The sequence below is a fragment of the Brevibacillus daliensis genome (assembly GCF_021245735.1).
Classification (GTDB): domain Bacteria; phylum Bacillota; class Bacilli; order Brevibacillales; family Brevibacillaceae; genus Brevibacillus_B; species Brevibacillus_B daliensis.
Genome location: NZ_JAJISB010000040.1, coordinates 1 through 57,671, shown reverse-complemented (window position 1 = coordinate 57,671; position 57,671 = coordinate 1). Strand labels below are relative to the sequence as shown.

The 57,671-nt window shown below is 41.2% G+C and carries 49 protein-coding genes and 2 tRNA genes (1 of these 51 running past the window's edge); 8 read left to right on the top strand and 43 right to left on the bottom strand.

Features of this window, described 5'->3' with window-relative positions; translation table 11 throughout:
- Both uvrA and uvrB read right to left on the bottom strand, forming a co-directional pair.
- Positions 1-2,276, bottom strand: the 5' portion of a protein-coding gene (gene uvrA, locus LM917_RS21420; RefSeq protein WP_232699748.1) for an excinuclease ABC subunit UvrA. The gene continues 613 nt to the left of window position 1, outside the view; only the first 2,276 of its 2,889 coding nucleotides appear in the window; the start codon lies at positions 2,274-2,276; its stop codon lies off the left edge, out of view.
- 18 nt (positions 2,277-2,294) lie between these two features.
- On the bottom strand, positions 2,295-4,271 hold the full coding sequence (gene uvrB / locus LM917_RS21415) for an excinuclease ABC subunit UvrB (protein ID WP_232699747.1): 1,977 nt from the start codon (positions 4,269-4,271) through the stop codon (positions 2,295-2,297).
- Between the two features lie 204 nt (positions 4,272-4,475).
- Here uvrB and LM917_RS21410 point away from each other — a divergent pair, with 204 nt between their 5' ends.
- On the top strand, positions 4,476-5,240 hold the full coding sequence (locus LM917_RS21410) for a flagellar hook assembly protein FlgD (protein ID WP_232699746.1): 765 nt from the start codon (positions 4,476-4,478) through the stop codon (positions 5,238-5,240).
- Positions 5,241-5,462: 222 nt separating this feature from the next.
- Here the strand turns inward: LM917_RS21410 and LM917_RS21405 are convergent, their stop codons facing one another.
- From LM917_RS21405 to ftsE, 5 genes are all read right to left on the bottom strand, one after another.
- Positions 5,463-6,749: a PDZ domain-containing protein gene (locus tag LM917_RS21405; protein WP_232699745.1), complete on the bottom strand. Its 1,287-nt coding sequence runs from the start codon at positions 6,747-6,749 to the stop codon at positions 5,463-5,465.
- 149 nt (positions 6,750-6,898) lie between these two features.
- Positions 6,899-8,365, bottom strand: a complete 1,467-nt coding sequence (locus LM917_RS21400) for a S41 family peptidase (protein ID WP_232699744.1) — start codon at positions 8,363-8,365, stop codon at positions 6,899-6,901.
- A gap of 85 nt (positions 8,366-8,450) precedes the next feature.
- A complete protein-coding gene (locus tag LM917_RS21395; protein ID WP_232699743.1) occupies positions 8,451-9,638 on the bottom strand; it encodes a murein hydrolase activator EnvC family protein in 1,188 nt (395 codons plus the stop codon).
- 50 nt (positions 9,639-9,688) lie between these two features.
- Positions 9,689-10,582: a permease-like cell division protein FtsX gene (gene ftsX, locus LM917_RS21390; protein WP_232699742.1), complete on the bottom strand. Its 894-nt coding sequence runs from the start codon at positions 10,580-10,582 to the stop codon at positions 9,689-9,691.
- Complete coding sequence (gene ftsE / locus LM917_RS21385) at positions 10,572-11,258, bottom strand: cell division ATP-binding protein FtsE (protein WP_232699741.1); 687 nt, start codon at positions 11,256-11,258, stop codon at positions 10,572-10,574. The genes ftsX and ftsE overlap by 11 nt, the downstream gene beginning before the upstream one ends.
- A 455-nt stretch (positions 11,259-11,713) precedes the next feature.
- Between ftsE and LM917_RS21380 the strand changes: the two genes are divergently transcribed.
- The gene (locus LM917_RS21380) at positions 11,714-12,871 is read left to right on the top strand and encodes an iron-containing alcohol dehydrogenase (protein ID WP_232699740.1); all 1,158 of its coding nucleotides are present in this window, start codon (positions 11,714-11,716) and stop codon (positions 12,869-12,871) included.
- A gap of 105 nt (positions 12,872-12,976) precedes the next feature.
- Here LM917_RS21380 and LM917_RS21375 read toward each other — a convergent pair whose 3' ends face one another.
- Positions 12,977-13,552, bottom strand: coding sequence for a hypothetical protein (locus LM917_RS21375; RefSeq protein ID WP_232699739.1), 576 nt, complete (start codon positions 13,550-13,552; stop codon positions 12,977-12,979).
- 347 nt (positions 13,553-13,899) lie between these two features.
- On the opposite strand from LM917_RS21375, the gene ahpC reads away from it, so the two are divergent.
- A complete protein-coding gene (ahpC, locus tag LM917_RS21370) occupies positions 13,900-14,463 on the top strand; it encodes an alkyl hydroperoxide reductase subunit C (protein WP_232699738.1) in 564 nt (187 codons plus the stop codon).
- 184 nt (positions 14,464-14,647) lie between these two features.
- The gene (locus LM917_RS21365; protein WP_232699737.1) at positions 14,648-16,300 is read left to right on the top strand and encodes an FAD-dependent oxidoreductase; all 1,653 of its coding nucleotides are present in this window, start codon (positions 14,648-14,650) and stop codon (positions 16,298-16,300) included.
- A gap of 357 nt (positions 16,301-16,657) precedes the next feature.
- On the opposite strand, the gene LM917_RS21360 is transcribed toward LM917_RS21365, so the two are convergent.
- From LM917_RS21360 to prfB, 19 genes are all read right to left on the bottom strand, one after another.
- Positions 16,658-16,810, bottom strand: coding sequence for a hypothetical protein (locus LM917_RS21360; protein ID WP_232699736.1), 153 nt, complete (start codon positions 16,808-16,810; stop codon positions 16,658-16,660).
- Positions 16,811-17,358: 548 nt separating this feature from the next.
- Positions 17,359-17,562 (bottom strand): hypothetical protein, encoded by a 204-nt coding sequence (locus LM917_RS21355; protein WP_232699735.1) that lies wholly within the window; start codon positions 17,560-17,562, stop codon positions 17,359-17,361.
- Positions 17,563-17,751: 189 nt separating this feature from the next.
- Positions 17,752-18,363: a pentapeptide repeat-containing protein gene (locus LM917_RS21350; RefSeq protein WP_232699734.1), complete on the bottom strand. Its 612-nt coding sequence runs from the start codon at positions 18,361-18,363 to the stop codon at positions 17,752-17,754.
- 12 nt (positions 18,364-18,375) lie between these two features.
- A complete protein-coding gene (locus LM917_RS21345; protein ID WP_232699733.1) occupies positions 18,376-19,002 on the bottom strand; it encodes an ADP-ribosyltransferase family protein in 627 nt (208 codons plus the stop codon).
- 49 nt (positions 19,003-19,051) lie between these two features.
- Positions 19,052-19,999, bottom strand: coding sequence for a hypothetical protein (locus LM917_RS21340; RefSeq protein ID WP_232699732.1), 948 nt, complete (start codon positions 19,997-19,999; stop codon positions 19,052-19,054).
- A 218-nt stretch (positions 20,000-20,217) separates the two neighbouring features.
- Positions 20,218-21,666: an argininosuccinate lyase gene (gene argH, locus LM917_RS21335; protein ID WP_232699731.1), complete on the bottom strand. Its 1,449-nt coding sequence runs from the start codon at positions 21,664-21,666 to the stop codon at positions 20,218-20,220.
- Positions 21,663-22,913, bottom strand: coding sequence for an argininosuccinate synthase (locus LM917_RS21330; RefSeq protein WP_232699730.1), 1,251 nt, complete (start codon positions 22,911-22,913; stop codon positions 21,663-21,665). Before LM917_RS21330 ends, argH begins: the two co-directional genes overlap by 4 nt.
- A gap of 187 nt (positions 22,914-23,100) precedes the next feature.
- Positions 23,101-24,426 carry an HD-GYP domain-containing protein gene (locus tag LM917_RS21325; protein WP_232699729.1) on the bottom strand — a complete coding sequence of 442 codons (1,326 nt, stop codon included), beginning with the start codon at positions 24,424-24,426 and terminating at the stop codon, positions 23,101-23,103.
- The gene (locus tag LM917_RS21320) at positions 24,410-24,961 is read right to left on the bottom strand and encodes a DUF5317 domain-containing protein (RefSeq protein WP_232699728.1); all 552 of its coding nucleotides are present in this window, start codon (positions 24,959-24,961) and stop codon (positions 24,410-24,412) included. Before LM917_RS21320 ends, LM917_RS21325 begins: the two co-directional genes overlap by 17 nt.
- A gap of 495 nt (positions 24,962-25,456) precedes the next feature.
- Positions 25,457-26,428 (bottom strand): ornithine carbamoyltransferase, encoded by a 972-nt coding sequence (gene argF / locus LM917_RS21315; protein WP_232699727.1) that lies wholly within the window; start codon positions 26,426-26,428, stop codon positions 25,457-25,459.
- Positions 26,373-29,609, bottom strand: coding sequence for a carbamoyl-phosphate synthase (glutamine-hydrolyzing) large subunit (gene carB / locus LM917_RS21310; RefSeq protein WP_232699726.1), 3,237 nt, complete (start codon positions 29,607-29,609; stop codon positions 26,373-26,375). The genes argF and carB overlap by 56 nt, the downstream gene beginning before the upstream one ends.
- Complete coding sequence (locus LM917_RS21305; RefSeq protein WP_373688817.1) at positions 29,602-30,717, bottom strand: carbamoyl phosphate synthase small subunit; 1,116 nt, start codon at positions 30,715-30,717, stop codon at positions 29,602-29,604. The genes carB and LM917_RS21305 overlap by 8 nt, the downstream gene beginning before the upstream one ends.
- A 137-nt stretch (positions 30,718-30,854) precedes the next feature.
- Positions 30,855-32,051: an aspartate aminotransferase family protein gene (locus tag LM917_RS21300; protein WP_232699724.1), complete on the bottom strand. Its 1,197-nt coding sequence runs from the start codon at positions 32,049-32,051 to the stop codon at positions 30,855-30,857.
- Positions 32,051-32,890 carry an acetylglutamate kinase gene (gene argB / locus LM917_RS21295; RefSeq protein WP_232699723.1) on the bottom strand — a complete coding sequence of 280 codons (840 nt, stop codon included), beginning with the start codon at positions 32,888-32,890 and terminating at the stop codon, positions 32,051-32,053. Before argB ends, LM917_RS21300 begins: the two co-directional genes overlap by 1 nt.
- 29 nt (positions 32,891-32,919) lie before the next feature.
- Positions 32,920-33,960 carry an N-acetyl-gamma-glutamyl-phosphate reductase gene (argC, locus tag LM917_RS21290; RefSeq protein WP_232699722.1) on the bottom strand — a complete coding sequence of 347 codons (1,041 nt, stop codon included), beginning with the start codon at positions 33,958-33,960 and terminating at the stop codon, positions 32,920-32,922.
- Positions 33,961-34,086: 126 nt separating this feature from the next.
- Positions 34,087-34,413: a cytochrome c551 gene (gene cccB, locus LM917_RS21285; protein ID WP_232699721.1), complete on the bottom strand. Its 327-nt coding sequence runs from the start codon at positions 34,411-34,413 to the stop codon at positions 34,087-34,089.
- A gap of 873 nt (positions 34,414-35,286) precedes the next feature.
- Positions 35,287-35,373, bottom strand: a tRNA-Leu gene (locus LM917_RS21280).
- Between the two features lie 7 nt (positions 35,374-35,380).
- Positions 35,381-35,463: transfer RNA gene (locus LM917_RS21275), tRNA-Leu, on the bottom strand.
- Positions 35,464-35,568: 105 nt separating this feature from the next.
- Positions 35,569-36,691, bottom strand: a protein-coding gene (gene prfB / locus LM917_RS21270; RefSeq protein WP_232699720.1) for a peptide chain release factor 2 whose coding sequence is annotated in 2 segments (ribosomal slippage) — positions 35,569-36,609 and positions 36,611-36,691 — 1,122 coding nt in all. Because the reading frame shifts where the segments join, the coding sequence is not laid out codon by codon here.
- Positions 36,692-36,863: 172 nt separating this feature from the next.
- Between prfB and LM917_RS21265 the strand changes: the two genes are divergently transcribed.
- On the top strand, positions 36,864-37,619 hold the full coding sequence (locus LM917_RS21265) for a response regulator transcription factor (protein WP_232699719.1): 756 nt from the start codon (positions 36,864-36,866) through the stop codon (positions 37,617-37,619).
- Positions 37,616-39,025 carry a sensor histidine kinase gene (locus tag LM917_RS21260; protein ID WP_232699718.1) on the top strand — a complete coding sequence of 470 codons (1,410 nt, stop codon included), beginning with the start codon at positions 37,616-37,618 and terminating at the stop codon, positions 39,023-39,025. The genes LM917_RS21265 and LM917_RS21260 overlap by 4 nt, the downstream gene beginning before the upstream one ends.
- A gap of 111 nt (positions 39,026-39,136) precedes the next feature.
- Here LM917_RS21260 and secA read toward each other — a convergent pair whose 3' ends face one another.
- The 8 genes from secA to LM917_RS21220 all read right to left on the bottom strand — a co-directional run bounded on the left by secA (position 39,137) and on the right by LM917_RS21220 (position 47,972).
- The gene (gene secA / locus LM917_RS21255) at positions 39,137-41,620 is read right to left on the bottom strand and encodes a preprotein translocase subunit SecA (protein ID WP_232699717.1); all 2,484 of its coding nucleotides are present in this window, start codon (positions 41,618-41,620) and stop codon (positions 39,137-39,139) included.
- 136 nt (positions 41,621-41,756) lie between these two features.
- The gene (hpf, locus tag LM917_RS21250; RefSeq protein WP_232699716.1) at positions 41,757-42,308 is read right to left on the bottom strand and encodes a ribosome hibernation-promoting factor, HPF/YfiA family; all 552 of its coding nucleotides are present in this window, start codon (positions 42,306-42,308) and stop codon (positions 41,757-41,759) included.
- A gap of 441 nt (positions 42,309-42,749) precedes the next feature.
- On the bottom strand, positions 42,750-42,947 hold the full coding sequence (locus LM917_RS21245) for a cold shock domain-containing protein (protein WP_232699715.1): 198 nt from the start codon (positions 42,945-42,947) through the stop codon (positions 42,750-42,752).
- 107 nt (positions 42,948-43,054) lie between these two features.
- Complete coding sequence (locus tag LM917_RS21240) at positions 43,055-43,729, bottom strand: amino acid ABC transporter permease (RefSeq protein WP_232699714.1); 675 nt, start codon at positions 43,727-43,729, stop codon at positions 43,055-43,057.
- A gap of 68 nt (positions 43,730-43,797) precedes the next feature.
- Positions 43,798-44,583 (bottom strand): basic amino acid ABC transporter substrate-binding protein, encoded by a 786-nt coding sequence (locus LM917_RS21235; RefSeq protein ID WP_373688818.1) that lies wholly within the window; start codon positions 44,581-44,583, stop codon positions 43,798-43,800.
- Between the two features lie 481 nt (positions 44,584-45,064).
- Positions 45,065-45,853, bottom strand: coding sequence for an OmpA family protein (locus tag LM917_RS21230; protein ID WP_309241971.1), 789 nt, complete (start codon positions 45,851-45,853; stop codon positions 45,065-45,067).
- Positions 45,825-46,655 carry a motility protein A gene (locus tag LM917_RS21225; RefSeq protein ID WP_232699712.1) on the bottom strand — a complete coding sequence of 277 codons (831 nt, stop codon included), beginning with the start codon at positions 46,653-46,655 and terminating at the stop codon, positions 45,825-45,827. The genes LM917_RS21230 and LM917_RS21225 overlap by 29 nt, the downstream gene beginning before the upstream one ends.
- A 207-nt stretch (positions 46,656-46,862) precedes the next feature.
- Entirely contained in the window at positions 46,863-47,972 is a 1,110-nt protein-coding gene (locus LM917_RS21220; protein ID WP_232699711.1) for a DegT/DnrJ/EryC1/StrS family aminotransferase, read from the bottom strand.
- Positions 47,973-48,196: 224 nt separating this feature from the next.
- Here LM917_RS21220 and LM917_RS21215 point away from each other — a divergent pair, with 224 nt between their 5' ends.
- Entirely contained in the window at positions 48,197-48,739 is a 543-nt protein-coding gene (locus LM917_RS21215; RefSeq protein ID WP_232699710.1) for an acyltransferase, read from the top strand.
- Between the two features lie 129 nt (positions 48,740-48,868).
- The gene (locus LM917_RS21210; RefSeq protein ID WP_232699709.1) at positions 48,869-49,030 is read left to right on the top strand and encodes a putative motility protein; all 162 of its coding nucleotides are present in this window, start codon (positions 48,869-48,871) and stop codon (positions 49,028-49,030) included.
- Positions 49,031-49,089: 59 nt separating this feature from the next.
- On the opposite strand, the gene LM917_RS21205 is transcribed toward LM917_RS21210, so the two are convergent.
- The 8 genes from LM917_RS21205 to LM917_RS21170 form a co-directional block, all read right to left on the bottom strand.
- The gene (locus LM917_RS21205) at positions 49,090-49,455 is read right to left on the bottom strand and encodes a flagellar protein FliT (protein ID WP_232699708.1); all 366 of its coding nucleotides are present in this window, start codon (positions 49,453-49,455) and stop codon (positions 49,090-49,092) included.
- 1 nt (position 49,456) lies between these two features.
- Complete coding sequence (gene fliS, locus LM917_RS21200) at positions 49,457-49,840, bottom strand: flagellar export chaperone FliS (protein ID WP_232699707.1); 384 nt, start codon at positions 49,838-49,840, stop codon at positions 49,457-49,459.
- 41 nt (positions 49,841-49,881) lie between these two features.
- Positions 49,882-51,387: a flagellar filament capping protein FliD gene (gene fliD / locus LM917_RS21195; RefSeq protein WP_232699706.1), complete on the bottom strand. Its 1,506-nt coding sequence runs from the start codon at positions 51,385-51,387 to the stop codon at positions 49,882-49,884.
- A gap of 14 nt (positions 51,388-51,401) precedes the next feature.
- Positions 51,402-51,764, bottom strand: coding sequence for a flagellar protein FlaG (locus LM917_RS21190; protein WP_232699705.1), 363 nt, complete (start codon positions 51,762-51,764; stop codon positions 51,402-51,404).
- 284 nt (positions 51,765-52,048) lie between these two features.
- The gene (locus tag LM917_RS21185) at positions 52,049-53,245 is read right to left on the bottom strand and encodes a flagellin N-terminal helical domain-containing protein (protein ID WP_232699704.1); all 1,197 of its coding nucleotides are present in this window, start codon (positions 53,243-53,245) and stop codon (positions 52,049-52,051) included.
- Positions 53,246-53,455: 210 nt separating this feature from the next.
- Positions 53,456-54,628, bottom strand: a complete 1,173-nt coding sequence (locus LM917_RS21180; RefSeq protein WP_232699703.1) for a flagellin N-terminal helical domain-containing protein — start codon at positions 54,626-54,628, stop codon at positions 53,456-53,458.
- A gap of 209 nt (positions 54,629-54,837) precedes the next feature.
- The gene (locus tag LM917_RS21175) at positions 54,838-55,995 is read right to left on the bottom strand and encodes a flagellin N-terminal helical domain-containing protein (protein WP_232699702.1); all 1,158 of its coding nucleotides are present in this window, start codon (positions 55,993-55,995) and stop codon (positions 54,838-54,840) included.
- A 783-nt stretch (positions 55,996-56,778) separates the two neighbouring features.
- Positions 56,779-57,671: flagellin (locus LM917_RS21170; protein WP_304502597.1), on the bottom strand; the 893-nt coding region annotated here is incomplete at its 5' end.

Genomic DNA, 57,671 nt, shown 5'->3' with positions numbered 1-57,671 from the left:
AAATGCATCTCAATCTTGATAATTCCGTCACCGCTACATGCTTCACAGCGACCGCCCTTCACATTAAAACTAAATCTTCCCTTTTTGTAACCACGTACTTTCGCCTCATTCGTGGAAGCAAACAAATCACGGATATCATCAAACACCCCAGTATACGTAGCAGGGTTGGAGCGTGGCGTACGTCCAATTGGTGACTGGTCGATATCAATAACTTTATCTAGATGCTCCAGTCCGCTAATTCGGCGGAATTCACCTGGTTTTGCTTTTGCTCTGTTTAGCTCTTTTGCCAATGCTTTATGCAGAATTTCGTTTACCAGCGTACTTTTTCCTGAGCCAGATACACCTGTGACTGAGACAAACAACCCTAGTGGAATTTTGACTGACACGTTTTGGAGGTTATTCTCTTTAGCTCCCTCAATCACAATCCATTTGTCACAAGCCTCTCCATCTTTAGCTGGTATCCTTCTCTCCAACGGCACTGGAATAAACTTGCGTCCGCTCAGATAAGCTCCAGTCAGGGAATCAAGATTTTCCATTACTTCCTGCGGAGTTCCGGCAGCCACGATATTTCCGCCGTGTATCCCTGCTCCAGGACCAATGTCTATGATGTAGTCGCATGCTAACATGGTATCTTCATCGTGTTCAACCACAATCAGTGTATTTCCCAGACTGGTCATATGCTCAAGCGTCTTAATCAATCGAGCATTATCACGTTGATGCAGACCAATGCTTGGCTCGTCCAAAATATAAAGAACTCCCATTAAGCTTGAACCAATTTGCGTAGCAAGCCTGATGCGTTGTGCTTCTCCACCGGATAGAGTACCTGCAGCCCTGCTTAGCGTCAGGTAATCCAGTCCAACATCGATCAGGAAAGTAAGCCTTGCTTTTATCTCTTTAAAAATCAGATGAGCAATCCTCATATCCTTTTCGCTTACATCTAATTGATCAAAGAATTGGTGTGCATCTGCAATAGACAAACTGGTTACTTCAGAAATATTGCGCTTTCCTATGAGAACAGACAAGCTTTCCTGTCGTAAACGTTGACCCTTACATACTGGACACGGACGCTGACTCATGTATCCTTCAATTTGATCTCTGATATAATCGGAGCTTGTCTCCAAGTAACGGCGTTGCAGGTTAGGAATAACACCCTCAAACTGCACATTCGCTTCTCTCACCTGTCCAAACTCATTTTCGTAACGGAAATGAATCTTTTCTCCTTTGCTACCATAGAGCACAATTTCCATCTGTTCCTCAGGCAATTCTTCTACTGGAACCTCCATTGGAATGCTAAAGTGATCGCATGCTGATTGCAACAGTCGATGGTAATACGTAGAAGATTTTGGTTCCCATGCCTCAATAGCGCCTTCTTCCAGTGATTTCATTACACTTGGCACTACCAGATCAGGGTCCACTTCCATTCGTACTCCAAGCCCATCACATTCCGAACATGCACCATACGGACTGTTAAATGAAAAGATTCGCGGCTCTAGCTCTCCAATGGAGAATCCACAGATCGGGCAAGCGTGTTTTTCACTAAACATTAACTCTTCCTGATCGATCACATCTACGATAACCTTGCCATCTGCCAATCTCAGTGCTGTCTCTAGTGAATCAGCGACACGGGTTTGAGAGTCAGGCTTTACCACTACACGGTCAATAACCACTTCAATGCTGTGCTTTTTATTTTTTTCCAGCTTAATTTCTTCAGATAAATCGCGTACTTCCCCATCAATACGAACACGTACATAACCTTGCTTACGGATATCTTCCAGGAGTTTTACATGTTCACCTTTGCGTCCCTGTACCAAGGGAGCAAGAATTTGCATACGAGTTCTCTCTGGAAATTCCATCACTCGGTCAACCATCTGTTCAATGGTTTGTGAGGAAATTTCGATCCCATGCTGTGGACAAACTGGTTTCCCAATACGCGCATATAGAAGGCGAAGATAGTCATAGATCTCTGTTACAGTTCCTACGGTAGAACGGGGATTGCGACTTGTTGTTTTTTGATCAATTGAGATCGCTGGAGATAAACCCTCGATAGAATCTACGTCCGGTTTATCCATCTGTCCTAAAAACTGTCTCGCATAGGCAGAGAGTGATTCTACGTAACGACGTTGTCCCTCTGCATAAATCGTATCAAATGCAAGAGATGACTTACCGGACCCTGATAGTCCGGTAAGCACTACAAATTTATCGCGTGGAATGACGACGTCTACATTTTTCAAGTTATGGGCACGTGCGCCTTTTACCACAATGCGATCCAATGGCATGGATATTCACTCCTAACCCTACAGGTCTGCTTTTAACTCAAGTATCAAATCACGAAGCTCTGCAGCACGTTCGAACATTAGATTGCGCGCCGCTTCTTTCATTTCGTCTTCCATTCGCTCGATCACTGCTACGCGATCTTTTTTCGGCATCTTTTTCAAATCTAAATGTGGCAAGTAATCAGATTTTTCTTCTGCTACACGCGATGCCTCGATAACATCACGAATAGCTTTCTTGATCGTCTGCGGAGTAATACCATGTTTTTCATTATAGGCAGTTTGAATGGCACGGCGACGCTCTGTTTCCCGAATAGCGGATTTCATTGATTCTGTCATTTTATCAGCGTACATGATTACACGACCTTCAGCGTTACGAGCCGCACGACCAATTGTCTGAATTAATGAGCGTTCATTACGCAAGAAGCCTTCCTTATCTGCATCTAGGATGGTGACTAGGGACACTTCCGGCAAATCCAACCCCTCACGAAGCAGGTTAATCCCGATTAACACATCAAATTCACCCAAGCGAAGCGAGCGTAAAATCTGCATCCGTTCAATCGTTTTGATGTCAGAATGCAAATACCGCACCTTAATTCCTACCTCTTTTAAATAATCGGTAAGGTCCTCAGACATTTTTTTCGTCAAGGTGGTAACCAGAACACGCTCATTCTTGGCAATGGTTGCCTGAATTTCTCCTATCAAATCATCTATTTGTCCCTTTATCGGACGTACTGTAATCGTAGGATCGATAAGTCCGGTAGGACGAATGACTTGCTCAGCCATTTTCGGTGTATGCTCCAGCTCATATACACCTGGAGTTGCTGAAATATAGATGGCCTGAGGCACCTTTTTCTCAAATTCAGCAAATTGTAGCGGCCGATTATCTTTCGCAGATGGTAGACGGAAACCATGTTCGACCAGCACATTTTTCCGTGCCTGGTCACCGTTGTACATCCCGCGGATTTGTGGAAGTGTCATATGAGACTCATCCAGAACCATCAGGAAATCATCAGGAAAATAATCAAGCAATGTATAAGGGGGATTCCCTTCGGGTAAACCCGTTAAATGACGGGAGTAGTTCTCAATTCCAGAGCAAAAACCCATTTCCAGCATCATCTCGATATCATAACGCGTCCGCTGTTCCAGACGCTGTGCTTCCAGTAGCTTACCTGCCGCTTTTAACTCAAGCAGACGTTCTTCAAGCTCTGCTTGTATATTTTCAACAGCCCGTTTCAACTTATCTTCACGCGTAACGAAGTGAGAGGCAGGAAAAATTGCAACATGATCTCTGGAATTCACAATCTCACCGGTTAGTACGTTAATCTCAGTAATCCGTTCAATTTCATCACCAAAAAACTCTACCCGAATCGCTTGTTCATCTCGAGAAGCAGGAAAAATCTCCAGGACATCTCCCCGTACACGGAATGTACCGCGGGTAAAGTTAATATCATTGCGATCATATTGGATGTCTACCAGACGGTGTAAAACCTCATCCCTGCCTCTTTCCATTCCCACACGCAGGGAGAGTAGCATCTCTCTATATTCAATCGGAGAACCCAAGCCATATATGCAAGATACAGATGCCACAATGATTACATCTTTTCGTTCAAATAGAGAGCTGGTAGCTGAATGTCGTAATTTATCTATCTCGTCATTGACGCTGGAATCTTTTTCAATGTAAGTATCCGAATGGGGAATATATGCTTCAGGTTGGTAGTAATCGTAGTAGCTTACGAAATATTCAACAGCGTTATTCGGGAAAAACTCACGAAATTCAGCTGCTAGTTGCGCAGCTAAGGTTTTATTATGTGCCATTACCAGCGTGGGTTTGTTCACCTGTGCAATTACTTGTGCTACCGTAAAAGTTTTTCCGGTCCCGGTCGCACCAAGCAATGTTTGGTGTCGCTTCCCTTCTTTTAAGCCTTCCACCAATTCAGCAATCGCGGTTGGCTGATCTCCAGATGGTGTAAACTCTGAAACCAATTCAAAATGATCCACGAGCCGTTCCTCCTCCTTTAAAGACCTATCTTTCAGTATAGCACAATATTTATTATTTTAAGCAGATACTCGAACGTTTGTTTGTCTATTCTTCACCTGTGATTTTACCGATAATAGTGAAAGATGGCAAGGGGAACACCAATATTTATCAACTAGCCAATTTCCAATCTGAATAAAATTATTACCCATTTGGGAGGAAAATGAATGCCGACCAACAATATAAGCAAACCTAGTACAACTTCATATGTTCAGCCAGAATATAGCTATAAGAATAAAAGAGAATTCAGCGAAGGATTAGATAGTAACGCGTTCATGAAACTGATGATTGCCCAACTGGCAAATCAGGACCCACTTTCTCCGATGGACAATTCTCAGTTCGTGATGCAAACCTCGATGATGACGCTGGTTGAAAAATTGACTAACATCGAAAAAATAATGAAAGAGACAAACAGCAGTCTTCTCAATGTAAAAGAGTATGAAAAGCTGATCGGTAAGGTTGCCACCTACGATGTAATTCGTAAAGATGAGGCATCAGGTCAACAGTACGTAGAAACTGCCCAAAACACGATCAATGGCGTTAAGCTCGTAGACGGAGATATCTGGTTTTTGATCGGGAAAGATATCGTTTCCCGAGGTCAAATCCACGGTCTAGAATCGCTTGACACTGATATTGGTATTGACAACACATTAAAGTATGCTGATATGATCGGATATAAAGCTACTTACCTCGAAGAAGTTAAAGATGAGGACGGAAAAATTACCTATAAAGAATCAACGGGTATTATTGAAGCTATTAGTATGAAGGACGGTATGATCGAATTTATAATGGATAATGGAAAAAAAGTAAAATCTATTGATATTATTGGACTGCAAGTAGGCGAATCCCCTATAACTGGTATTACTCCAGAACTTCCGACACCAGAGGTTCCAGAGGAGGTCCCAGAGGAGCTTCCAGAGGATTCGGAGTAACACCTAGGAGTCCTCAGCCTTTACGATACTCATCTACAGAACCCCCCTTGTGTTGTGGCACAGGGGGGGTTTTGTTGGCTTCCGATAAACTAGTTATTAATGTCGCAAGTAGAAGATATTAACACAACTTCTCTTTTCTACAAGCAAAAAATCCCGCAATCAGTTTATCTTCAACTGTTGCGGGATTAGCTTTTTTATCTTTCTACTCGTATCGGCGTCGTATTAAGCTCCCAATCCTTGTTCTTTTTTTTGCTGAGCTATCGCCTTTTTACTAATCTTATCAACGACTCGCATGGAGACGAATTCTTTCGTTCGTTCATCAGGAACCACGATAATTCCCAACTGATGATGCATCCCGGCATAGATAGCACTTTGAACAAATTTAATCTCATTTTGTCTAGTTAGTACTTCCATCTTACAAAATGCTGGATTAATCTGTAGCGCTGTGTACAAATCTTCTTTTCTTTGAATCAAGCTGCCGTTCACCTTAACAATTACTTCTCCTATCTGAATCCCCATATTATCTGCAGGTGTATCAGGTAAAACAGCCATTACCTTTAGTCCACGAGAATGTGGAACATAGTAAGGTTGCCCTTTTGCTTCCTGTCGGTTACTAAGCCAGCCGATGAACTCATGCCCAAAGAACGCAAAGAAAGCAGCTACATAAACCACAGGCGAATACAACACTGCCGCATAACTAAGCCCTACCAAAAGTAGCGAATACCATACTAAATGCTTGGAAATTGATTTTGCCTTTGCTTGAGGCGTATGTATTTTGGTTAAGGCAGAAAATCCTGTTACAGCAGGCAATAACAATAACCCAAGCGATGCAGAAGCCATTTCGGGTGAGAAAAGTGGCCATCCCGGATAAAAGGCTGGAATATCTAATCCACTGCCAGCTACGGGTGACAACACAATCACCGGTGCAAGCCAAAACGCCTGCAATTGATAAGCCCCTATAATCCTGCCCCGCTTTCCTTCAATAAATAACGGAGAGGCATCAGCTCCACGATTTGTTCGAATGAACCATGCCTCCATCAAATGAAGGAGACCTACCAGAGCCAGTAATGGTGCTGGGTTCGCATTGGCAAACCATCGCCAGACCATTCCCACTCCCGGAACTGTATCAACAAAAGGAACTAAGAGAGCCACACCATGTAGTGCTGTAAAAATAGCTGTTCCATAGGCGAGACAGAGAAAACGAACACGAAATAGTGCCAGTATCAAAGCTAGCGTCCAGGCAATCCACATATCGGTCACTTGCACATAAATCCCTAGCACAGCAGCTAACAGGCTAACAAACAGCCCACCAACTATTCCCATGCCTAATCCTCGAAGTGTCTGAACCAAAGGTGAATGAAGCCGCACAGAAAACAATTGCCGCTCCCAAATCATTTGTTTACGATACTGCCAGTATATAAAAAAGAGAAATGCATACAGCAGCGGATTTATTAGAAGATAGCCAACTGCATACAGATAGTTTTCCAATAGATTCAAAGCTACTGCCAACTCTCTTCCTCCTCACTCTTATTGCGTAAGAAAAACAAATCCAGGATTTAGACATCAAGAAAAAAGAACCACGACGCTTTTGTTCGTGGTTCTTTCTTTCTACAACGGGGAATCATTTCCCTGCCTGATTCATCGATTCTTTCCTACTTCTATTGAGATACAACTTCTAGCGCTTTTTGTAGTTGCATATCGTTTTTAGGTTGTTTCATCACTTCAATTAGCGATTCCTGCATGGCTGCACCCGTTTTCTGATCAACCTTACCAGTCACAGACAGTCCTTTTTTCTGCTGGAATTCTTTCACAGCAGTCTCAGTCTTCTCATCGAAGTAACCATCTTGACGTCCTGGGTCTAATCCCAAGCCAGTCATGATTAATTGCAGATTTTTTACTTCCGCACTATTAGCATCACGTCCAAGTACTTTATCATGCGGTAATTGGGTTGCTTTATAGTAATCGGGTTGGGAAACAGCCACATCAGGTTGAATTCCTTTCTTGTGTACCCACTCCCCATTTGGAGTTAACCATTTCGCGATTGTCAATTTCAATTGACTCTTATCATTCATTTCCATCGTATTTTGTACGGTACCTTTACCGAATGACTTTTCTCCAACCAATTTTGCCCCTGCTTTTTCATGCAAAGCACCAGCCAGGATTTCAGAAGCACTTGCAGTACCTCCGTCGATCAAGACAGTTATTGGATAAGTTTTACCTTCTTCCACTTTGGAGTAGAAGCTCTCTACTTCATCGGTTCCGTTACCATATACGATATCAACGATTTTTTCTTTATTTGGGATAAGATTTTCACTGATGATTGTTGTAGCTTTTAGATAACCACCTGGGTTACCCCTTACATCAATAACCAGTCCCTTAATTCCCTCTTCCTCCAAAATAGCTAGCTGCTTCAAGAATTCTTCAGCAGTCCCGCTTGCGAAAGAAGTAATTTCCAAGACACCAATCTTCTTACCGTTCTTTTCATAGGAAGAAGGGTATACGGTTTCCACAGGAATATCATCACGAACAATGACAACTGTCATCGGTTCCGTATTACCTTGTCGCATGATTTTCAAGGTAGCTTTCGTTCCTTTAGGACCACGAATCTTGTTAACCGCTTTATGCAAGTCCAAACCGTCCAGTGATTCTCCATTTACACTCATTACTTGGTCGTTAGGACGCAATCCCGCTTTCTCAGCAGGAGAGTTTTTGATAGGTGATACTATTGTAACTTTGCCATCTTTCATCGATACCTCAGCCCCTATTCCTTGGAAAGAGGAGTTGAGAGATTGATTAAATTCATCCGCAGCCACAGGGTCCATGTAATCGGAATAAGGATCATCCAGAGCTGAAATCATGCCGTTAATGGCACCTTCCACCAGCTTTTCATCCGGAACTTGCTGGACGTAACGCTGTTTAATAATGTTATATATTTCGGTTAGCTTCGCAAAATCCTTGGGTGTTTCTGGTTCTTTACCAAATATCCCGTTGCTACCGCTAGCCACCACTGTGCTAGATGCCTGCTCACTATATGGCATTGTTTTAACTGCAATCACCGTAATCAGACTGCTGGTTAACATGCTGGCAAGCACAAGCGCAAGTACCTTGCGTCCGTTCCATTTCATCCAATTCCACCATCCTTTTTTCTTGCCACGGAAAAAGCTGTGCAATTAGTGTATGCAAAGTTTGCATGCAATATTTGCATGGATACTAGCGAAGGTAAGGTGCTGGATCTACGGATCTTCCGTTCTTCAAGACGGTAAAATGCAAATGATTTCCAGTAGAACGACCGGTTGAGCCTACTTCAGCAATCTTTTGACCTCGTTTTACCTTTTGACCTACGCTTACCTTTATACCGCCTTCACGAATATGCCCATACAGTGTGCTGATCTCATTATTATGCTGGATTACTACTGTATTACCGTATCCGCGCATAGTAGATGCATATATAACGATTCCTTCCTCAGCAGCTGAAATCGTTGTTCCTTTTGGAGCTGCCATATCAAGACCATCATGACCAGAAGTTCGTCCAGTAAATGGATCAGCACGCATTCCGAATGTAGAGGTTAATCGATATGAAGTAAGAGGAACTCCCAGTTTGCCACCTGTATAATTGCCTACGCTGTTAAAACTTGCCTTTTCTCGTAGCTTAGCTGATTCTGCCATTACGATTTGAGACATCGCTTCTTGCTCATCAGCAATTTGCTCTTCCAAATCTTTTTCCTTCTTCTTTAGTTCAGCTTGTACGACAAGAGCTCTCTTCTGCTGAGCAATCAACTCTTCTTTTAAGTCTTCGCTCTCGGAAAACATTTTTTTGTAGGAAACTAGTAAAGTATCTACTTCTTTTTTCTGAATTTCAATGGTTTCTTTATCCTTTTTGTTCTGTTCTAGTATACGGTTATCCTGTTCGACGATCAACTTCATGCCATGCATACGAGTTAACAGATCACCAAAATCAGACGCACCCATCATTACATCCAGATACGAAACCTTACCACGCTTATACATCGCATTGACCCGTGTTTTCAGCAACTCATCGCGTGCTGCCACTCGTTCTATTGCTTCATCTAAGTTTGCTTGAGCTTTGACAGCCTTAACCGTTGTGCTGTCAATATTCTTCTGTAGCTTGTCCAGCTTTTTTTGTGTTTCTTCCCGTTTCAGGTCCAGTGAAAATAGTTCATCATGCAGATTCTGCTGTTGATTTTTCACATTGCCAATCTGATTTTGAATCGCTTTGACCTGTTTTTGTTGTTGTTTCTTCTGCGAGCGAATTTGTTCCAATTCTCGATTGATCTTTTGCAGCGATTGTTTACTTGCATAACCTGCGGGAGCGGGAGCTAAGCCCCACGCTAGCATACTGACTGCTAGTACAGACAGAATGAGTTTTTTCTTCATCATTCAATAGTGCCCTCCCAAGCGCATAGTATCTTTTTTTTAGGTAATGAGTGTTACACTCTCAAAAACTTACGAACAGAAATCATACTTCCCCAAATACCAATAAAGGCTCCAATTCCCAGAAGAATGCCTCCTACTTGAAAGACAAACGGATTGGTAGGCAAGATTTCAAACATTTGAGCATAGAGACTGGAATGAAGATTGTTATAAAGGTAATAGTAGCCTGTTGTCAGGATAGCAACCGGAATGACAGCCCCCATAACACCCATTACCAAACCTTCTACAAAGAACGGCCAACGGATAAACCAGTTGGTTGCCCCTACCAGTTTCATAATCTCGATCTCACGTCTTCTCGCTACAATTGTCAGCTTAATGGTATTAGCAATCAGGAACATCGCCGTAAATGCTAAACCGATAATGAAAACAAAGCCAACATTACGCATCATTTTGGTCCAGGTAAACAATTGATTAACGGTTTCTGCTCCATAATCTAGTTCATCTACCAGTTCCATTGATCCAATTTTTTCAGCAACAGTAGATACGCTTTGCGGTTGTTTAGTCTTAACTGTTAGCGCATCAGGCAACGGATTTTCGTCTTCCAATCCATTCAGAAATTGACCGTTTTCCCCCATCTGCTCTTTTAAATCTATTAATCCCTGATCTTTGGGTACATAGACAACAGACTCTACGTCTGGTAAAGCCTCTATTTTTTTCTCTAATGCACTTGCACTCGCTTGATCGGCTGTGATATCCAGGAAGACGCGAATTTCAACCTGATTTTCTACTGTTTTTGCCATGTGATTCACATTGAGGGCAAGTAGTAAAAATACACCTAATATTAATAGAGTAATCGTCACGGAACTAATAGAAGCAAAAGTCATCCAGCCATTCCGTGCGAGATTTTTCAGACCTTCACGAATATGTCTACCCAGGGTGTTAATCTTCATAACCGTATTCCCCTCTCTGCTCATCACGGGCAATTTCGCCAGCTTCTATCGCAATTACCCGACGACGCATGGAGTTTACGATCTCACGGTTATGTGTAGCCATAACTACCGTTGTTCCAGATAAGTTAATCTCATCAAAAAGCTTCATAATCTCCCATGAGGTATCTGGGTCCAGGTTACCAGTAGGCTCATCGGCGATAATAATTCCAGGGTTATTGACGATGGCACGAGCGAGAGCAATCCGTTGTTGCTCACCACCTGATAGCTCGCTCGGGAGCATTTTTGCTTTGTGTTTCAGTTTTACAAGCCCTAATACTTCCATAACACGTGGTTTAATTTCCTTTTTATTTGATTCTATAACTTCCATTGCGAATGCTACGTTTTCGAACACTGTCAAGTTAGGTAACAGTTTAAAGTCTTGAAAGATTACACCAATACTTCGGCGCACAGCTGGTATTTGGCGTTCTTTAATCCGGCTTACATTAAAGCTGTTAAGGAAAATCTGTCCTTTGGTTGGTTTCTCTTCACGATACATCAACTTGATAAACGTTGATTTACCAGCTCCACTCGGTCCTACAACAAATACAAAATCACCTTTATTAATCTTTACATTAATTCCTTTTAATGCGTTTGTACCATTAGGATAGGTTTTCCAAACGTCATACATTTCGATCAAAAAAATCACACCCTACATGTCGGTTATGTTAGCCACCTCAACAATGGCTTCTGGTCTCACGTGCATTATCTCAAACTATTTGTCATTCTGTCGAAAACTAGTTTCTCTCTTACCTTTTGTCAGCCAAAATATGCTAACTTCTCACAGCTTTATCTATTATACCACTCCATTTCTGTGTTGTTATCCCCCAATTATCGTATTTCTTGTCGACAATTTGGAAAAAACAAGAAGGAAACTACTCGAATAGGCCTAAAAACTTTTCTATAAGAAAGTGAAACCCAGATGTTTATCCTTTCTTATACAGTAGTAAAAGACAGGGGGTACTAGCCACCGAAGATTTTTTACATCTTTTACAGACTTGGATTTTGTTGATTTTGTTGCAAGAAATTTACTCTGTTGCAGTCCTATATAGTTGGAATACGAATTTGTGAAGAAGTAAGGGGGACGATAAAAGCATGAATAACTTTACTTATCATAATCCTACTGAGCTAATTTTCGGTCGGGGTACGTTAGAACATTTGGCCACCAAGCTTGAGAGATATGGCAAAAACATTTTGCTCGTTTATGGTGGCGGGAGCATAAAACGAACGGGCCTTTATGATAAAATCATACACATTTTACGTGCGGAAGGCTGTCAGGTGACTGAATTGCCCGGAGTAGAGCCTAATCCTCGCCTCAGCACAGTGAGAAAAGGAATTGAATTATGTAGAACGAATCAAATTAGCCTCGTTCTTGCTGTAGGTGGAGGCAGCGTAATTGATGCAGCCAAAGGGATAGCAGTGGGCGCTGTTTACGACGGTGATGTATGGGATTTTTATTTACGAAAGGCTGTTCCAAATACAGCACTCCCGCTTGGAACTGTGTTAACACTTGCTGCGACTGGTTCAGAAATGAATCGAAGCAGTGTTGTCACCAACTGGGAAACACAACAGAAGCATGGGGCTAGCACGACATTCCCTGCTTTCTCCATTCTTGATCCGGAACACACCTTTTCAGTCCCAAAAGACCAAACGATATACGGAATCTGCGATATTCTATCACACGTATTTGAACAATACTTCACACATACAACGGAGATTCCTCTGCAAAGCCGTATTGCTGAATCCATTATGAAAACAGTCATTGAAAATGCGGAACTTGTTCTTGCAAATCCAGAAGATTACGATGCAAGAGCTAACCTTCTCTATGCAGGTACCATGGCATTAAACGGCACGTTGCCAGTAGGTGTAGTTACAGACTGGGCAACACATGCCATTGAACATGCCGTTAGTGCGATCTATGATATCCCTCATGGTGGTGGCCTGGCAATCATCTTTCCGAACTGGATGAAATACGTGTATAAAGAAAATGTTGGACGGTTTGTCCGCTTCGCAACAGAGGTTTGGGATGTAAACCCGGCAGATAAGACAGAAGAGGAAGTAGCGTTAGAAGGAATTTCTCGTTTGGAGGAGTTTTTTATAAGAATTGGCGCCCCTCGTCGTCTTGCTGATTATCAGATTGGCGATGAGCATTTAGATAGTATGGCAGTTAAAGGAACCCCTTATGGTCCAATCGGGAACTTTAAGGTTCTAGAAAAAGAAGACGTTCGTGAAATATTGCGAATGAGTTTATAAAACGCAACAGAGCGGTTCGCTATTTGCCCTCTGTAAACCGATACCGGACTTCTCATAAAAGTCTGTATCAGGTTACAGGTCAGGCATAGACGAACCGCTCTTTTTTCATATTATGAATCTCATAATTGCCAGTCCTGATACAGTCAGTATTAAGGCCGCCATCACACCGCACAAGAGGGTAAACAGGATCACCATTCCTGGATGATCAGGATGATCACGCTCCAGTTTCTCCCTCAATTTCCCCAATAATAAAAGCAGCACATAACCCACAGCTGCAACAATAGTGAAAATCAGATCATACTGCCGACCATTTATTTCAGAGAATGGTACGCTTGATCTACTGAAAAAAGTATTAATTCCTATTAATAATAGAATAAATAGTGTCGCATATTTTCGCCGTTTATTCTTTTCTTGTAAATGTGGCCTTTGTTCTTGTTGTTCCTTCTCATACTGATATAACTCCTGAACAATCGCAGGCATTCCCTTTACCGTGTCTTTTCTCATGAAAAATAGATACACGCTACCACAAACGATCAGGATACCAAGTAATTGATTAGCAGTATAGTTACTACCCGCAAGCACCACGTCCATGATCCTGTATATGATGACAAGAACGATAAATACAGCTACGTTTATTCCTAATCTGATCCGCTTTGCCTTTTTAAGGCGAGCTTGCTCCATACTCCCCTCCCTTAACAGGAACGACATCATTTAAACTAAATCAGCAACTATCATTAGAGATATTATAGTTAATTTGTAATATTATGTATACAGCTTGCATTTGTGTTACCTTTTCGTGTCGCTCTTTCCCTTATGACCAGCCTTGTATTTACTATTAATATATTCTGGGTCTCTCTATTGGATTAAATATTCACGGCACCCCATCATCCTGGGGTGCCGTTCATTTTGTTACAAATTAGTGTCATCGAGAATTATTATCAATATTTCTATTGACTTATTCCTTAATGATAATTATTATAAAGAAAGGTTCACTACAAAAAAACATTTATTTCAGGAGGCTATATATTATGTCATTGATTAACAAACAAGTAGAAGACTTTAAGGTACAAGCTTATCACGATGGTGAATTTAAAGAAGTTACTTTAGATGACGTAAAAGGCAAATGGTCTGTATTCTTCTTCTACCCAGCTGACTTCTCATTCGTTTGTCCAACAGAACTAGCTGACCTTCAAGATAACTATGCTAAATTCCAAGAAGTAAACTGCGAAATCTATTCCGTTTCTACAGATACTCACTTCGTTCACAAAGGTTGGGCTGATGCAACTCCTACAATCGGAGCAATCAAATACCCAATGCTTGCTGACCCAACTCAAGAGCTATCCAAGCAATTCGGAGTATTGATTCCTGGAGAAGGACTAGCACTACGCGGTACATTCATCGTATCTCCAGAAGGTCAAATCAAAGCATACGAAGTTAACGATCTTGGTATCGGACGTAACGCTGAAGAATTGATCCGTAAAGTACAAGCTGCTCAATTCGTATATGAACATGGCGATAAAGTTTGCCCTGCAAAATGGACTCCAGGTGAAGCGACATTGGAACCAAGCCTAGACCTAGTAGGTAAAATCTAATTTAACTAGTTGTCACATCATGTAACGGCATAGCTATATACTTGGCTTTTCAAGCCTTTGTGCAGCAGGCGCTGTCTTGTAACGCACTTGAGTAATAAGGAAAAAGGCACTTATGGGAGTAAGTGCCTTTTTTCAACAACTTTTAAATAATTTTCATGATCATTATACTACAAGGAGAATTATTATGGAAAAAATTTATGACTTATTAATTATAGGTGGCGGTCCTGCTGGGCTTTCCGCAGGTGTATATGCCGGTCGTGCAAAACTAAAAACACTCATTATTGAAAAAGGAAGCGCTGGCGGTCAAGCAGCTACTACTTCTGAGATCGCCAATTACCCTGGTATTCGCAAAACTTCTGGTCCAAAACTTATTGAAGAAATGAAGCTGCAAGCAGAAGATTTCGGTGTGGAATTCGCTAAAACAGAAGTTACTGATGTTGATTTCTCTGGCGAAGTTAAAGTGGTAAAAACAATTAGTGGTGATATGAAAGCTCGTGCAGTCATTGTTGCAACGGGTGCTTCCCCTCGTAAGCTTGGATTCGAAGGTGAAAATGAATTTACCGGTCGCGGAATCGCTTATTGTTCCACATGTGACGGAGAATTCTTTGAAGGATTAGAAGTATTTGTTATTGGGGCAGGTTTTGCTGCAGCCGAAGAAGCAATGTACCTCACTCGTTTTGCTACAAAAGTAACCATTATCGCTCGTGAGCCTGAGTTCACATGCGCTCCATCCATCGCAGATAAAGTATTCGCAAATGATAAAATTGAAGTGAAATTCCATACAGAGCTGCTTGGCGTATATGGTGATGGCATGATCCAACACGCTCGTTTTATTAACAACGTAACAAAAGAAGAATGGGAGTACGAAGCGAAGAAAGAAGACGGCACGTTTGGTGTATTCGTATTCGTTGGCTACCAACCTAAGACCGAAGTCTTCAGAGGTCATGTAGAAATGGATCGTTTCGGATATATTTTGACGAATGACGATATGCAAACCACTGTAAAAGGTGTCTATGCAGCTGGTGACCTTCGTCCTAAATCTTTACGTCAGATCATTACTGCTGTAGCAGATGGTGCTATTGCTGCTACCGATGCAGGTAAATATATTATCGAAGAAAAAGAACGTCTTGGCATCAAAGATGAGCCAGTTGAAGAAAAACCTAAGAAACAAGAAGAACCTGCCGCTCAAACTACATCAGGAAAAAGTTCTCTAATCTCCGATGCAATTCGTACACAATTGAAAGGTATCTTCGGTAAGATGGAAAATGAAGTTACATTGGTTTCCATTGTGGATGAAACAATGCCTAAATCCGTAGAATTGCGTGATTTCTTGATCGATATTGCGGAAATCGGAGAAAAAGTTCACCTTGAGCTATATAACAAAGGCGAAAATCCAGAGATGGAAGCAAAAATCAATTCGGATAAGTTCCCTGTAGTATCGTTGCTTGATGCAAAAGGCGAATACAGCGGTGTGAAATATCACGGTGTTCCTGGTGGTCATGAGTTGAACTCCTTCATCTTGGCTATCTACAACCTAGCGGGTCCTGGACAAGCCCTTAAGCCTGCTATTCTGGATAAAATTAAATCCATCGACAAAAAAGCTAACATTAAAGTAATGGTTTCTCTGGCATGCCACCTCTGCCCAGACGTTGTAGTAGGTGCTCAACGGATTGCAATTGAAAACCCTAATATTGAAGCTGAAATGGTAGATATCAGCAATTTCCAAGATATTAAAACCAAATTTAAGGTAATGAGCGTTCCAGCTATGATCATTAATGACAAAGACGTAGTATTCGGTTCCAAGAAAATTGACGAAATCGCTGAACTGTTAGTTTGATTTCATAACAATCTGCATTTAGATACGATACATTTTATCCCCTACAAGTAATCAGGGAGCTGCTAGCTTTACTATTGCTTGTGGGGGATATGTTTATCTTTCGTTTATCTTTCGTTTAGCGTTTCTACCTATCATAAGAAAAGAAACCTTGTGTAAACTATCAGTTGATTCCTGATACTCTTTACGGTCGGTATACCCTACTCAAAAGTTGCAACTGTATTTCCTTATCGTTCTATGTGCTTACATAGGTTTCATGGATTCGTCCTCCCTTCTGTGACGGCGGGGGCGTTTAGCTCTTGCTGGACTCTCCATTTCCTCCATATATTGCGGTTGTGCGTCCAGTTCTTCATAGCCGTTTTATCCCATCACATTCAGGATGGCGCGGGGGGTGGAATCAGTGTAGCCATACAAGCAACTACGAAACCTTTCCCATGAGATGTTATACAGGACAACAAACGCCCGATGTGTTAGTCCCAGCTTCTGAATGCACTCCTTAACCGGATGATTCATGGATGATTGCTCCTTTCGAGATGTTTTTCCTTATAGGTTAGACACTCTACAGGCAGGAATCACCTCGTAATAAATCTCGAAACCAACTCAGCATATTTCATTATGCTCGTATCTAACTCACACGGCTTCCATATCTGCACTAAATCACACAATTATAAGAATGGCTGAATTTGCTTAGCTTCGTTCTTCCCAGTTCGCTCAATAAGTGGTGCTATGTGCAGCACTCTACAAGTTCTGATCTTTATTAAAGCTATTAACGCAAGTTAATCATAGGTGGTTTAACCTTACTAAAAGAACTTTGTATTAGTTCATCGAATTTTTCTTCTGAAACTCTAATTGCAATATCAATATCAGATGTTGCTTTGCTGTTCCTTTTGCCCTGCTACCTTGAACAACTATATAGTCACTTATATGCCCTACTCCACTTTTCCAGCCAGTATCTTCCATGTCTGTTCCAGCCGCTCCTCTGCATCCTGAACCATTTTCGCGACTACTGCCTTTGCATCTTCAAGTTCTTGCTGCTGTCGCACTAGAACTGCCTGGTTATACTACACTAGCTCCCTGCATTCAGATGCTTCACGCTCTAATCTATCTACGAGTTGCAGTGCTTGTTGGCGTGGTAGTCCATCCTTCTGATCTGCTACCGCATCCAAATGCTCCGTACGGTCTATCAACTTCTGAATCTCATCTCTAACCTGAAAATCTGTACGTCCCGATTGCTGTAACACTGCCGTCTGTTCACGCTTTGCCATTCGTTTCTTCCTCCTTTGATTTTGGGCATGCAAAAAAAGCTCACTCCTCCTTATCATTCAAGTGGGAATAAGCCTTTGAAAGTTTATCAAGTGATTGTTTTTGTTTAGTGTTTGGTTTGTTGGCTGTATTGTACGACCTACTCTCTACTGATGTAAAGAGTTTACTTATCTGACATTGTTCCTTAAATTCTACTCACTACTCAAACTGTTATCTTGTAACCATTTTCTAGCTTCTTCACCTACTAGAATATTTGGTTGTTCAGGCGTCCCAATATTGATGCTTTTTATAAATGCCTCCTCTATTCCCCGGATTCCAGTTAATTTAGCTCCGTTGAGCAATACTCTTTCAAACGTAGCTAATCGTATATCGGCATTATATAAAATTGCGTTACGAAAATCGGTCTCATCAAAAAGACCAGCTACTAAATTAGCATTAGATAAATCTGCTTTAGCAAACACAGTCTCAATACATTCACTATCAGCAAGTCTAGCAGCTTTAATATTGGCATTTGTGAAGTCCACATATGAGATATTAGATTTACAAAAATCTGTTCCTTCTAAATTTGCAGATATAAAAGTTGATGAACATAGTAAAGATGACGAGATATCCTTATGATTTAAATCCATGCCATCAAAGATACAAGCTGTAATATATGCTTGGTCTAGTGGATATTGGGACAAATCCACATCTCGCAAATCACTCTCGTCTATACCCAGTTTATCACCCTGTTCCCCAATAGTTTCAATCCAAAGCCGGTGCGATTCTAATTGAACAATAATTTCTCTTATATCAGTTGCCATACTTAACCTCCCTTATGGATACCAAATAATCCTATTTGATATCCCAGCTTTCTCTATTGCCTCTTTTAATTGACCAACATGTTCGGGAATCATGTCCCGTGTATCCACAATCACGTTGTAATTTTTATCCAGTTCTTTATTAATAGCCTTCATTCCGTTACTTACTGTAAATGCACCTTTCTTAGGTGATGTATGACCATTCGGATAAGAAACGAAGCTTTTAACATCCCATTTAACATTATTTGTTGTATCAATAAATTCTGCTCCACCATTGCCTTGTGGGTCACGCATAATCTTCCCTAATTTACCTTTTTGCTCCAAATCTAGTCCTATCTCTCTTTCTTTCAAACCTTGATCCCTAATTTTACCACCATGTGAAGGATCGCCTGCTAAATCATCCAGTTCCTTTTGAGTTCTTCCTCCAGTGTAACCAGTCTGAGCTTTTGGCGTCCCCTCATCAATCTTACGCCCTTCCTTCACTCCATGGCTACTATTTTCGCTACCTCCAGTGAAGAAGCTAAAGAACCCACCTTTCTTATCTCCGTCATCTTTTCCCATAAACGCAGATCCAGGAACTCCATCAAATACTGGCTTATTTAGAGATAGCCGTTCTAACATCAACCGCATGTTTTCAATCATGTTTTCCATCTGCTTGTTCAGTCCATCTATCATTAACTGACGTACTTTGTTACCTTCTGTCACGACAGTACGTTGGAACTTGTGGAAAACGCACCACCACATATTTTCGTATAGCCTGAGCCATGACACCATTTCCAGTCACAGTACCTATAGATGGTGAAGTCTTTTTATCAGATGGCTCTGAACCTTTAGCTGGTACGTTACTTTCAGCCTTATCAGCCTTATCAATCTTCCCAGCCTTCCCTAACTTAAGTCCTTTGGAAAACGCACCACCAACAAGCAGAGAACCGACGCCTACTGAGGCTCCTCCAAGCACCTCCGCTTGTTTATCCGCAGGCAAAGCCATAAATGCATTCCATTTCTCTTTTTGTCCTTCCACGATGCTGTTGACAGTCGCTTCTGGGTTATTAATGAGATCCTCACCAAATTCAACTGTATCTACAACCATCTCTTTTACGTTTTCTGCCATATTCCCTAGGGTTTCTATTGGGTTGGTAACCAGATTGACAGCCCCATCCCACGTATCAGTTACTGTATCCGCAACTGCATTTCCCGCACCCTTAAAAAATGCGCCCGCTACTTCCCATCCACTTGGTTCTTCCACAGGAGCCTTCTCTGTTGGAGCACTAGCCATTTCAGGTCTTCTTCCATCAATTTTCTTGATCAACGCCTGAATGGTTTCATCATCCGGTTTCCACACAGCATCCCTTGCTAATAAAAATTCCTTCTCTTTCTCTTCCTGATCTAACTGTGCAAATTCTTCTGCTTTTTTATGCGCAAATTGGGACATTTCTCCTAAGTGATAGCTGGTCTTGGTAATGTGAACACTAATACCAGCCCAAAATTCCTCAACCCGCGTCTTCTGAAGGATCTCCCAACTTAACTGTTGTAGTAATGCATTTAACCTGCGCTCAATCTCTCTGATCTCCTCTGCCGCCAGGTCAAAATCCTTTCCCATCTTATGAAGAAGTTCCGGGCGCACTAATATCCTCGTCATAACTTCTACACTCCTCGTTCCACGTGGTACCGCAAAAAACGTTCTATATACCATCTTTTAACAAAAAAGGAGATGAAACAAGAGGAGATTCTACTATACATGCCTCTTTATCATTAGAACTTTTTCCTGTTTAAACCAAGAGGAACCTATATCAAAAAAATCGCCCTCCCCCCCTGCCAAGCATAATCTTCGCATGAGTGAAAGAGCGATTCATTTTCCTATATCACTGGTGATTGAATATCTACCAACGCTTCCACCATCACCTTTTGACTGTGTACATCAATCCAGCTTTGGCTTGTTTTTTGCAGTTGCTTACATGCCTCAATCTGCTTTTCAACTTGTACCTTAGCTGTACCACCAAATACATTACGAGCATTTACTACTGTATCAATATCCAAGGCTTGATATACATCTTCTTCAATCAACGCAGAGAAATCCTTAAACTCTTCCATCGACAGATCAAGAAGATATTTTTTATTTTGTATGCAATACAGGACCGCATGACCAACAATTTCATGAGCCTGACGGAATGGGATATCCTTCGTAACCAGATAATCAGCCAAATCCGTTGCATTGGAGAAGTCCTGCGTTACTGCTTTACGCATGTTCTCTTTTCGCACCTGCATGCTTTCAATCATTGGAGTAAGTAATGCAAGTGCTCCATGCAGAGTCTCCACGGTATCAAACATGCCTTCCTTGTCTTCCTGCATATCCTTGTTATAGGCAAGTGGCAACCCTTTTAATACGGTCAGCATTCCCATCAAATTCCCGAACACACGCCCTGTTTTTCCACGTACCAGCTCAGCAACATCTGGATTCTTTTTCTGTGGCATGATACTGGAGCCTGTGCAGAAAGCATCGTCCAATTCAATGAAGGAAAATTCCTGGCTACTCCAAATCACCAATTCCTCGCACATACGAGAGAGATGCGTCATCAATAGAGAGGCGTGAGATAGGAACTCTACAATAAAGTCACGATCGCTCACAGCATCCATACTATTGATATAGATACTATCAAATTGAAGCATGGAAGCAACAAATTCACGATCAATTGGGAAAGTTGTACCAGCAAGCGCTCCTGCACCTAGTGGCAATACATTCACACGTTTGAAAGAATCCTGCATTCGTTCAATATCACGTTGCAACATTGATGCATAGGCAACGAGATGAAACCCAAGCAAGACAGGTTGAGCGCGTTGCAAATGTGTATACCCAGGCATTACCGTATCCAGATGCTGTTCTGCCTGATCAAGCAGTGCTTTTTGCAAATACAAGGTCAACTGAATCAGTTCCATCAGCTTTTCACGCAAATATAGATGCATATCTAGCGCTACCTGATCATTACGGCTACGTCCAGTATGCAGCTTCCCACCTACTGGACCGATTTCTTCAATCAGCATTTTTTCGATATTCATATGAATATCTTCATGAGCTACCAGGAATTGAACCTCGTTACGCTCAATCTTTTCTTTCACTTTTTTCAGTCCAGCAATGATTTGGCGGACTTCATCCATTGATAAAATTCCACATTTACCCAACATTGCAACATGTGCCGAGCTACCTACTATATCCTGACGCCACAGCTTCTGATCAAAAGAGATGGACGCTGTATATTCATCTACTAGTTGGTTGGTTGGCTTCGTAAAACGTCCGCCCCATAATTTCATGGTATTATCGCTTCCTTTTCAGCTACAGATGCTTGATTCTGTTCTTCTTTCTGTATGCCGTTTACTTGGGAGTATACTTTCGTTGGCAAGCCCCATAGCTTAATGAACCCAAGAGCTGCTTTATGGTCAAACTGATCGCCTGCATTATACGTAGCCAATTCATGACTATATAAAGAAGCATCTGATTTACGTCCAACAACGATTGCATGACCTTTGAATAGTTTCACACGAACCACACCTGTTACATTTTGCTGCGTCTCATCAATGAACGCTTGCAATGCTGGGCGGATTGGCGAATACCATAATCCTTCATAGATCACTTGAGCCATCTTTTGTTCGATCAACGGTTTAAATTGTGCCACTTCACGAGGCTGGGTCAAAAACTCCAACTCACGGTGTGCCAGGATTAACGTCGTTGCAGCTGGCGTCTCATATACTTCACGTGATTTGATACCAACCAGACGATTCTCTACATGGTCGATACGTCCTACACCGTGTTTACCTGCAATGCCGTTAAGCGTCAAAATCAACTGAGACAGCTTCATTTCTTCACCATTCAGTGCGGTTGGCTTCCCTTTTGTAAAAGTAATTTCGATTTCTTCTGGCTCATCAGGAGCGTTCTCGATAGATTGAGTCAAATCATATGCTCCTTCAGGAGGTGCAGCCCACGGGTCTTCCAGAACGCCACATTCGCAGCTTCTGCCCCACAGATTTTGGTCAATGCTATATGGATTATCTAGATTAATTGGGATTGGAATATTGTTTGTTTTTGCATATTCAATCTCTTCATCACGTGTCCATCCCCACTCACGAACGGGAGCGATGATTTGAATATCAGGGTTGAGAGCTGTGAATGACACATCAAAACGAACCTGGTCGTTTCCTTTACCAGTACAACCGTGTGCGACAGCTACTGCACCCTCCTGCTCCGCAATATCTACAAGCAACTTAGAAATGAGGTAACGAGAAAGGGCAGAAACCAGTGGATATTTGCCTTCATACATCGCATTCGCTTGTAGGGCAGGTAGTACATATTCATCGGCAAACATGTCTTTTGCATCCACTACGATGGATTTATATGCACCCACTTGCAATGCTTTTTTCTGAACAAAATCAAGATCCTTACCTTCCCCTACATCAAGAGCAACAGCAATTACATCAAAGTTATATTTGTCCTGCAACCATTTGATTGCAACAGATGTATCCAAACCACCGGAATAAGCTAAAACAATTTTATCTTTAGACATTAAGTTTCCTCTCCATTCAGTTTCAGTACTTCACCTTTTTGAGTAATTATACATAATGATTCATAAAAATTCAATCATTGTTCTGAATTTTTTCTTTTTAGGGTATGAATCAGACTGTTTATCCTACAAAACTCCATTGATTCTGACAAAAATAAATAGCCTTTCCCTATCGTTGGGGAAAGACTATCTATGTATGTACTGCTACGTTCTTTTTCGTTTTTTCTATAATCTCCTGCATTTCTCCGCTTTCAACCATCTTCTTTACTTCTTCAATAAATAATTCTGCGAAGAGTGGATCGAACTGTGTTCCTGATGCATATTGTATTCGTTCCAATGCTGATTCAATCGACAAGCCATCACGATATGGACGGTCTGAGACCATCGCATCAAAAGCATCACTTATTGCTAAAATGCGCGCCATTGTTGGAATTTCTTCACCTTTCAGACTATCCGGATATCCTTGTCCATCAATTCGTTCATGATGAGAGCGAATAGCTGCTAGTAACTCTGGAAACACTCCAGCACGCGTCACGATCTCATACCCGATGACTGGATGCTGTTTAATACGTTCATATTCTTCTTGCGTTAGCTTTCCTTTTTTATGCAGGATCTCATCTTCAATTCCTATCTTGCCTACGTCATGCAGAATTCCACCGAAATATACATCATTTACCTCTTTTTCTGATAACCCTGCTTTCTCAGCTAGCAGCTTACCGAGATAAGCTACTCTGTATGAGTGACCGTGTGTATATGGGTCCCGCGCGTCAATTGCAGCTGCCATAGTGGTTAGAAAGGAATTGTTGAGTTGATTTATTTCTTGTACCTTATTTTCTAATTCTCGATGGCTGGATAAATACTGTCGAAACACAACTGCCATCGCTATAAATACTGCAGTCAAAGGAATAATGGCATGAATACCAAATGATTGAATCAATCTAGTACCCATTCCTGCAATAAACATAAGTAATAAATATCCTGTACTGCCAGTCTTCATCATAGAATAAAAGACTCTTTTAAATGGGTAATTGTTAAAGTATTGGATGCCGATCGCTGATAATAAGGTATTCGTAAACCAAAAAATAATAATTAGAATACTGTCTTGCAAAAGAATAGGAATTTGCTGATTTACTAAGCCTGTTTGTACGATACTAACTAGCCAGACTGTCGCCAATATTTGTCCTGCATTTGCAAGAGCTTTTTCCCATGAACTTTTAAATGTAACCCAGATTACTACTACTTCTACAATAGCTGACCACATTGCAATCTCTTTGCTAAACAAAATAAGTGCAGAAAAAATGACTGCGCTATTTAATGTCAATTTTGCACCCAACGTACTTATTGGGGAAAAAGAAGCTAACAAGCTTAAAAAAAGATAAAGGATGAGCAGGTACCAGCTTTCCCGTAATTCCCACTCGGCTACAGCAAAAGAAATAGCACAAACTGCAATAACAGGAAATAAGATTCTTATAATCACGAATAAAAAGATATTATCTGCTTTAAGATTTAGGCGCATAATTCTTTCCTTCTCTTATATGTTTTAAAATGAGTGGTTTATTCATGATTCTTTGAATGAGTAAAAACGCCCCGATCATAATAAAAATATCACCCATGCTGATAACACGTGCCATCGGGAAGGGCATATATATAATATCGGTAAAAAAAGCAAGGTTTGTAGAACTATCTAAAACATTGTGCTTAAAATCAGTTCCGTTTATAAGAGGATCTAAGGATATCCCTAGTTTTTTAGCCTGCGAAAGGTCAATCGGCATCTTCCCTCCATTTGACCAGATAGCCAGCGCATTCATTCCCCAACCAATTATGAAAAAACGCATATCCTCATAATTTCGATTATAGTAAAAAAAGATGATACTTAACATATAAGATATTGAAACTAGTACTCCGCCCCAAGCAGGAATAAATCCAGAGGTAATCTGAAGTGCTATGCTTGCAAAAATAAAAGGAAGTGCATGGAATGTAGGAGTTTCTTTTAATCTGCCTCCTCTAATCAGTGCAACAACAAACGATATTACGATAATATCTAAAAACATTTCAACCTCCTGTGTAGCATGCATTTGTCAAGCTGAAGAAACAATCATACTCTATTACTTTCATTATCTAAAAAAGCACCACTTAACAGTGGTGCTTCTTTATTAATACCTTAGCCAATGTGCCAAGTTGCGGAAGTTGCAGCAACAATTGTTACTACTAGAAGAACTGTACCGAGGATTTTTTTCAAAATAATTGCCTCCTTTATTAACAAATCTAGCACGATGTCTATATATTATGTATAAAATTACCAGTGCTACCCTCATGATACAATCAGAAAGCAACTCTAGCAACATTTTTTTCAGAAACTTTTTATAATTCGACACGAGTAACAGTATATACTTTTTCTATTATTTTGGCTCTGTTAAATAACAAAGTTAAATTAAAAAGTGCTATGAAATAACACTGAAAGTGAAACAAGATAGGGAACTCCTAACGAGATGGAGTTCCCTACTTTATTTAGAAGTAAATGTAACAGAGTCATTATTGAAACATGATTACATGACGGTAGCTAATAAAGCTTTTTGGGCATGTAACCGATTCTCTGCCTGTTCGAACACCACTGAATTAGGACCATCAATAACACCCGTTGTTACCTCTTCCTCACGATGTACAGGCAAGCAGTGCATGAATAGATAATCCAGTTTTGCCATAGCTACTAGCTTCTCATTTACCTGATAAGATGCAAAATCCTTCATCCGCTTCGCATTTTCCTGCTCAAAGCCCATGCTGGTCCATACATCTGTATATACGACATCTGCTCCAGTAACTGCTTCAGCTGGATCATTCGTAAAGAGTACCTGACTGCCGGACTCAATTGCATATTCTTTTACTTTGTCAGCAATCTCCTTCGACACCTCATAACCTGGAGGAGTCGCTACACGGATATCGAGTCCTAACAAGGCAGAAGCAAGCGCCAGAGAATTGATAACGTTGTTACCATCTCCGATATATGCAAGCTTGATTCCTTGCAAGATACCTTTGTGTTCCTGAATCGTAAGCAGGTCAGCTAACGCCTGACACGGATGGTATAAATCAGTTAAACCATTGATAACTGGAATGGAGCCGTATTCCGCTAGATCAACCACATCTTGATGCGCATGTGTACGTATCATGATGCCATCTACATAGCTTGATAAAATTTTTGCCGTATCTGAAATGGTTTCGCCACGCCCCAGTTGAAGGTCCTTATCTGTCAAAAACAAACTTTTACCACCTAGCTGATACATCCCCACTTCAAAAGAGACACGTGTTCTCGTAGATGACTTTGTAAAAATCATCGCCAGCGTTTTTCCGATTAACGGCTGGTATGGCTTGCCGCTTTTTTGCATGCTTTTGATTTCAGTCGCAAGTGCAAGTAATGCCAACAATTCCTCTCTGTTCCACTCATCTATCTGCAACATGCTTTTTCCTTTATGTTGAGACAACGGATTGTTTGCCAAGAGATCCAAGGTCTTCACAAGAATCATCCTCCCCTTCTATTTGCAAAGATGCTTTTACATACACTGACCATGTTTCCAACGCTGTAAGTAGCGGTACACCTTTTTGAACGGCAAGACTACGTAGATGGAATCCGAAACGCTCTGCCTGATTCCCTTTCGTTGCCGTAATAAGAGCTATCTGTATTTCTTTTGCTTTAATCAGCTGGTTAAATACGTCCTGATTTTCAATCACCTGAAAAACAGGATAACCATTTTCTACCAATACACGAGCTGTACCAGGTGTTGCATAGAATTTGACTCCAAGCTTATGAAGCTGATCAATTTCTGTTAGAACTAGAGGTTTGTCTACGTCCTTCAACGACAGGAATAGACCTGCTCCTTGTGTTAGCTTGGCAGAAACGCCTTTTTTATAGGCAAATGCTTTTCGCAATGCTTCTTCTACGCTTTGTCCTACCCCAAGAATCTCACCCGTTGATTTCATCTCAGGTCCTAATACCGGGTCTACCCCCAATAACTTATTCGTGGAAAAAACAGGTGCTTTCGCTACGATAAAGTCAATATCATCACCTAGACCTGTCTTATAGCCAAAATCCTTTAGCTTTTCACCGAGTGAGCAACGGACTGCCAGCTCTACCAGTGGAACACCAGTAACCTTACTCGTTATCGGGACAGTACGGGAGGCACGAGGATTAACTTCCAGTACATAAATCGTATCGTCAGCAATGACAAATTGAATATTAAGTAATCCGACTGCTTTCATCTCACGAACAATACTTGATGTGTACGATACCAACGTAGTTTTCTGTTCATCTGTCAAATATTGTGCAGGAAAAAGCGCAATACTATCACCGGAATGAATGCCCGCCTTTTCTACATGCTCAAAAATCCCCGGAACATAAACCTCTTCCCCATCACATACAGCATCCAATTCCACTTCCATGCCTGAGATAAACCGATCTACCAGAAGCGGGAAACAGCTTTTATCCTGCTGATCAGAAAGCCAACTTTGCATCGCTATAACCAGTTCTTCCTCCGACTGCCCCACGGTCATTCCCTGACCCCCAATAACGTAGGAAGGACGAAGCAATACGGGATAACCAATGGAATCGGCTACCTTCACTGCTTCCTCTACTGAGTAGACACCTTGGCCAGGAATATGCGGAATCATAAGCTTCTTCAACATCTGATAAAAAAGTTCTCTATCTTCCACACGTCTGATCTGTTCCAAAGAAGTACCGAGCACTGGTATTCCTGCTTCTTGTAACGGTTCAGCCAAATTAATGGCGGTCTGACCTCCAAACTGGACCAGAACGCCTTCTACTTCTTCCTGCTCTGCAACATGCAGGACATCTTCAAGGTGCAACGGTTCAAAATATAAGTGATCTGCTGTGGCGTAATCCGTACTTACCGTTTCTGGATTATTGTTCACTACAACTGCTTTTGCCTGATGTTTCTGGATTGCTTTTGCCGCATGTACAGAACAATAGTCGAACTCTATACCCTGCCCGATTCGAATTGGTCCGGAGCCAAGCACCAGATATTTTTTGCCTTCTAATTCTTTACTTTCGTTACGACCTTGCCAGGTGGAGTAATAGTACGAGGTTTGTGCCTCGAATTCACCTGCGCATGTGTCTACCATTTTATAAGCAGGTAGAATGCTCAGCTCCTGGCGCTTATCTCGAACTTGTTTTACCGAGACATGTAGCAATTCTGCTATGGTTTGATCTGCAAAACCAAGAGCTTTATAGTGTAGCAGCTCATCTTTAGTCAAATTCGCAAATTCAGTTTCAACCAATTGTTGCTCACCAAGGATAATTCGATCTATACAATCAAGGAAAAACGGATCGATCTCCGTAATCTGGTGAATCTCTTCCAGAGTCATCCCTTTTCGAATTGCTCCGGCAATGGCAAATAGCCTGATGTCTGTCGCTTCTTGTAAGGCTTTAAATAACTGCTCCTTGGTAAAGCTAGACACTTCCTTGTGATACAAATGGTGGCTACCAATCTCCAGTGAGCGAACTGCTTTTAAAAGACCTGCTTCCACTGTTCTGGCGATAGCCATTACTTCACCTGTCGCCTTCATTTGCGTACCCAGCTTGCGATCTGCTAATGGGAATTTATCAAATGGCCAGCGTGGAATTTTAACCACCACGTAATCAAGGGTTGGCTCGAAGCTGGCATATGTGTAACCCGTAATCGGATTTAGCACTTCATCTAAGTGATAGCCAAGTGCCAATTTGGCTGCGATTCGAGCAATTGGATACCCTGTCGCTTTAGAGGCAAGTGCTGATGATCGGCTTACCCTCGGGTTTACTTCGATCAAATAGTAATGATCAGACTTAGGATCAAGAGCAAACTGAATATTGCAACCACCCACGACACCCAAAGCCCGAATTACTTTCGTGGAGACGCTTCGCAACATTTGATATTGGCGGTCAGTCAGCGTTTGGGAAGGCGCAACAACAATGCTATCTCCTGTATGTACGCCCACCGGGTCAATGTTCTCCATATTGCACACGATAATGCACGTATCGTTAGCATCGCGCATTACCTCGTATTCAATCTCTTTCCAGCCTTTCACGCTTCTTTCAATCAAAACCTGTTGGATGGGACTGGCTGCAAGTCCCTGTGTAGCAATTTGAAAAAGTGTTTCCTGATCGGGAGCAATTCCCCCTCCTGCTCCCCCTAACGTATAGGCAGGTCGCACAATAACGGGATAACCAATTTTATCAGCGAATGCAACCGCATCCTCCACCGTTTCAACAGTTAAGCTCTCTGGAACTGGTTCACCAATCTGTTGCATCATTCGTTTGAACAATTCTCGGTCTTCCCCGTTTTGGATAGCGGATAAGGGAGTTCCAAGCAACGTAACATCGTATTTTTTTAATACACCAGCTTCAGCCAGCTCCACTGCCAGATTTAAACCAGTCTGCCCTCCTAGTGTAGGTAAAAGGCCGTCTGGTTTCTCTTTTTTGATAATAGCTGTGATGGATTCTAAGGTAAGAGGCTCCATGTAAACTTTATCTGCAATTTGTTCATCAGTCATAATGGTTGCCGGGTTATTGTTAATCAGAACAACCTGCACGCCTTCCTCTTTCAAGGATAGGCATGCCTGCGCTCCGGAATAGTCAAATTCAGCTGCCTGGCCAATCACAATCGGTCCTGAACCGATGACCAGAACTTTTTCTATGTTAGTAAGCTTAGGCATAATGTTTCGCTCCTATCGACTGCATTAACTCCACGAAGTTAGTAATGATGTGCGCTGTATCGTCTGGACCTGGGTGAGATTCCGGGTGGAACTGCACGCTCATGACCGGTAAATAAACATGACGCATACCTTCAACAGTGCCGTCATTTACATTGCGATACGATACGATCAAGTTTTGGAGATCCAGAGTCTCTTCCTTCACCACATAACCATGATTCTGTGAAGTCATGTATACCTTGCCTGTTGCAAGATCCTTAACTGGATGGTTGCCCCCACGATGACCAAATGTCAGCCGCTCGGTTTTCGCTCCAAACATAAGTGCCAGTACTTGATGACCAAGGCAGATCCCCAGGGTTGGGAAAACTTCAACCAGTTTGCGCCATTGTGGACAATATTTCAGCAATTGCTCCGGGTTACCAGGTCCATTAGAGAAGAGAATACCATCTGGCTGCAACGCCTTGATCTCTTCAATGCTGGTACGATACGGCACAACTGTTACCTTGCACCCGTGCTTTAGCAGGGATTGTAAGATGGAATGTTTCATCCCTAGATCAATGACCACAATGTGTTCTCTCTCACCTTTGTAGGTCATTGCATTTGATCTAGAAACATGCTCTACAGATGATTGCTCCGTATAATTATTCCGATAAACAGCAACCTCTTCGGGCGTTAGTGGTTTGTCTGCGAGGACCCCGTATACCAATCCGCCTTGTCTAACTTTTTGTGTGATCGAGCGGGTATCTACTCCAGCCAGGATCGGGAAGCCAAAATGCTTCGCTGCCTCATCCAATGTCAATCGCGAGCGATAGTGACTCGGTTTATCGCACAGTTGGTTAACAATCATTCCGGAAAGGGCAGGCTTTAGCGATTCATAATCGATATCATTTATGCCATAATTGCCAATCAACGGATAGGTAAACGTAACAATCTGACCACAAAAGGAAGGGTCACTCATCACTTCCTGATAACCAGTCATTCCTGTATGAAATACAACTTCACCATATGCAGTCAGTGGTGCTCCGTATAAATGCCCTTTGTATATTTCTCCGCTCTCAAGCGAGATATAGCCTTCCTTTTTACCTTGCAAAAGCTTACTCAAATTGGTCATCTCCCATCCTGTGTGCGATTCACAGCTCTATCTCAACATGAATATATATTCCGTATTTTTGTATAATAATACATTCAACTGTAATAAAATGCAACGATTTTTCTGAATAAAAACAAAAATCGTTGCATCTATCCTGACTATTTGTTTACTTGATTTATCTCTTGTGCTACTTCATGTAATACCTTTAATAATTGTTCAATCTCCTTGTTGGTTACAATCAACGCTGGAAGTAATCGGATAACTTTTGGACCTGCTGATAAAAGTAGTACACCTTTCTCTCGTGCTGCTGTTACATACAGATCGGCATTCTCAGTCGTTTCAATTCCGAGCATTAGACCTAATCCTCTAACTCCTTTTATCTGTTCAGGATATTGATTCGCCCATTGCTGTAAGGCATGCATCAGTTCCACACTCACTCTTTTCACATGGGAAAGCATTTGTTGCTCTTCCATAGCCTGGAGAGTTGCATATCCAGCAGTAGCAGCTAACGGATTCCCGCCAAAAGTAGTACCATGACTACCAGGAGCAAATGCTTGTGCTACTTCCTCCGTCGCTAGTATTGCCCCAATTGGAAAACCGCTTCCTAATCCTTTTGCTATACTTACGACATCAGGGAGGATTCCGTATTGTTGGTAAGCAAACCAGCTTCCAGTCCGAGCAATTCCTGTTTGGACTTCATCCACCATAAACAGAATGCCTTCTTCTTTACACCAGTTGAATAAGTCGGTAACCCACTCCTTGGATGCAGGGTGTACACCGCCTTCTCCTTGTACCAATTCAAGCAGGACTGCGCACGTTTTTTCTGTTGCTACTTCCTTTACTGCCTCCAGATCTCCGTAAGGTACGGTAATAAACCCCTCTGGCAACGGTAAAAAGCCATCCTTCACCTTGTCCTGACCCGTTGCTGTCAATGTAGCTAGCGTTCTTCCGTGGAAGGATTGAGTAAAGGTGATGACTTCGTAGCGGTTTTCGCCTTTAATCTTTTGATTGTATCTTCTGGCGATTTTAATCGCTGCCTCGTTCGCTTCCGCCCCACTATTACAAAAGAACGCCTGAGCCAATCCTGAAATCTGTACAAGCTTTTCTCCTAGCTTTTCTTGTAATGGATGTTGAAACAGGTTAGAGCTATGCCATAGCGTATCCAATTGTTTACCTAGCGCATCGGATACAGCAGGAGGACAATGCCCTAGAGAAGTAACACCAATGCCTGATGTCATATCTAGGTATTCTTTTCCCTTCTCGTCCCAGACCTTCATGCCGCTACCCTTTACAATTGCCAGTGGCCACCGAGCGTAATTATTCATGGTTGTTATATTTTTAGTCTCTATACTCATTATTTTGTTCCCCCGATCTTAGTCCATTTCTTTTGAAAAATAGAAGTCCCTACAGCTTCCCCATAACAAGCCTTATGCAATGACGCTGCCTCTGCAAGGCAAATGACTACTTCCTCTACTCCTTGATGTAAGGCATCTAGAGCTGCCTGTACCTTGGGAATCATCCCACCATAAATCACTTCGTCAGCAATCAATTGTTCGATTTCTTCAGCAGTCGTACTCTCTTTCATGATTCGTTCGCCTGCTTCATTTTTCGTATATATACCTGATACATCCGTCATTAAAAGCAATTTTTCTGCCTCAAGAGCTGCTGCAATCGCTCCAGCAGAGATATCCGCATTCACATTAAGACTCTGCATTCCATCACAGCTCACAGCTACAGGTGAGATGACAGGTACATACCCTGCCTGTAAAAGAAATCGAATCGGTTCAGGGTTAACCTGCATAATCTCCCCCACTAGTCCAAAAGCTTCATCTTTCACTGTCGCCTTAATCAGTGAGGCGTCCACGCCACTCATTCCCCATGCCTTTCCTTTAGCAGTCAGAATGTTGCGAACTACTTTTTTATTGGTAGACCCACTTAAGACCATCTCTACTGCTTGCATCGTAGGTACGTCCGTTACTCTGAGACCTTGCACGAATTTTGGTTCAATCTTAAGCTGGCCAAGCAGTTCATTAATAGCAGGTCCGCCTCCATGAACAATCACAATTTCTTTGCCTGCTTGTTGAAGCTGTGTCAGTTCCTGATAAAACGAGGCGGGCATTTCTTCTAACATGCTCCCCCCACACTTAATGACCACTACTTTGCTTGCCATCTCCTTCTCCCCTTTGCCATTCATGAACGGCTCTCCTATTTATTCCATTATCGTTATGGATAAAGTGCAACTTGTGGTAAAGCCATTTTTTCCTCAAATCCAAACATAAGATTCATATTTTGGACTGCCTGCCCTGCTGCACCTTTTACAACGTTATCAATCACTGCAAGTAAAACCACTCGATTCGTTCTCTCGTCTAGGTGGATGGCAATATCACAGAAGTTGGTTCCATATACATCTTTCGTCTTAAGAAGGCTCCCTAATGGACGAACACGGACGAAAGGTTCATTGGCATAAGTGGATTCATACAGCTCCTGAATATCTTGTAGTGACTTGCTACCAGTCAAATTGGCATACGCTGTGGTTAAAATTCCTCTAGTCATTGGAACAAGATGAGGTGTGAATTGGATTGGTGCAGCTTTTCCTGTTTGTAAACGCAATTCCTGCTCGATTTCTGGCGTATGCTGATGCTCTCCCACCTTGTATGCATGAATACTTTCATTCAATTCACTGTAATGAACGCCTAAGGATACACCACGACCCGCACCCGATACTCCTGATTTGGCATCAACGATTACACTTTTAGGATCGATCCAGTCTGCTTTCATAATGGGTAGCAAGGATAGTAATGTAGCTGTAGGATAGCAACCAGGATTGGCGATTACATTCGCTTTCTGTACGGCTTCCTTATTCCATTCCGGAAGACCATATACCGCACTCTTCAATATTGCTGTTCCCGCTGGCTCTTTTTTATACCATTGTTTATACAACTCAGGTGACTCTAAGCGGAGGTCTCCTGATAAATCAACGACCTTCACACCCTTTTTCTCTAACTCAGGTGTTAGCGATGCACTTACTCCAGCTGGTGTAGCCAGAAAAATCAGATCATTATTCCGAGCCATCTCTTCTGGATCAATCTTTTGCAAATCAGGTAAGTTGAGACCTGTCACATGTGGAAAATGGGTTGCAAACGCACTTCCATCTGCTGAACTTGAATATAAACTGTGTATGTCTACTTGGGGATGATTGAACAAAATGCGGATAAGCTCCACTCCGCTATAACCTGTAGCTCCTACGATTCCGATATTTTTCATTGTATGATCTCCCTGACGTTTTGTATATTTATACATGTATAATAATAAAAATTCACTTCGATTACAATATATAAAACAAAAAAAGGATGGAATCATCTAGATCCATCCTTGTCTCACTGCTGTCTATTATTTTTTATCTGCTAGCCAAGCTGCAATTGCTTCAACGTCTTCGCCTTTTGCCATTCCCGCTGGCATTCTTCCTTTTCCTTTTTCGATGATTTCTTTGATCTGATCTTTGTTGTATGTCGCACCTACTTTTTCAAGTGAAGGTCCAGTAGCACCTTTCAAATCTACACCATGACAGCCCACACAGCTTTGTTTATATTTAGTCTCGCCTACCGCTACTGTGCCTCCTGTTGAGCTTCCTTGTTCAGCTGGCTTCTCGCCCCCACCACATGCGGTAAGTCCGACCACAAGCATCCCTGCCATCAATACTGATGCCCAGCGTTTCATTGAAAAAACCTCCCTTTTCCATCCCTCATATTCATAACAGAAACAATTTTCAAACAATAATACTGGTTTGTTTTCCAAGAAAAAGTATATCATAGGGAATTGATTAGAAAACCTTTCCAGCACACTGTTCAACAATTTGTAAAATTTTTTTGAAAAGAAAGTCTTGATAGTTTATTCTCATTTTTCTATCATTTTCCTTTATGTACCCGTAGGACAAATAAGATAAAACAAGATCGTTTTCTTCCTACTGTAGTGGAGAAAACCAGCTTCTCTTTTCACCCATCGCTAAAGTCTTCGCCCTGTATGGGGTTAGACTGTCCGCTCCGCACTATCCATCGGGGAAGCTCGGGGCGATGTATTCACTGTAAGACTTGCTGGGGTTCGCTTCTTTTTCCCGATGGATAGTGCTCCGCTCAGATGGGCTTCGCCAAGACGCTCTGTGTGAAAAGAGAAGCTGGTTTTTCATACTGTTGTGATTGTTCGTGTTTTTCCACTGAAGCTGTTTGCAGAAGAAGCACATTTTTTGTCCAGAACTATTTAAGGTCCTACCTAGCTACAAAGCAAAGAGTGCGGGTTAAAAAGTGCAACCCATGAAACACTTCGTAGAATGGCTTCTTTTTGCACTTTCCGCACTCTTTACTTTGTAGCGGACAGTATTCGCTCCCTCGCTGGACCTTAACGAGTTTGCAGACAAAAAATGTGATTCTTCTGCCTGCCCACTACAGTAGTCATCAAAAAAAATCCGCTTAAAAATATTTGTCTTCATATAACGATTTTACCAACAAATATAGGGGCTCATGCTCCAAAAAATTAGATACTTTCCGATATTATAAAAAAACGCGAGGCAACAAGCCTCACGTTAGTTTTCATCTATGGTGCCGAGGACCGGACTTGAACCGGTACGAGGAAAACCTCGACAGATTTTAAGTCTGTTGCGTCTGCCTATTCCGCCACCCCGGCAATATAATGGTGCGGGTGGAGGGACTTGAACCCCCACGGTCGCCCGCCAGAACCTAAATCTGGTGCGTCTGCCAATTCCGCCACACCCGCATCTGTGACTTCATCATTCTAACACATACCGGACAAGTTTACAATAGATTATCTAAAAAAAAATAGCTGCTGTAATAGATTCTATCACAGCAGCTATTCTTTCATTTATTGTTCGTCTCTTTTTAACTGAGATCGTAGGTATGCATCAATAAATAGATCCAGGTCACCATCCATTACGGCTTGCACATTGCCTGTCTCTATACTGGTTCGATGATCCTTCACCATGCTGTATGGATGGAACACATAGGAACGAATTTGACTACCCCAAGCGATATCCTTTTGTTCCCCTTGAATAGAAGCAAGTGTCTTCTCCTGCTCTTCACGCTTTTTCTCAAACAGCTTACCCATCAACATCTTCATGGCACGATCACGGTTTTTGATCTGTGAGCGCTCTTGTTGACATGTTACAACCACACCTGTTGGGATATGCGTAATCCGAACAGCAGAATCAGTTGTATTAATATGCTGACCACCCGCACCACTCGCACGGTACGTATCGATCTTCAAATCCTCTGAGCGTATATCAACAGCGTTATCATCCTCAATTTCTGGCAACACATTACACGAAGCAAACGAGGTATGTCTGCGGCCTGAGGCATCAAATGGGGAGATTCGCACCAAACGATGTACGCCTTTTTCTGCTTTCAAATAACCATATGCGTTATGCCCTTTAATCAATAGGGTTACACTCTTGATTCCAGCCTCATCTCCTGGAAGATAATCAAGCGTTTCAACCTTAAAGCCTTTGCTCTCCGCCCATCTTGTATACATGCGCAAGAGCATGGAACCCCAATCCTGTGACTCTGTTCCACCTGCACCGGGATGCAACTCCAGAATGGCATTATTTTTATCATATTGATCGCTCAAGAGCAGTTCCAGTTCAAAGCTCTCAAACTCTTTTTTTAATTCTTGTGTACTCTCATAAAGATCAACCACCATGGACTGATCTCCCTCTTCAGCTACCAGCTCTTGCATCACTAGTAAATCTTCATAGGCAGTATCCAGCTTTTTCATGGTATCCGCCAAACTTTTCATTCCATTTAATTCGCTGATTGTCTTTTGAGCTGAATCATTGTCATCCCAAAAATCGGGAGCAAGCATACGCTCTTCCAGCTCACCAATGCGTTCTTCCTTAGCAGGCAGGTCAAAGAGACCCCCTAATATCCGCTAGTCGCTTGGAGAGACTAGCCATTTCCTGTTTTACATCAGCCAAATCGATTAATGCCATACGATCTACTCCTTCGTTACAGTTTCCATTACCTTTAATTGTAGCCTAAATCTGTGTTCATGCAAATCATGATCCGACTAAAAAAGTACTTTGTCCACAAGCAATTCATTTCCAAAAGGTGTAAAATAGAGAATAGTGCCAATGTTGCTATTCTACAATGGAGGTAAAATTTATGAATCGAACAATCCTGATTGCTGATGATGAGGAGGAAATCGTTGAGCTGCTTACTCTCTATCTAGAAAAAGAAGGCTTCAGGGTTATTGCAACAGAAAATGGAGAAGAGGCATGGCAGATCATTCAGAACGAGGCTATTGATCTTGCTTTGCTTGATATTATGATTCCCAAACTTAACGGTTTGCAGTTAATAACCCATGTACGTAAGGAGTTATCTTTACCTGTCATCTTTTTATCCGCACGCAGCCAAGATCATGACGTCATCCTGGGTCTTACTCTAGGTGCCGATGATTATATAACCAAACCATTTAATCCTCTAGAGGTGGTAGCCCGCATTAAGGCACAATTGCGCCGCTCGTATCATCTAAACCTGAAAATAGATGATATGCAACACCACGCTTTAGCAAAGATAATCGTCGGAGAGCTTGTCTTACATAAAGAGCAATGCGCCTTGTACCGTAATCAAAAGGAAATTACCCTGACGTTCACGGAGTATAAGCTGCTTCAACTGTTTATGGAACAACCAAATCGTGTCTTTACCAAAAAGCAAATATTCGAAAGTGTCTGGGGCGATGAATACTACAGTGATGATAATACAATCATGGTACATATCAGCAAGCTACGCGAAAAAATTGAGAAGGACCCTAAGAAACCCTGCTATCTAAAAACAGTGAGGGGACTGGGATATAAGTTAGTGTCAGGTGATAACAAAGTTAGTTCAAAGGCTGACAATTCTAAGGACATGCGTATATGAAATCAAAAAAAATCCATTCCACTCTGCTCTGGAATTACAGTATATTCATTTTTTTTATCAGCACCATCCTGATCCTCACTTTGGGTTATCTATTATACGAAATTGATAAACATCTCGATCAAGGTCTATCTCCCGTTTTTAAAGCAAAGGATATTGTGCAATCAGACTATACAGCCATAGCTATTGATTCGATTGCGAAACATGGTGGCTGGGTAGAGATAGTAAATGAGCAGAACCAGGTTGTGTATGTTATTGGAAATAAACAGGATGATATCCAAGTTTATTCATCCAATGATTTATATGAGAATCTCGATTATTCTGACGAGCAACCATTCTTTTATTCAATCGCTCCCTTTACTACAATCACAGGTAAGCCATATCTCTGTCTGATAAAATTGCCTCGTGAGAACCTGACGATTGACGTACAGTATTTGAGTAGTATTGACGAAGCAATGGAAAAAGTCAGTACTATATTGATTCATTCAATTTTTATCCTACTCATTCCGATCATAGCCATTATTTTTTTATATAGTAGATACTCTGCCAAAAAAATTAGTGAGCCCCTAAAAGTCATTACCAACGCGATCAAAAGAATGACGGGAGGAGATTACCAATCTCGCATTGCGCTGAAGGCAGAGAGTGAGTTCGGTCAAATACGTGATGCCTTTAATTATCTAGCCGACCAGCTAGAGGCGACCCGCGCCGAAAAAGAGAGATTGGAAGAGAGTAAACGTCGCATGCTCATGGACATTTCTCATGACCTTAAAACACCCATTACCAGCATTCAGGGATATGCCAAAGCTTTGCAAGAAGGCATCGTAACTGACCCTGATAAAAAACAACGTTACCTGGAACTGATCTACAACAAGTCACAAAGTGTTACCTCGTTAATCAACTCCTTATTCGAGTTTTTGACCATTAATGACGGCAACTATAATCTGATAGCGAAAAAATACGATTTAAGTGAATTTATGCGTCAGATCACGCTGGAGTATCTGGATGAGTTGGAGGAAAAAGAATTTTCATTCCACGTACAGTTACCAGAACAGGCCATTTACTATCATTTTGATTACAGAAACATGAGCCGCGCGGTATCCAATCTGCTGTCTAACGCGATCAAATACAATCCTAATGGGACACACGTCCGTATCGCCTTAAAGGAACAGGAACATGATGTGGTCATCGAAATAGCAGATAAAGGTATCGGTATCCCCTCTGAAGTAAAGTATCGTATCTTTGATCCATTCGTTAGAGGTGATACTGCAAGACAAAGTGATGGAGGAACAGGACTAGGTCTTTCGATTGCTCAAAAAATCGTGGTACTTCATGGTGGAACTCTAGAGCTAGTGGAAAATGCAGTGGAGAGGACCATATTTCGAATTACGCTGCCAAGAAACAAAGAATAAAAGCCCGTTCAAGTTTATTTGAACGGGCTTTATCTCTAGGGTGATCCTGCCTCGATTATTCTCATGGAAGATTTCCAGAGTGTTATCTAAATCGAGTAGATTCCCCATCTCTTATTTATTTTTCTTCTTATCTGCACGTCTTTGCGCACGGTTTTTATTATCTTTAGCTGCAGGAGCTTCTGTTGGTACGTCGGAAGGACCTGAGGTTTGTAGATTTTCTTGATTTATTACTTCCTGGCGTTGCAAGTTTTGGCTCACTTCGGATTTCATAATGTACAAGGCAACTTCTTCTTCGATGCTTTCAACCATACCTAGGAACATATCATATCCTTCAAACTGGTACTCACGCAATGGATCTGTTTGAGCATAAGCACGTAGGTGGATACCTTGACGAAGCTGTTCCATCGCATCGATGTGATCCATCCATTTGCTGTCTACCGCGCGAAGAACGATAACTTTTTCAAACTCAGACATCATTTCGCCGATTTCTTCTTTACGCTGCACCAGTTGACGATCTGCGATACCTTTCAGCATTTCCTCAATCTCTTCTGCTTCTTTTCCATTCAGATCAGATACCGTAATCGCATCTTCAAACAGGAATAAGCTTGTACATACTTCAAACAGGCTTTGTAGATCCCATTCTTCAGGGATTTGTTCTTTCGGGCAGTACGCAGCTACTGTACGTTCGATAACACTGTACACCATACCTTTTACAATATCTTGCAAGTCATCGCTTTCCAAAATTTCTTTACGCTGTTTATAGATAACCTCACGTTGTTTGTTCATTACGTCGTCATACTGGAGTACACCTTTACGTGCATCAAAGTTGCTACCCTCAACGCGTTTTTGAGCTGATTCAACAGCACGAGATACCATCTTGCTTTCAATTGGCATATCTTCTTCCATACCTAATCGATCCATCATGTTCATGATGTTATCTGCACCAAAACGACGCATCAATTCATCCTGCATAGACAAGAAGAACTGAGAAGAACCTGGGTCCCCTTGACGACCAGCACGACCACGCAACTGATTATCAATACGACGGCTCTCGTGACGTTCTGTACCAATGATGTGCAGACCCCCTGCATCAGGTACTCCAGGGCCTAATTGAATGTCTGTACCACGACCAGCCATGTTAGTAGCGATGGTAACAGCACCGTACTGACCAGCACGTGCTACAATTTCTGCCTCACGCTCATGCTGCTTCGCATTCAGGACGCTATGAGGAACGCCTTTTTGCTTCAACATACGGGATAAGCGCTCGGAATTCTCAATAGAGATTGTACCAACCAGCATAGGTTGTCCTTTTTTATGGCGCTCTACAATTTCTTTTACAACCGCGCGATATTTGGCTTCTTCCGTTTTATAAATCGCGTCAGCCACATCTTCACGCAGTATTGGACGGTTTGTCGGGATAACCACAACATCCAGTCCATAGATTTTCTTAAATTCTTCTTCTTCCGTTTTTGCTGTACCGGTCATCCCGCTCAGTTTTTCATACATACGGAAGTAATTTTGTAATGTGATGGTAGCAAGCGTCATGCTCTCGCTCTGTACCTTCAGCCCTTCCTTTGCTTCAATGGACTGGTGAAGACCATCACTGTAACGTCGTCCAACCATCAGACGACCTGTAAATTCATCTACAATAACTACCTCGCCATCCTGAACGACATAGTCAACATCTCTTTTAAACAATACTTCCGCTTTTAACGCAGATGTAATGTGGTGGTTTAACGTAACGTGAGCAGTGTCATAAAGGTTGTCTACGTTAAACGCTTTTTCTATCTTGCTAACGCCATCATCAGACAAAGATACGATCTTTAACTTTTCATCAACCGTAAAATCCTTCTCTACTTCCATTCGTTTTACGAAGTGGGAACAGATATAATACAATTCCGTTGACTTGTTAGCAGAACCCGAAATAATTAACGGTGTACGTGCTTCATCGATTAAGATACTGTCAACCTCGTCAATAATGGCAAAATGAAGAGGACGTTGTACCATTTGTTCTTTGTACAACACCATATTGTCACGTAAATAATCGAAACCAAATTCATTGTTGGTTCCGTACGTAATATCACAAGCATATGCTTCACGTTTTGATTCTGCTGTAAGTCCGTTTACATTCAAGCCTACAGACAGGCCAAGGAAGTTGTATAGTTCACCCATGATCCGTGAGTCACGTTCTGCTAGATATTCATTGACAGTAACGACGTGTACGCCTTTTCCAGCCAATGCATTCAAATAAGTAGCAAGAGTTGCAACCAGGGTTTTACCTTCCCCTGTTTTCATCTCTGAAATACGACCTTCCTGAAGTACCATACCACCTATCAATTGTACATCGAAGTGGCGCATTCCTAGTACCCGTTTGGAAGCTTCACGCACTACCGAGAAAGCATCGTCTAATATATCGTCCAGAGTCTCTCCTCTTTCTAGGCGAGCACGGAATTCCACAGTTTTTTCTTTTAATTCTTCATCAGTGAGTGTAGCAACTTGAGCTTCAAGCGCATTAATCTTTTCCACACGCTTAAACATTTTTTTTACTTCTCGCTCATTTGGATCACCAAATAGCTTCTTTACAAGCCCTAACATAGGGACACCCCTTCCACCGTTCCCCTTAGGGGGGACTATCTAACAACCTATTTTAGCAAATTCTTGATACATAACACAAGTAAAGGAGTTGCCTACCGGCAACTCCTTTACCATTTGTTACTATTTATTTCGCAATTTATTTTGGTTCGATTAAACCGTAGCGTCCATCGTTACGGCGATATACTACATTTACTTCGTTGTTATCGCTGTTTTCGAAGACGAAGAAGTTATGTCCTAAAAGTTCCATTTGCATAACTGCTTCTTCCGTATCCATCGGTTTCAAATTAAATCTTTTCGTACGTACAATATCAAACTGTACATCATCCTCTTCATCCGCTACTGCTACGCTGCTAGTATCTACGCTGAAAATGGCTTTGGAACCATGTTCATGTCGTTGTTTGCGGTTGACTTTGGTTTTATACTTTCTTACTTGGCGTTCCAGTTTTTCTACTACTAAGTCGATTGCTGCATACATGTCACCGTGTGTAACCTCACCGCGCAGGATTACTCCTGTAGTTGGGATTGTCACCTCAATGGTGCTTTCACCGCGAAGAACGCGCATGGTCACGCTTACATCTAGATCGCCGGAGTTTTCGAAATATTTCCCGAGACGGCTTACCTTTTTCTCTACATACTCCCGAAGAGCTGCTGTAATCTGAATGTTTTCGCCACGAATATTAAAGTTCATGGATAAACCCTCCTTCCGCCTATGATATTTGTATTCTGCATAGACGATTTGTAACCCTGCTAACCCCTGATTTATTTTTAACAAAAATCGCGTGAAATCGGGTAAAAATTTAATAAATGTTCACTTGAAAATTACATAATCTTCATGGTGATTTTTTACTTCTGACAACTTGTCCTGGCATGTACATTTTCATTTACAAAAATTTTGTTTAGGAGATAGCATACCTTTTTTGTACCCGCTTTCATTTTTACTTGAATCAGGATATTTGAGGTGATTTTCACAAAATTATTTATGTTGTAATCACATGAATGAATTACCTAAAATTGGATGTATATATGTAAATTAAAAAACGATCTAGTTTATAAACATTCATAACTTTTCTTAAACAATCAAAAAACCCCTCAGGAATAATCCTGAGGGGTTAATCTTTTATATGGTTGATTACGCTTTTACTACGTTTGCAGCTTGAGGGCCACGATCGCCTTCAACGATGTCAAATTCAACTGTTTGACCTTCGTCTAAGCTTTTGAAACCATCAGTTTGGATAGCGGAGAAATGTACGAATACATCGTCGCCTCCGTCGCGCTCGATAAAACCAAAACCTTTTTCTGCGTTAAACCATTTAACTTTTCCTTGCATGTGTTACACATTCCTTTCGTATTGCAAACTTAGGATATTAAATTACCCTTGTTACTGACTATACACTGTGCTCAGAGTAAAGTCAAACCATGGTTTTTCGACAAAATTCAACGTGGGGTATATTTTTGTTCAAGTTTTCGCACAACTATCTTGGATAAAAACAAAGTTAGTATCAAATAAGCGATGGCCGCTGTACCAAAAGCAGGTAAGCGCTCCCATGTATTTTTTGCTACAGTCATAGCTGCATAACCAAGCTCAGGAGTGGCAATAGCCGCTAAAAGTGAGGAATCCTTCAATAAAGCAATAAATTCATTTCCGAGCGGCGGAAGCATTCTGGTAAACGCCTGAGGCAGGATCACTAGCTTCATTGACTGTGCGTGCGTCAGCCCGAGAGAGCGAGCTGCTTCCATCTGTCCTTTGTCGATTGATTGGATACCAGCTCGAAAAATTTCTGCTATATAAGCTCCAGCATTTAAAGAAAGAGCCACAAATCCGGTAAACATAGCTGAAGGTGTATCTGCATTTGGTAGAAAAGTTTGCCAGATTCCAGGAATCAACACCGTATGGATGGATAAGATTTGAACGAACAGTGGCGTTCCGCGAAATACTTCAACATAAACAGAGCATGGTATTCGAAAGTATGCCCTCGTAGACATTTTGCCCAATCCCAGAATCAACCCTAGAATCGTTCCGAAAATGATTGCTACAATCGTAAGAATAATTGTGTTAATAAATCCATTGATAAACATGCTTTTGTATTCAATAATAACGCCCCATCCCAAGTGATATCCCCCCTCTCTTCCAGTTGCAAAAATGATTTCCATTGGGATATGTTCAAGCTACTTCTTATTTACTCAGGGAAATATTTGGATTGGAGTTCTTTTAATTTACCGTTCTCTTTAATGATCTTTAAACCATTATTAATTTTATCCAGCATCTCTTTGTTACCTTTTTTAACCATGATGCCATAATGCTCTTTTTCAAAACTATCATCTTTTAAAAGCTTATATTTTCCACCTTTGATTTGATCCGCAAAATATTTAATAACACCGTTATCTGCTACTACCGCATCAACGCGTTTATTAAAGAAATCGTCTACTGCTGAAGGCAAGTCATCATAACGCTTAATGTCCTGATTGGTCGCACCAAGAACTCTACCTACAACTGTATCCCCTGTGGTAGCTATTTGTACCCCTACTTTTAGTCCTTTTAAATCCTCTAGCTTGGTTACAGTAGAATCCTCGGGCACCATAATCAATTGAGTAGCTTCGAAATAAGGTTCAGAAAAATCAAACTTTTGTTTTCGCTCATCTGTAATCGTGATAGAAGAGATGGATGCATCAACCTTTCCATTCTCCAAGTCGGTGAAAACTAAGTCCCATGTAGTATTTCTATTTTCTACTTCAAAACCGCCTGCCTCAGCAGCTGCCTGGATGACATCAATGGAATACCCGGACATTTTATCCCCTTCCATTTTTTCAAACGGAGGATATGCCGCCTCTGTTGCAACCACAAACTTTTCCTTTCCCGCTCCCCCACTGGAATTAGCAGGTTGACCCCCTCCTGATCCACAAGCCGCAAGTAACATACTAAGACTAAGGGTGAGAACTGTTGCTGGTAACCAACTCTTTTTCATCATGAAAATCAGGCCCCCTTATTATTTCCCTGTGGGCAACTACATGTAAGAGCCATTCTTTTCCCGGTAACTGTCCACAGAATGACTCCTATAAGTCTGCATTTCCACAGAGTTATCCACATTATCCACAAGAAGTTGTGCACAAGCCTGTTATTTCTGTGTATATTCAGATGTTCGAAACAAGATCTCATTATACATGGTCGTAGTTACAAAAAAGCCACCATCAACATACTGTTCATGGTGGCCGTTTCTTGGTGAAAGTCCTAAAAAATTATGCTGTTTATACGATTGTTATGTACATATCTCCTGATTCAGACCCATCTATGGCTGGCACAGCTTCTTTTGTTACAGGAATGTAGATTCAACAGTAACATTCTGCAAATGAAGGAAATATCCTTCCTAAAAATATAATTTATTGGTAAAGTTTAGCATATTCTTGACTGTTATTTATTGATCATTGAAATAGCTACTTTTATATCTTTTATTCTTTCTCACCCAAAATTACAATCTCTACACGCCGATTCTTGGCGCGATTCTCGGAAGTAGTATTATCAACAAGCGGTTTACTTTCACCGTAACCAGCCACTGTAAAGCGTGATGGGGAAAGTCCTCTTTCCTGCACAATTTTGTGCATAACCGCCTTGGCGCGATCCAGAGATAACTCCCAGTTTGCTACATAATTACTGTGCACAATTGGTGAATCGTCTGTATGCCCTTCAATCCGTACCCGATGAGGGAATTTTTCCAGTACGTAGGAGAGCTTGTCCACAACTTTTTCCCCTTCTTCCTGAAGAATAGCAGAACCACTGGTAAAAAGAAGTTGTTCAGGAAGACGAACGACAACACCTTCCGCACTCTCTTCAAATGGAATATCGAATTCCTTAAGTGCAGCCCCCACATTTTCCTTGACCACGTTCATATTGTTGTCCACATTTTCTGGTTCCAGCTTCTCTGGCTCAAACTGTCCCGCTTCTAATGCAAGTTGGTCACGCTTCACAGTTAATTTGTGAATCTCTTCTTCCAACGCCTGTTTTTGCAATTCAGTTACAGCTTGCTCTGCTTCAACCAGCTCTGCCTGTTCTGCTGTTTCCTTTTGCTCCTGCTCAAGTATTGCTTGCTGCTCCTTCACCTCAGATGTATACATAGCCGCAATAATAACGACCAGGATAAACAACAGTGTAATCAGGTCGCTGTAGCTTAGTAGCCAGCTCTTTTCCAGTTCCTTTTCATCATATAGACGATCATCCTGCATAGTCGTTCTGCCTTTCAATAATTCCTCTTATACTTCCTGGTACCTTAAGGAGCATCAGCTTTTGGTCAGCAGGCAAGAAAGAGTTTAGTTTTTCGAACAACACACGTGGATTTTCCACACGTTGTAACCCTACGCATCCTTCGATGTACAGACGTTTTTCAAACATTTCCTGGTCATATATATCCATTAGGCGGTAGTAACATGGCAGCGCAAACAGATTGGCTAACAGCGCACCGTACAGTGTCGCAACCACCGCCGTACTTAAACTGTGTCCCGTTTGTGAAAAATCAGATAAAGTAGTTAATACACCTGTCATCCCAAGCAACGTACCAACCAGCCCCATCCCGGGTGCTAAGAGAGCGATCAATCGAAACATACCGCCCATCTGCTGGTAGCGATACTGCTCCCCTTTGCATTCGTTCTCCATTATCATCCGTAATTCTTCCTCAGAAGCTCCTTCAATAGCTAGCAGAGAGCCACGTTGGACAAAATGATCCGGCTCATTGATTAGCTCTTTTTCCAGAGCCATATAACCTTTTTCTTTTTGGAGCAGGGCATACTCATAGAAACGTTTAATTGTCTCTTCCACATGATTCTCCCGTCCATAAATAAGCAGGCGCCCTATACTTCTCAAGTGAACGTGCTTTCGCTTAATCGCATAAGAAATAATAACTGACAGGCCAACCAGCTCAAGTGCTGGGAGGTGAAAAAGCTGCATGATGTTCCCATTCAGATATACCGTGTGCATAAATACCAGCACGACTACTAAAATCAATAGCAACGACCGCTTATTCGCGGCAAAAAATTGTTTGGTCTCCATCCTTATACCTCTCGCCTTTTCTCATTCTAGTGGACGGATATTATTATAGCAGAAGAGTTGGCAAAGATTGGGCAATTTAAGAAAAGATTTGGGCAAAGCTAGACAGATTACAAGAATTGCGAAACTAAACTTGCCATACAAAAGGCGAGTAAACGACAATTCACAAAACAAGATGTGTCGAGTAGACTAAATCGCTTTTCCTACCCTTTATCCCTTCCCTAACGAGGATAGAAGGACAGACACTACCTCTTGTTGTTTCTCTAAAGTAATGTGAGGCCATATGGGAAGACTTAATACCTCACCTGACATACGCTCTGTAACCGGCAGAGATGGCATAGGATGCCCTGAATACACTGGTAGCTGATGGACAGGCGTAGGATAGTATAACATGGAGCCTATGCCCTTCTGACGAAGCTCCTGATGCAGATTATCTCTCTTGCCATCCCTGACACGAATCGTGTATTGATGGTAAACATGCTTGGCATAGCCTGCTACTCGTGGAGTCACAATATCTTCCACATCCCTAAGTAACCTGGTATAGCTAGCTGCCACTTCACGCCTCAATTCGTTCCATTGTTCCACATACGCTAATTTAACACGCAGAATAGCCGCTTGTAGCTCATCTAGACGAGAGTTATATCCAGTCCGTTCATTTTCATACGGAATCAAAGAACCATGCGTGCGTAGTTTACAGGCTAGCTCTGCAAGCTGGTCATCATCTGTAGTTAACATACCTGCATCGCCATATGCTCCTAAATTTTTTGTTGGATAAAATGAAAAACAACCAAATTGACCAAACGTCCCCAGCTTCTTCCCGCGATACTCACCACCAAAAGCCTGCGCTGTGTCTTCCACGATTGCCAGATTGTATTGCTTAGCAATTTGAAGCAAGGGCTCCATCTTGGAAGCGTGTCCATAAAGATGCACAGGAATGATTGCTTTGGTAGAGGATGTAATACAGGCTTCCACCCGAGCAGGTTCCACATTAAACGTATCTGGACTAATATCAGCGAATACGGGCGTTGCTCCTACCAGTTCAACAGCTTCAGCAGTTGCATAAAAGGTAAAGGAAGGTACGATCACTTCATCACCAGGACCAATTCGCAAAGCTCGCAGCGCAATGACGAGTGCATCAGTCCCTGAATTGAGGCCAATGGCATGCTTACATCCTAAATAGCGAGCAGCCTCTTCCTCAAATGCCCTTCCCTGTTCCCCGAGTATAAAATGCCCCGACTGCAACACACGTGAAATCGCCTGGTTGATTTCATCACCCAGGAGCCGTACCTCGTCCGTCAGATCGATGATGGGTATCTTCATATCCCTGCTCCTTTCGTCTACGTATGTGGAACTTCCTTATTAGTAATACGTCGGCATGCGTAGGGAAGTGCATGGATGTTGATAAATGATCGAAGCGTATGCTGATTTCTGTGAAAAATCCCCCTTTCATCCATGTTGGACATCTCAACCTGACTGCGGATACATCAATGGCACAGCGCATATATATCGTTGTAACGATAGAAGTCATGTCAGGAGGTTATATCTTGAGAGAACAAGTATTCATTCATATAACAGCAGATGTTTCAGATAAAGCTCAGCTAGGAGCTGGAACCAAGGTATGGAATCAAGCACAAATACGGGAGAATGCACAGATCGGTGAAAACTGCATCATTAGTAAAGATGTATATATCGATCACGGAGTTACGATTGGTAACAACGTCAAAATTCAGAACGGTGTGTCCATTTACCATGGAGTGGAGATTCAAGATGATGTATTTCTGGGACCACATATGACTTTTACCAATGATTTGTTTCCACGAGCTTTTTCTAAGGAGTGGGAAGTGGTAAAGACAACAGTGGAAAGAGGAGCTTCAATTGGTGCGAACGCAACGATTGTGTGTGGAATCACGATTGGTAAGTATGCGATGGTTGGGGCTGGGGCTGTTGTAATTAGGGATGTTGGGGATTATGAGCTGGTGGTGGGAAATCCGGCGAGAGTGATTGGAATGGTTTGTGTTTGTGGGGGAAGAGTGAGTAACGGACACTGTACCGCATGTGGTAATCTCTTCTCTACAATCTCTGAATAATAATTAATTGGAGTCCAAATCATGAATGTTGATTGACCTGATAACGCATTTTCCTACTAATCTGTAAGACAAAATATCTAACTCTCCGATATCTATAATATTCGGTCAGGGAAGGAGGGCTACTCATCAATGAATCCCATCCAATTAAAGCAAGCGATTAGCATTCAGTTAACAAAGATTACGAAGGATTACGTTACCGATACGGTTGCCTATATGTTTAGCGACTTCGCTAAAGCGCAGCCTCCTGCTCCACATCCTACATCCGGACAGAAGCTAGATGTTCGCGCATAGGAAATAGAAAAGACGATCGGAATCCCGATCGTCTTTTCTATATTCGCCGTAATTGGACACTAATTTTTTTTGTCGAAGAAAGCTCCGTAGGCAGCAATTGCATTAGCCCCTGCATATTGCTCCGTCGCTTGCTTTGATTTTTTTATGTTACGAATCTCTTCTTCCACACCCTTTTGCTGTTGTTGCATCAAGGGCAGAACTTGTTGTTCGAGTTCACGGATAGCAGAGATAACTGGTGTTCTCCAAGATAATGTCTCCGAGTCTGTATTATCTGGATGGGCAACAATGGCATCAATCAATTTCTGACGCTTGTCCAAAAGAGAGTTCCATTCGTCTGGATCAGCTTCTTTTTGCACAAGAGTAAGTAACTCTTCCGTACAACTTAAGACGGCTTCGTATAACTCTTTAAGTGTAGGTGTATTCATGTCATTGTCCTTCTGGTTGATGTTTGGAAAGACGCATAACTTCTTTCCATGTATCTCGGAACTCGACAAAATAGCCTTCTACTTCTTTTATAATCTCACTATCTTTTTTAATGTTAGCCTCGATAGTGCGACGACGCATGTAATCGTACATGAGAATGAATTGCTCAGATAATGTTATACTTCGATCTAAAGAAGCATCTAATTCATTAATGATCTCTTGTACTCGTAAAATGGAAGCATGTGCCTTATCCATTTCTTTCTTCTCAATAAAAAGTATAGCTTCTTTACTAAATCGAATGCCACCATTGTATAACATCAGCGTTAATTCACCGGGATTTGCGGTCTTTACTTGTACCTGCTGATAAATCTGAGCTGGATTAGCCATACGCTCCCCCCCTTTTTATGAAGAATAACCTATTACTTACTCTATTGTTGAGTAAAGATTGAACTTTGACTATTTAATTTACTAATAGCTTGTTCCATTGCAGTGAACTTTCTCCAATACGCATCCTCTTTGTCCTTGATTCTGCGCTCCCATATTTTGATGTTATCATTAATGTCTTTTAGATCTTTTGAGAGAACACTATTATCTACTGCAATATCAGCGCTACCAGCTTTTTGTCTTACTTTTTCCATAGCAGATTTGATAGGCACTAATAAACGCTCAGCTATCCCCTCTGATTTAGGAGTTCCATCGTCACCAGAATTACCCGCAAACATTTTCATTACTTCATCCGGATTTTTTTCTATGGCAGCTTTTAATTTTTCTTCATCAATGTAGAGCTTACCGTTTTCTCTGTAATCATATAAACTACCTGCACCTGTAGATTTCTTTGGTCCAATACCAATATCAGATAGGTTATCGAATTCCTTACTTGCACCCTTCAATGGAGTAGTTAATCCAAGACGCATTTCTGATAGAAAACCACTTAAGATTGGGTCTTGGCGTAACAAACCGCTCTTCGCTTTCGATTCCCAGAGTTCGATTTGCTTTTCGCTCATACCTTCTTTTTCTTCTTCTAATAGAGGTTGGTAACTACGTTGTACTTTTTCAGTTAGTTTCGTATTCAACGTATCAATAAGTTTGTTGTATGAGTCAACGAAGTCTTTTAGTTTGTCATAGACTGCTTCTGTGTCGGTTTTCATGTTGATGAAGACGGGGCTGGATGAATTTGCTTTGAACTCGAATTTAAGTCCGTCATGCTCTAAGGTATTGCCTTTTAGAGCGTAGGGAACCCCGTTAATTACTGCTGTTCCGTTTACTTTTTCCTGCCCCATAGCTCCTGTTGAAAACTCATTTTCGGTTGCAGAAACTACCCCATTTTCAATGCCAAGCTTATTATCGTCTTTTGCCCCACTAATCTCAATTTTTCCTGGTATTTCTTTTGAAGTTAGAACAATTGATTTATCAGTTGCAGAATAACTTGCTTTGATACCTGTTTTATCTGTGATTTGCTTAAGTACATCCTGAATGGTATTGCCCGCAGTTACATCAATTTTAGCCGTTTTCTCGGTCCCAGCTTCGCTATATGTAATATCGAATGAAAAATCTTCATCAATCTTAGTTTTGTCGTCAGGAACATCTGTACTGAATTTAACAGCAGAACCATATCCAACCTTCCCTAGGTCAACACTTGAAATCGTGTAAGAGGTTAAACTTGGCTTCCCGGCAATCGTAACACCAACACTATCACTGCTAGATTTAGCGATTTGCTTTTTAAACGTACCATATAAATTCAGATCGCTTACTTTGTTTCGAAATTCTAACAAAGCCACATTCTGCTCACGATAACTCTCTCGACGCCACTCTTGTGTTTGTTTTTTGCGTAGCAGCTTATTAAGAGGCTCTCGTTCAGCCTTCATTAAATCAGAAATAATCTTATCAGTTTCCATACCTGAAGCAAGACCACCAAAACGAATTGGACTAATCATTTATGTTTCCTCCTTTAGATTTTTTTATCTACCAAAATTCCAATAAGCGTATACAGTTGAGCGACGGTATCCATCATATCTTTCGAAGGAATTTCTCGGACAACATCGTTTGTTTTATCATCGACGACTTGGACATAGTACTCACCTAATTTGTCATGTAATTTGAATTTTAGGTGGGTTGATTTAATTTCCATGAATTTATTAAGGGCAGCTATTTCATTGTCCAATTCTGCCTTTTTGTTGACAGATAGAGTGCTATCTTCCTGCTTTGGTTTCTGTTGTTGTTTTTGCTCGTTCTTTATAGGAGTGGATGGCGGAGTCTTGGTGCTATCAATAGTTGCATGGTTTGGTGCAGTTGAATTACTTCCAATTTCCATAGATATTCCCTCCGAACTTACTGTTTCTATAGTTATTATCGGATAATTGAAAGGATTAATTGAGAGGTATTTGTAGTAATGCTTGTATGGGGAATGGATTAATTGATTATGTACACATAAAACTTTTACCTCAATACATTCGAAAATGGTAATACTTCAATAGAGTATGCTTTTTATGCTTATCAGGAAGAATCTCTATGAATCTATGGAGTTGATACACTTTAATATAGGAAAAAAGGACTCTGACTGAATATCAGAGTCCTTTCCATGTGTAACGAGTTCGATTAACGAAGTAATTGAAGTACGCCTTGTGGTTGTTGGTTAGCTTGTGCAAGCATAGCTTGAGCAGCTTGAGTAAGGATGTTGTTCTTCGTGAACTCCAACATTTCTATCGCCATAACAACGTCACGGATAAGAGATTCAGCTGCACTTAGGTTCTCAGCAGTTGCTCCCAAGTTGGTGATAGTGTGCTCTAGACGGTTTGGGTTCGCACCTAGTTTAGAGCGTTCTTCGGATACTTTGTTTAGAGCGTTGTTGATTGTTGTGATAGCTTGGTCTGCGGATTTTTGAGTAGAAATACGGATACCAGTAGTATCATCTTTCGTATTTGATAGGGCAGCATCTTTTAAGGATGTATTTGCTTTAATATCGGCAGCAGGAGCAGTAGTTGCTTCTGCAGTCGCATCAATGCCAGCTTTCGCAAATGCTTCATTTATTGCAGCTGCGATTTCTTCTTTAGTTGCTGTAATAGCACCAGCAGCAAGTGGAGTCCCATCGGGGTTTAATGTACCAGCAGCTTGTTTTAATGTAATTTCAATTTCTCCATTAGCATTAACTTTTGCAGTTGTTTTTTCTACTGCAGCTGCTCCTGCTCCAGCAGCATCTAGTGTTTTCATTTTAATATCTTTACCTTCATAATTTGAAATAGAAACCCCAAAATCGTCATCAGTAGTAACCTCTGCTTTAACGCCATCTACTCCAAGTTTTGTGTTACTCATATCATTAACAGTCAACTTGATATTCTGCCCTTGGTTCGCACCAATGTGGAACGTCTTATCTGTAAAATCACCATTCAATACTTTTTGGTTATTGAACTCAGTATCTGTAGAAATACGTTTGATTTCTTTAGACAATTCATCAACTTCCGCTTGAAGCTTTTGACGGTCTACACCTTCGTTAGTGTCAGAAGAAGCTTGTACTGCTAGTTCACGCATACGTTGCAGAATGCTGTGTGTTTCTGTCAATGCACCCTCAGCTGTTTGGATCAAAGAGATACCATCTTGAGCATTCTTAGAAGCCATTTCCAAACCGCGAATTTGTCCACGCATTTTCTCAGAAATAGCTAGACCTGCTGCATCATCACCTGCACGGTTGATTTTGTAACCAGAAGATAGTTTCTCCAGGTTTTTAGAAGATGCACCTGTGTTTACTCCCAATTGACGATGAGTGTTAAGAGCTGCGATATTGTGGTTGATTCTCATTGCAAATACCTCCATGTGTTTATTCTGGGCTCATCCTTTAGCCCAAAATGTAGATTGAATGTCTAGCATTAATACTAGAAGAGTACATGTTAGATCACCCTATTATTACTATCGGAAACAACTCAAAATTTTTTTACTATTTTTTTTTAGTTACTTATAAAAAAAAGACCCAGCATATGCCGGGTCCTTCATGGGCTACAAGTATATTAATTAACGAAGTAATTGAAGTACGCCTTGTGGTTGTTGGTTCGCTTGTGCCAACATTGCTTGAGCAGCTTGAGTAAGGATGTTGTTCTTTGTGAAATCCATCATTTCTTTCGCCATATCTACGTCACGGATACGAGATTCTGCTGCAGTCAGGTTCTCAGCAGTTGCTCCCAAGTTGTTGATAGTGTGCTCTAGACGGTTTTGGTTCGCACCTAGTTTAGAGCGTTCTTCGGATACTTTGTTTAATGCGTTGTTGATTGTAGTAATCGCAGCGTCTGCTTTTTGTTGAGTCGATATGTTGATACCCTTCTCATCATCTACATTAGTTGGATCCGATTTAGCGACTGTTTTTGTACCAGTAAATGCTGCCGCTGGTCCAGCAGCAGATGCATCTCTTTCAACAGTTACATCCAGTTTTTCTTTTTCTATTGCTTTTTGTAATGCTTCTAATACTTCATCTTTAGTTGCCGTAATAGTACCAGGAGTACCTGCATCCTGTTTTAATGTAATAGTAAATGTATTATCCGCAGAATTATAAACAGCTGTTGTTTCAGTTACTGCATTATTTCCAGCCGGATTTGTTACAAATTTCACATCTTTAGATAAATCATGATTAGTAACCTTAATTCCTAATTCAGCAATTGTTTCCTCAGTACCTTTAACTGCAGCTACACCTAGCTCTTTATTGCTCATGTTATTAATACTCAATTTAATATTTTGCCCTTGATTCGCTCCAATATGGAAAGTCTTATCAGAGAAAGAGCCATCCAATACTTTCTGGTTGTTGAACTCTGTGTCCGTAGAAATACGTTTAATCTCTTTAGACAACTCGTCCACTTCTGCTTGAAGCTTTTGACGGTCAACGCCTTCATTAGTGTCTGTAGAAGCCTGTACAGCCAACTCACGCATACGTTGTAGAATACTGTGTGTCTCAGTCAAAGCACCTTCTGCTGTTTGGATCAAAGAGATACCATCTTGTGCATTTTTCGATGCCATTTCCAAACCACGGATTTGTCCACGCATTTTCTCAGAGATAGCTAAACCTGCTGCATCATCTCCCGCACGATTAATTTTGTAACCAGAAGATAGTTTCTCCAGGTTTTTGGATGCTGCACCTGTATTAACTCCCATCTGACGGTGTGTGTTAAGAGCTGCGATATTATGATTGATTCTCACTGTAAATTACCTCCATGTGTTTATTTTGGGCTCATCCTTTAGTCCAAAATGGTAGATTGAATGTCTAACATCGCTTTCTAGTAAGAGACATGTTAGATCATCCTATTATACTATCGGCAGGTACATAAATTTTTTTAATATTATTTTTAAATATATAAAAAGAAGACCTAGCATAAACCAGGTCTTCTGATTGTTTAGTATATATCCAATTAACGAAGTAATTGAAGTACGCCTTGTGGTTGTTGGTTAGCTTGAGCAAGCATTGCTTGAGCAGCTTGAGTAAGGATGTTGTTTTTCGTGAACTCCATCATTTCTTTTGCCATATCAACGTCACGGATACGAGATTCAGCTGCAGTTAGGTTCTCAGCAGTTGCTCCCAAGTTGTTGATGGTGTGCTCTAGACGGTTTTGGTTTGCACCTAGTTTAGAGCGTTCTTCAGATACTTTGTTTAGGGCATTGTTGATTGTTGTGATAGCTTTGTCAGCTGCTGCTTGAGTAGAGATGTTTACACCTTTTGTATCATCGAATTGAGTTTCATCAGTTGGGTCAGCTTTGGTTGCTGTATACGTTTTTCCATAAGCACCTGTTGCAATTGCATCGGAAGTACCATCACTCTCAACTTCTAATCCAATTTTCTTTAATGCATCTAATACATCAGCTTTAGTAGCTGTAATAGCACCAGTATTATCTTGTGCTAGAGTTAGTGTGATTTTTCCATCTTTATCAATGGAAGCAGTGGTTTCCGCAACAGCCGCACCGGTTACTTTAGCAGAGACTTCAATTTCAATGTCTTTATCAGCATCGCGATTCGTAACTATAATACCAAGATCACCATGTGTTGTATCGTTCTTAAGTCCGTTTACACCAAGTTCTGTGTTGCTCATATCGTTAATGGTCAACTTGATATTCTGTCCTTGGTTCGCACCAATGTGGAACGTCTTATCTGAATAATCACCATTCAATACTTTTTGGTTATTGAACTCAGTGTCTGTAGAAATACGTTTGATTTCTTTAGACAATTCATCAACTTCCGCTTGAAGCTTTTGACGGTCTACACCTTCGTTAGTGTCAGAAGACGCTTGTACTGCTAGTTCACGCATACGTTGTAGGATACTGTGAGTTTCAGTCAATGCGCCTTCTGCTGTTTGAATCAAAGAGATACCATCTTGAGCATTTTTAGTAGCCATTTCCAAACCGCGGATTTGTCCACGCATTTTCTCAGAGATAGCTAGACCTGCTGCATCATCACCTGCACGGTTGATTTTGTAACCGGAAGATAGTTTCTCCAGGTTTTTAGAAGATGCACCTGTGTTTACTCCCAATTGACGATGTGTGTTAAGAGCTGCGATATTGTGATTGATTCTCATGTTGAATACCTCCATGTTTTTTAAATTTGAGCCATCCTATGCTCAAACTTATATATTTCAACACTAAACGAGTACAACTTGATGTTTCCACCAAATCTAAATTTAGGTTGACTATTATTAATATCGGAATATCTAAAAAATTTATTATGCTTATTGTAAATATTATTTGCATTATTCATCAACTAAAAAAGCTCTCATTTCAAATTTTGAATGGGAGCTAATTCATATTGGAGGTCAATACAATGATATCTACTTTACCTTTATAATCCTCTGTTCCACAAAGGGACTTCATTTGGTTAGCAGAATGCAAATGGAAACTACCTTTCTGAGTTTGACTTTAAAACTGCTCAAGAAAATAGTTTTTACTCTATAGATAAACGTTCAGTTATTCGTTTTGAATAAGTTGGTATGGGTACAAACTTTATCATGAAACACATGGCGGTAGGTTTTTTACCCCATTTGGCTTAGTGGATATGACTTATAAAACAAAAGATAAAGAATACAAATTAACAGGAAACAATTTGTTTTATAGCGACATCATCACCTACAAACAAGCCGAAATGACCTTTAATCCACTGTATGGAAACGGAATAAATGACTCTTCTCACATTACTGAGGATGTTTTTGGCTATAAACAAAAAATTAAATGTGAGGATGTTTCCTTCTATATAAAGCACTTGTAAAAATCACTAAAGGTATCCTATTCATCTGTATGTATTGGCTGGAAGTCAGAAAAGACCTAACTGATTAGCTAGGTCTTTTCCCTTTATTACTAAAGTTAAATTAACGAAGTAATTGAAGTACGCCTTGTGGTTGTTGGTTAGCTTGTGCAAGCATAGCTTGAGCAGCTTGAGTAAGGATGTTGTTCTTCGTGAACTCCATCATTTCTTTCGCCATATCAACGTCACGGATACGAGATTCAGCTGCAGTCAGGTTCTCAGCAGTTGCTCCCAAGTTGTTGATAGTGTGCTCTAGACGGTTTTGATTTGCACCTAGTTTAGAGCGTTCTTCTGATACTTTGTTAAGTGCGTTGTTGATTGTTGTGATTGCTTTGTCAGCTGATTTTTGAGTAGAGATGTCAACACCTGCTTCAGTAGTTCCTGCTGTTACTGTATCATTAGCCACTGCTACTGCTTTAGCGGTACCATCAACTGTATCAGCAAGTTTTACATTTAAGCCTGCATCTTTAAGTGCTTTAATAACATCATCTTTAGTTGCTGTAGCTACTCCTTTATCATCTTGAGCAAGAGTAACGGTAACTTTACCAGAAGTTGGATCAATTTCTACCGTTGTTTTATCAATTGCCGTAGTTCCACCTGTAAGTTTAACCTCGAAATCGAAATCCGATGATGACTTGTGAGATATAACATAATCACCCACTGTTTGTTCACCTTTAACTCCGTCTACGCCAAGTGAAGCATTGCTCATGTCGTTAACGGTAAGTTGAATGTTTTGACCTTGGTTTGCACCAATGTGGAAAACCTTATCTTTGAAAGAGCCATCCAATACTTTTTGGTTATTGAACTCAGTGTCTGTAGAAATACGTTTAATCTCTTTAGACAATTCATCAACTTCAGCTTGAAGTTTTTGACGGTCTACACCTTCGTTAGTGTCAGAAGACGCTTGTACTGCTAATTCACGCATACGTTGCAGAATGCTGTGTGTTTCTGTCAATG

Excerpts from the sequence above, each read along its gene's own strand:
- LM917_RS21410 (WP_232699746.1), top strand. The coding sequence starts at position 4,476 with ATGCCGACCAACAATATAAGCAAACCTAGTACAACTTCATATGTTCAG.
- LM917_RS21400 (WP_232699744.1), bottom strand. The coding sequence starts at position 8,365 with ATGAAATGGAACGGACGCAAGGTACTTGCGCTTGTGCTTGCCAGCATG.
- LM917_RS21395 (WP_232699743.1), bottom strand. The coding sequence starts at position 9,638 with ATGATGAAGAAAAAACTCATTCTGTCTGTACTAGCAGTCAGTATGCTA.
- ftsX (WP_232699742.1), bottom strand. The coding sequence starts at position 10,582 with ATGAAGATTAACACCCTGGGTAGACATATTCGTGAAGGTCTGAAAAAT.
- LM917_RS21380 (WP_232699740.1), top strand. The coding sequence starts at position 11,714 with ATGAATAACTTTACTTATCATAATCCTACTGAGCTAATTTTCGGTCGG.
- LM917_RS21375 (WP_232699739.1), bottom strand. The coding sequence starts at position 13,552 with ATGGAGCAAGCTCGCCTTAAAAAGGCAAAGCGGATCAGATTAGGAATA.
- ahpC (WP_232699738.1), top strand. The coding sequence starts at position 13,900 with ATGTCATTGATTAACAAACAAGTAGAAGACTTTAAGGTACAAGCTTAT.
- LM917_RS21365 (WP_232699737.1), top strand. The coding sequence starts at position 14,648 with ATGGAAAAAATTTATGACTTATTAATTATAGGTGGCGGTCCTGCTGGG.
- LM917_RS21360 (WP_232699736.1), bottom strand. The coding sequence starts at position 16,810 with ATGAATCATCCGGTTAAGGAGTGCATTCAGAAGCTGGGACTAACACAT.
- LM917_RS21355 (WP_232699735.1), bottom strand. The coding sequence starts at position 17,562 with ATGGCAAAGCGTGAACAGACGGCAGTGTTACAGCAATCGGGACGTACA.
- LM917_RS21350 (WP_232699734.1), bottom strand. The coding sequence starts at position 18,363 with ATGGCAACTGATATAAGAGAAATTATTGTTCAATTAGAATCGCACCGG.
- LM917_RS21345 (WP_232699733.1), bottom strand. The coding sequence starts at position 19,002 with ATGATTGAAAACATGCGGTTGATGTTAGAACGGCTATCTCTAAATAAG.
- LM917_RS21340 (WP_232699732.1), bottom strand. The coding sequence starts at position 19,999 with ATGACGAGGATATTAGTGCGCCCGGAACTTCTTCATAAGATGGGAAAG.
- argH (WP_232699731.1), bottom strand. The coding sequence starts at position 21,666 with ATGAAATTATGGGGCGGACGTTTTACGAAGCCAACCAACCAACTAGTA.
- LM917_RS21330 (WP_232699730.1), bottom strand. The coding sequence starts at position 22,913 with ATGTCTAAAGATAAAATTGTTTTAGCTTATTCCGGTGGTTTGGATACA.
- LM917_RS21325 (WP_232699729.1), bottom strand. The coding sequence starts at position 24,426 with ATGCGCCTAAATCTTAAAGCAGATAATATCTTTTTATTCGTGATTATA.
- LM917_RS21320 (WP_232699728.1), bottom strand. The coding sequence starts at position 24,961 with ATGTTTTTAGATATTATCGTAATATCGTTTGTTGTTGCACTGATTAGA.
- argF (WP_232699727.1), bottom strand. The coding sequence starts at position 26,428 with ATGATTCTTGTGAAGACCTTGGATCTCTTGGCAAACAATCCGTTGTCT.
- carB (WP_232699726.1), bottom strand. The coding sequence starts at position 29,609 with ATGCCTAAGCTTACTAACATAGAAAAAGTTCTGGTCATCGGTTCAGGA.
- LM917_RS21305 (WP_373688817.1), bottom strand. The coding sequence starts at position 30,717 with ATGACCAATTTGAGTAAGCTTTTGCAAGGTAAAAAGGAAGGCTATATC.
- LM917_RS21300 (WP_232699724.1), bottom strand. The coding sequence starts at position 32,051 with ATGAGTATAGAGACTAAAAATATAACAACCATGAATAATTACGCTCGG.
- argB (WP_232699723.1), bottom strand. The coding sequence starts at position 32,890 with ATGAATGGCAAAGGGGAGAAGGAGATGGCAAGCAAAGTAGTGGTCATT.
- argC (WP_232699722.1), bottom strand. The coding sequence starts at position 33,960 with ATGAAAAATATCGGAATCGTAGGAGCTACAGGTTATAGCGGAGTGGAG.
- cccB (WP_232699721.1), bottom strand. The coding sequence starts at position 34,413 with ATGAAACGCTGGGCATCAGTATTGATGGCAGGGATGCTTGTGGTCGGA.
- LM917_RS21265 (WP_232699719.1), top strand. The coding sequence starts at position 36,864 with ATGAATCGAACAATCCTGATTGCTGATGATGAGGAGGAAATCGTTGAG.
- LM917_RS21260 (WP_232699718.1), top strand. The coding sequence starts at position 37,616 with ATGAAATCAAAAAAAATCCATTCCACTCTGCTCTGGAATTACAGTATA.
- secA (WP_232699717.1), bottom strand. The coding sequence starts at position 41,620 with ATGTTAGGGCTTGTAAAGAAGCTATTTGGTGATCCAAATGAGCGAGAA.
- hpf (WP_232699716.1), bottom strand. The coding sequence starts at position 42,308 with ATGAACTTTAATATTCGTGGCGAAAACATTCAGATTACAGCAGCTCTT.
- LM917_RS21245 (WP_232699715.1), bottom strand. The coding sequence starts at position 42,947 with ATGCAAGGAAAAGTTAAATGGTTTAACGCAGAAAAAGGTTTTGGTTTT.
- LM917_RS21235 (WP_373688818.1), bottom strand. The coding sequence starts at position 44,583 with ATGAAAAAGAGTTGGTTACCAGCAACAGTTCTCACCCTTAGTCTTAGT.
- LM917_RS21225 (WP_232699712.1), bottom strand. The coding sequence starts at position 46,655 with ATGGAGACCAAACAATTTTTTGCCGCGAATAAGCGGTCGTTGCTATTG.
- LM917_RS21220 (WP_232699711.1), bottom strand. The coding sequence starts at position 47,972 with ATGAAGATACCCATCATCGATCTGACGGACGAGGTACGGCTCCTGGGT.
- LM917_RS21210 (WP_232699709.1), top strand. The coding sequence starts at position 48,869 with ATGAATCCCATCCAATTAAAGCAAGCGATTAGCATTCAGTTAACAAAG.
- LM917_RS21205 (WP_232699708.1), bottom strand. The coding sequence starts at position 49,455 with ATGAATACACCTACACTTAAAGAGTTATACGAAGCCGTCTTAAGTTGT.
- fliS (WP_232699707.1), bottom strand. The coding sequence starts at position 49,840 with ATGGCTAATCCAGCTCAGATTTATCAGCAGGTACAAGTAAAGACCGCA.
- fliD (WP_232699706.1), bottom strand. The coding sequence starts at position 51,387 with ATGATTAGTCCAATTCGTTTTGGTGGTCTTGCTTCAGGTATGGAAACT.
- LM917_RS21190 (WP_232699705.1), bottom strand. The coding sequence starts at position 51,764 with ATGGAAATTGGAAGTAATTCAACTGCACCAAACCATGCAACTATTGAT.
- LM917_RS21185 (WP_232699704.1), bottom strand. The coding sequence starts at position 53,245 with ATGAGAATCAACCACAATATCGCAGCTCTTAACACTCATCGTCAATTG.
- LM917_RS21175 (WP_232699702.1), bottom strand. The coding sequence starts at position 55,995 with ATGAGAATCAATCACAATATCGCAGCTCTTAACACACATCGTCAATTG.